The organism is Acidovorax sp. KPB24-03 (assembly GCF_057546605.1).
Window position 1 is genome coordinate 1 of record NZ_BAAJYR010000012.1, and the last position, 45,382, is coordinate 45,382.

Annotated in this window: 44 protein-coding genes, 3 tRNA genes and 3 pseudogenes; 35 read left to right on the forward strand and 15 right to left on the reverse strand. The window is 57.2% G+C overall.

Annotation, left to right across the window (positions count from 1 at the left end):
• The 15 genes and pseudogenes from AC27KI_RS03615 to AC27KI_RS03685 form a co-directional block, all read left to right on the forward strand.
• Positions 1-1,722: dipeptide ABC transporter ATP-binding protein (locus AC27KI_RS03615; protein WP_487112624.1), on the forward strand; the 1,722-nt coding region annotated here is incomplete at its 5' end.
• A 97-nt stretch (positions 1,723-1,819) separates the two neighbouring features.
• On the forward strand, positions 1,820-3,358 hold the full coding sequence (gsiB, locus tag AC27KI_RS03620; protein WP_284430751.1) for a glutathione ABC transporter substrate-binding protein GsiB: 1,539 nt from the start codon (positions 1,820-1,822) through the stop codon (positions 3,356-3,358).
• Positions 3,359-3,452: 94 nt separating this feature from the next.
• On the forward strand, positions 3,453-4,373 hold the full coding sequence (gene gsiC, locus AC27KI_RS03625) for a glutathione ABC transporter permease GsiC (protein WP_284412092.1): 921 nt from the start codon (positions 3,453-3,455) through the stop codon (positions 4,371-4,373).
• 43 nt (positions 4,374-4,416) lie between these two features.
• A complete protein-coding gene (gsiD, locus tag AC27KI_RS03630) occupies positions 4,417-5,355 on the forward strand; it encodes a glutathione ABC transporter permease GsiD (RefSeq protein WP_272568665.1) in 939 nt (312 codons plus the stop codon).
• Positions 5,352-6,440 carry a P1 family peptidase gene (locus tag AC27KI_RS03635; protein ID WP_487112627.1) on the forward strand — a complete coding sequence of 363 codons (1,089 nt, stop codon included), beginning with the start codon at positions 5,352-5,354 and terminating at the stop codon, positions 6,438-6,440. Before gsiD ends, AC27KI_RS03635 begins: the two co-directional genes overlap by 4 nt.
• Before the next feature lie 10 nt (positions 6,441-6,450).
• Complete coding sequence (locus tag AC27KI_RS03640; protein WP_487088600.1) at positions 6,451-7,269, forward strand: M55 family metallopeptidase; 819 nt, start codon at positions 6,451-6,453, stop codon at positions 7,267-7,269.
• A 54-nt stretch (positions 7,270-7,323) separates the two neighbouring features.
• Positions 7,324-8,033, forward strand: a pseudogene (locus AC27KI_RS03645) (aspartate/glutamate racemase family protein).
• 61 nt (positions 8,034-8,094) lie between these two features.
• Positions 8,095-10,143, forward strand: coding sequence for an excinuclease ABC subunit UvrC (uvrC, locus tag AC27KI_RS03650; RefSeq protein ID WP_487088602.1), 2,049 nt, complete (start codon positions 8,095-8,097; stop codon positions 10,141-10,143).
• 54 nt (positions 10,144-10,197) lie between these two features.
• Positions 10,198-10,767 carry a CDP-diacylglycerol--glycerol-3-phosphate 3-phosphatidyltransferase gene (gene pgsA, locus AC27KI_RS03655; RefSeq protein ID WP_272568672.1) on the forward strand — a complete coding sequence of 190 codons (570 nt, stop codon included), beginning with the start codon at positions 10,198-10,200 and terminating at the stop codon, positions 10,765-10,767.
• Between the two features lie 349 nt (positions 10,768-11,116).
• Positions 11,117-11,389: an HU family DNA-binding protein gene (locus tag AC27KI_RS03660; protein ID WP_007858657.1), complete on the forward strand. Its 273-nt coding sequence runs from the start codon at positions 11,117-11,119 to the stop codon at positions 11,387-11,389.
• Positions 11,390-11,407: 18 nt separating this feature from the next.
• A tRNA-Val gene (locus AC27KI_RS03665) sits at positions 11,408-11,483 on the forward strand.
• 60 nt (positions 11,484-11,543) lie between these two features.
• Positions 11,544-13,466: a SurA N-terminal domain-containing protein gene (locus AC27KI_RS03670; RefSeq protein ID WP_487088605.1), complete on the forward strand. Its 1,923-nt coding sequence runs from the start codon at positions 11,544-11,546 to the stop codon at positions 13,464-13,466.
• Between the two features lie 50 nt (positions 13,467-13,516).
• A tRNA-His gene (locus AC27KI_RS03675) sits at positions 13,517-13,592 on the forward strand.
• A gap of 123 nt (positions 13,593-13,715) precedes the next feature.
• A complete protein-coding gene (locus AC27KI_RS03680; protein WP_487112629.1) occupies positions 13,716-15,200 on the forward strand; it encodes a DUF6538 domain-containing protein in 1,485 nt (494 codons plus the stop codon).
• A 380-nt stretch (positions 15,201-15,580) separates the two neighbouring features.
• The gene (locus AC27KI_RS03685) at positions 15,581-15,802 is read left to right on the forward strand and encodes a hypothetical protein (protein ID WP_487112631.1); all 222 of its coding nucleotides are present in this window, start codon (positions 15,581-15,583) and stop codon (positions 15,800-15,802) included.
• 67 nt (positions 15,803-15,869) lie between these two features.
• Here the strand turns inward: AC27KI_RS03685 and AC27KI_RS03690 are convergent, their stop codons facing one another.
• Both AC27KI_RS03690 and AC27KI_RS03695 read right to left on the reverse strand, forming a co-directional pair.
• Positions 15,870-17,240, reverse strand: a complete 1,371-nt coding sequence (locus AC27KI_RS03690) for a relaxase family protein (RefSeq protein WP_487112633.1) — start codon at positions 17,238-17,240, stop codon at positions 15,870-15,872.
• Between the two features lie 11 nt (positions 17,241-17,251).
• A complete protein-coding gene (locus AC27KI_RS03695) occupies positions 17,252-17,677 on the reverse strand; it encodes a plasmid mobilization protein (RefSeq protein ID WP_487112635.1) in 426 nt (141 codons plus the stop codon).
• Positions 17,678-17,951: 274 nt separating this feature from the next.
• On the opposite strand from AC27KI_RS03695, the gene AC27KI_RS03700 reads away from it, so the two are divergent.
• Together AC27KI_RS03700 and AC27KI_RS03705 are read left to right on the forward strand one after the other, a co-directional pair.
• A complete protein-coding gene (locus AC27KI_RS03700; RefSeq protein ID WP_487112637.1) occupies positions 17,952-18,254 on the forward strand; it encodes a hypothetical protein in 303 nt (100 codons plus the stop codon).
• On the forward strand, positions 18,244-18,441 hold the full coding sequence (locus tag AC27KI_RS03705; protein ID WP_487112639.1) for a hypothetical protein: 198 nt from the start codon (positions 18,244-18,246) through the stop codon (positions 18,439-18,441). Before AC27KI_RS03700 ends, AC27KI_RS03705 begins: the two co-directional genes overlap by 11 nt.
• A gap of 6 nt (positions 18,442-18,447) precedes the next feature.
• Here AC27KI_RS03705 and AC27KI_RS03710 read toward each other — a convergent pair whose 3' ends face one another.
• Positions 18,448-18,912 carry a hypothetical protein gene (locus AC27KI_RS03710; protein WP_487112641.1) on the reverse strand — a complete coding sequence of 155 codons (465 nt, stop codon included), beginning with the start codon at positions 18,910-18,912 and terminating at the stop codon, positions 18,448-18,450.
• Between the two features lie 316 nt (positions 18,913-19,228).
• Positions 19,229-19,543 (reverse strand): hypothetical protein, encoded by a 315-nt coding sequence (locus AC27KI_RS03715; RefSeq protein ID WP_487112643.1) that lies wholly within the window; start codon positions 19,541-19,543, stop codon positions 19,229-19,231.
• Positions 19,544-19,765: 222 nt separating this feature from the next.
• On the opposite strand from AC27KI_RS03715, the gene AC27KI_RS03720 reads away from it, so the two are divergent.
• Entirely contained in the window at positions 19,766-22,549 is a 2,784-nt protein-coding gene (locus tag AC27KI_RS03720; RefSeq protein WP_487112645.1) for a DotA/TraY family protein, read from the forward strand.
• A 26-nt stretch (positions 22,550-22,575) separates the two neighbouring features.
• Here AC27KI_RS03720 and AC27KI_RS03725 read toward each other — a convergent pair whose 3' ends face one another.
• Both AC27KI_RS03725 and AC27KI_RS03730 read right to left on the reverse strand, forming a co-directional pair.
• A complete protein-coding gene (locus tag AC27KI_RS03725; RefSeq protein WP_487112647.1) occupies positions 22,576-23,052 on the reverse strand; it encodes a hypothetical protein in 477 nt (158 codons plus the stop codon).
• The gene (locus AC27KI_RS03730) at positions 23,006-23,413 is read right to left on the reverse strand and encodes a hypothetical protein (protein ID WP_487112649.1); all 408 of its coding nucleotides are present in this window, start codon (positions 23,411-23,413) and stop codon (positions 23,006-23,008) included. Before AC27KI_RS03730 ends, AC27KI_RS03725 begins: the two co-directional genes overlap by 47 nt.
• A gap of 288 nt (positions 23,414-23,701) precedes the next feature.
• On the opposite strand from AC27KI_RS03730, the gene AC27KI_RS03735 reads away from it, so the two are divergent.
• On the forward strand, positions 23,702-24,046 hold the full coding sequence (locus AC27KI_RS03735; protein ID WP_487112651.1) for a helix-turn-helix domain-containing protein: 345 nt from the start codon (positions 23,702-23,704) through the stop codon (positions 24,044-24,046).
• Between the two features lie 1,068 nt (positions 24,047-25,114).
• Here the strand turns inward: AC27KI_RS03735 and AC27KI_RS03740 are convergent.
• Positions 25,115-25,942 carry a DUF7687 domain-containing protein gene (locus AC27KI_RS03740; protein WP_487112653.1) on the reverse strand — a complete coding sequence of 276 codons (828 nt, stop codon included), beginning with the start codon at positions 25,940-25,942 and terminating at the stop codon, positions 25,115-25,117.
• Between the two features lie 77 nt (positions 25,943-26,019).
• Between AC27KI_RS03740 and AC27KI_RS03745 the strand changes: the two genes are divergently transcribed.
• On the forward strand, positions 26,020-26,931 hold the full coding sequence (locus tag AC27KI_RS03745; protein WP_487112655.1) for a DNA adenine methylase: 912 nt from the start codon (positions 26,020-26,022) through the stop codon (positions 26,929-26,931).
• A gap of 177 nt (positions 26,932-27,108) precedes the next feature.
• Here the strand turns inward: AC27KI_RS03745 and AC27KI_RS03750 are convergent, their stop codons facing one another.
• Positions 27,109-27,348: a hypothetical protein gene (locus tag AC27KI_RS03750; protein WP_487112657.1), complete on the reverse strand. Its 240-nt coding sequence runs from the start codon at positions 27,346-27,348 to the stop codon at positions 27,109-27,111.
• Between the two features lie 68 nt (positions 27,349-27,416).
• Between AC27KI_RS03750 and AC27KI_RS03755 the strand changes: the two genes are divergently transcribed.
• Positions 27,417-27,689: a hypothetical protein gene (locus AC27KI_RS03755; RefSeq protein ID WP_284430757.1), complete on the forward strand. Its 273-nt coding sequence runs from the start codon at positions 27,417-27,419 to the stop codon at positions 27,687-27,689.
• A 70-nt stretch (positions 27,690-27,759) separates the two neighbouring features.
• On the opposite strand, the gene ygfZ is transcribed toward AC27KI_RS03755, so the two are convergent.
• Positions 27,760-28,677, reverse strand: coding sequence for a CAF17-like 4Fe-4S cluster assembly/insertion protein YgfZ (ygfZ, locus tag AC27KI_RS03760; RefSeq protein WP_487088609.1), 918 nt, complete (start codon positions 28,675-28,677; stop codon positions 27,760-27,762).
• Positions 28,678-28,742: 65 nt separating this feature from the next.
• Between ygfZ and mltG the strand changes: the two genes are divergently transcribed.
• The 6 genes and pseudogenes from mltG to AC27KI_RS03790 all read left to right on the forward strand — a co-directional run bounded on the left by mltG (position 28,743) and on the right by AC27KI_RS03790 (position 33,366).
• Complete coding sequence (mltG, locus tag AC27KI_RS03765; RefSeq protein ID WP_487088626.1) at positions 28,743-29,726, forward strand: endolytic transglycosylase MltG; 984 nt, start codon at positions 28,743-28,745, stop codon at positions 29,724-29,726.
• A 29-nt stretch (positions 29,727-29,755) separates the two neighbouring features.
• Positions 29,756-30,437, forward strand: a pseudogene (gene tmk, locus AC27KI_RS03770) (dTMP kinase).
• Positions 30,434-31,438: a DNA polymerase III subunit delta' gene (locus AC27KI_RS03775; protein ID WP_487088611.1), complete on the forward strand. Its 1,005-nt coding sequence runs from the start codon at positions 30,434-30,436 to the stop codon at positions 31,436-31,438. The pseudogene tmk and the gene AC27KI_RS03775 overlap by 4 nt, the downstream one beginning before the upstream one ends.
• An 18-nt stretch (positions 31,439-31,456) precedes the next feature.
• Positions 31,457-31,816, forward strand: coding sequence for a PilZ domain-containing protein (locus AC27KI_RS03780; protein WP_272568678.1), 360 nt, complete (start codon positions 31,457-31,459; stop codon positions 31,814-31,816).
• Positions 31,817-31,876: 60 nt separating this feature from the next.
• On the forward strand, positions 31,877-32,689 hold the full coding sequence (locus AC27KI_RS03785; RefSeq protein WP_284430761.1) for a TatD family hydrolase: 813 nt from the start codon (positions 31,877-31,879) through the stop codon (positions 32,687-32,689).
• Entirely contained in the window at positions 32,686-33,366 is a 681-nt protein-coding gene (locus AC27KI_RS03790) for an ankyrin repeat domain-containing protein (protein ID WP_284430762.1), read from the forward strand. The genes AC27KI_RS03785 and AC27KI_RS03790 overlap by 4 nt, the downstream gene beginning before the upstream one ends.
• Positions 33,367-33,414: 48 nt before the next feature.
• Here the strand turns inward: AC27KI_RS03790 and msbA are convergent, their stop codons facing one another.
• Positions 33,415-35,196, reverse strand: coding sequence for a lipid A export permease/ATP-binding protein MsbA (gene msbA / locus AC27KI_RS03795; RefSeq protein ID WP_487088614.1), 1,782 nt, complete (start codon positions 35,194-35,196; stop codon positions 33,415-33,417).
• 122 nt (positions 35,197-35,318) lie between these two features.
• On the opposite strand from msbA, the gene tolB reads away from it, so the two are divergent.
• From tolB to AC27KI_RS03820, 5 genes are all read left to right on the forward strand, one after another.
• A complete protein-coding gene (tolB, locus tag AC27KI_RS03800) occupies positions 35,319-36,638 on the forward strand; it encodes a Tol-Pal system beta propeller repeat protein TolB (protein ID WP_487088616.1) in 1,320 nt (439 codons plus the stop codon).
• Between the two features lie 47 nt (positions 36,639-36,685).
• Entirely contained in the window at positions 36,686-37,237 is a 552-nt protein-coding gene (pal, locus tag AC27KI_RS03805; protein ID WP_284430765.1) for a peptidoglycan-associated lipoprotein Pal, read from the forward strand.
• On the forward strand, positions 37,237-38,031 hold the full coding sequence (gene ybgF, locus AC27KI_RS03810) for a tol-pal system protein YbgF (RefSeq protein WP_284430766.1): 795 nt from the start codon (positions 37,237-37,239) through the stop codon (positions 38,029-38,031). The genes pal and ybgF overlap by 1 nt, the downstream gene beginning before the upstream one ends.
• Before the next feature lie 47 nt (positions 38,032-38,078).
• Positions 38,079-38,858: a tRNA threonylcarbamoyladenosine dehydratase gene (locus tag AC27KI_RS03815; RefSeq protein ID WP_487088628.1), complete on the forward strand. Its 780-nt coding sequence runs from the start codon at positions 38,079-38,081 to the stop codon at positions 38,856-38,858.
• A gap of 69 nt (positions 38,859-38,927) precedes the next feature.
• Positions 38,928-39,003, forward strand: a tRNA-Lys gene (locus tag AC27KI_RS03820).
• Positions 39,004-39,035: 32 nt separating this feature from the next.
• Here AC27KI_RS03820 and AC27KI_RS03825 read toward each other — a convergent pair.
• A complete protein-coding gene (locus AC27KI_RS03825) occupies positions 39,036-39,245 on the reverse strand; it encodes a hypothetical protein (protein ID WP_487112659.1) in 210 nt (69 codons plus the stop codon).
• A 422-nt stretch (positions 39,246-39,667) separates the two neighbouring features.
• On the opposite strand from AC27KI_RS03825, the gene AC27KI_RS03830 reads away from it, so the two are divergent.
• Positions 39,668-40,243 carry a hypothetical protein gene (locus AC27KI_RS03830; protein ID WP_487112661.1) on the forward strand — a complete coding sequence of 192 codons (576 nt, stop codon included), beginning with the start codon at positions 39,668-39,670 and terminating at the stop codon, positions 40,241-40,243.
• Between the two features lie 1,234 nt (positions 40,244-41,477).
• Here the strand turns inward: AC27KI_RS03830 and AC27KI_RS03835 are convergent.
• The 3 genes from AC27KI_RS03835 to AC27KI_RS03845 form a co-directional block, all read right to left on the reverse strand.
• Complete coding sequence (locus AC27KI_RS03835) at positions 41,478-41,654, reverse strand: DUF3606 domain-containing protein (RefSeq protein ID WP_284430769.1); 177 nt, start codon at positions 41,652-41,654, stop codon at positions 41,478-41,480.
• A 111-nt stretch (positions 41,655-41,765) separates the two neighbouring features.
• Positions 41,766-42,047 carry a hypothetical protein gene (locus tag AC27KI_RS03840; RefSeq protein WP_284430770.1) on the reverse strand — a complete coding sequence of 94 codons (282 nt, stop codon included), beginning with the start codon at positions 42,045-42,047 and terminating at the stop codon, positions 41,766-41,768.
• A 42-nt stretch (positions 42,048-42,089) separates the two neighbouring features.
• The gene (locus tag AC27KI_RS03845; RefSeq protein WP_284406272.1) at positions 42,090-42,401 is read right to left on the reverse strand and encodes a hypothetical protein; all 312 of its coding nucleotides are present in this window, start codon (positions 42,399-42,401) and stop codon (positions 42,090-42,092) included.
• A 154-nt stretch (positions 42,402-42,555) separates the two neighbouring features.
• Between AC27KI_RS03845 and AC27KI_RS03850 the strand changes: the two genes are divergently transcribed.
• Positions 42,556-42,915 (forward strand): hypothetical protein, encoded by a 360-nt coding sequence (locus AC27KI_RS03850; RefSeq protein ID WP_284430771.1) that lies wholly within the window; start codon positions 42,556-42,558, stop codon positions 42,913-42,915.
• A 349-nt stretch (positions 42,916-43,264) separates the two neighbouring features.
• On the opposite strand, the gene AC27KI_RS03855 is transcribed toward AC27KI_RS03850, so the two are convergent.
• Positions 43,265-44,167 carry a LysR family transcriptional regulator gene (locus tag AC27KI_RS03855; protein WP_284430772.1) on the reverse strand — a complete coding sequence of 301 codons (903 nt, stop codon included), beginning with the start codon at positions 44,165-44,167 and terminating at the stop codon, positions 43,265-43,267.
• Between the two features lie 81 nt (positions 44,168-44,248).
• On the opposite strand from AC27KI_RS03855, the pseudogene AC27KI_RS03860 reads away from it, so the two are divergent.
• A pseudogene (locus AC27KI_RS03860) lies at positions 44,249-45,382 on the forward strand (acyclic terpene utilization AtuA family protein); the annotation flags it as partial.

Here is a 45,382-nt window from a genome sequence, read left to right on the forward strand (position 1 = left end):
GTGGGCGAGTCGGGCTCGGGCAAGTCCGTCACCTCGCTGGCGCTGATGCGGCTGGTCGAGCATGGCGGCGGAAAGATCGTGGGCGGCTCCATCGCGCTGCGCCGCAGCAGCGGGCAGGTGCTGGACATGCGCCGCGCCAGCAACGCCACGCTGCAGTCGGTGCGTGGTGCCGACGTGGCCATGATCTTCCAGGAGCCCATGACCTCGCTGAACCCCGTGTTCACGGCGGGCGAGCAGATCGCGGAGTCCATTCGCTACCACCAGGGCAAGGACCGGGCGGCGGCGCGCGCCGAGGCCCTGCGCATGCTGGAACTGGTGCGCATTCCCGAGGCGCGCAATGTGCTCGACCGGTTTCCGCACCAACTGTCCGGCGGCATGCGCCAGCGCGTGATGATCGCCATGGCGCTGTCGTGCAAGCCCCAGCTGCTGATCGCCGACGAGCCCACCACCGCGCTGGACGTGACCATCCAGGCGCAGATCCTGCAGCTGATCCGCCAGCTGCAGGAAGAGATGCGCATGGGCGTGATCTTCATCACCCACGACATGGGCGTGGTGGCCGAGGTGGCTGACCGCGTGCTGGTCATGTACCGCGGCGACAAGGTGGAAGAGGGCCCTTCCGCCCAGATCTTCGCCGCCCCGCAGCATGCCTACACGCAGGCGCTGCTGTCGGCCGTGCCCAAGCTGGGCGCCATGCAGGGCACCGACCTGCCGCGGCATTTCGAACTGCTGCGACCTTCCGGCGATGCCGCGACGGCGCCGGTCCTGCAATCCACGCCGGTGGATACGCGCCCCGCAGGGGCCCAGCCCATCCTGCGGGTGAAAGACCTGGTGACGCGTTTCGACCTGCGCTCGGGGCTGTTCAACCGCGTCAAGCGCCGCGTGCATGCGGTGGAAAAGGTGAGCTTCGACCTCTATCCGGGCGAGACGCTGGCGCTGGTGGGCGAATCCGGCTGCGGCAAGTCCACCACGGGCCGCTCGCTGCTGCGTCTGGTGGACAGCCAGAGCGGTGCCATCGAGTTCGGCGGGCGCAACATCCTGGACCTGCCCACGAGCGAGGTCCAGGCGCTGCGCCGCGACATCCAGTTCATTTTCCAGGACCCGTTCGCCTCCCTCGATCCGCGCCTGACCGTCGGCTTTTCGATCATGGAGCCGCTGCTGGTGCACAAGGTGGCCAGCGGCCGGCAGGCGCAGGAGCGCGTGGACTGGCTGCTGGAAAAGGTGGGGCTGCCGCGCGACTACGCGCAGCGCTACCCGCACGAGTTCTCGGGCGGCCAGCGCCAGCGCATCGCCATCGCACGGGCGCTGGCCCTCAACCCCAAGGTGGTGGTGGCGGACGAATCCGTGTCGGCACTGGATGTGTCCATCCAGGCGCAGATCGTCAACCTGATGCTGGACCTGCAGCGCGAGCTGGGGGTGGCGTTTCTTTTCATCTCGCACGACATGGCCGTCGTCGAGCGCATCAGCCACCGCGTGGCGGTGATGTTCCTCGGCCAGATCGTGGAGATCGGACCGCGCCGCGCGATCTTCGAGAACCCGCAGCATGCCTATACCAAAAAGCTCATGTCCGCCGTGCCCGTCGCCGACCCGGCGCGCCGGCACCTCCGGCGCACGCTGCTGGAGGGGGACATTCCCAGCCCCATCCGGGCGGTGGGCGACGAGCCCGTGGTGCTGCCGATGGTGCAGGTGGGACCCGGCCATTTCGTGGCGCCGCAAGGGGGGTGATGTTTCCAACTCAAATCGACCTTCAGCGCTTGCCTGACAAGCGAAAGCAGCTATCCATTTTGAAAACCCCTGATCTTTTCCACACCGGAGTTCACCCATGAAGAAAGCTTCCACCCGCCGCATCGCCTTCAGCCTGCTGGCCCTGGCCATGTCCGGCTCCGCGCTGGCCGCCGGCAACGCCGTGCTGGCCATCTACCAGCAGCCCGAGACGCTCGACCCCTACAACACCAACACGACCATCACCACGGCCGTGACCAAGAGTTTCTATGAAGGCCTGTTCGCGTTCGACAAGGACATGAAGGTCAAGAACGTGCTGGCCGAGAGCTACGAAGTGTCGAACGACGGCCTCGTCTATACCTTCAAGCTGCGCTCGGGCGTCAAGTTCCACGACGGCACCGACTTCAACGCCGCCGCGGCCAAGGCCACCCTCGACCGCGTGATGAACCCCGAGAACCGCCTGCTGCGCGCCAACCAGTTCAACCGCGTCGCCAAGGTCGAGGCCGTGAACCCGACCACGCTGCGCATCACGCTCAAGGAGCCCTTCGGTCCCTTCATCAATGCGCTGGCCCACGCCTCGGCCGCGATGATCTCGCCCGCCGCGCTGGCCAAGTGGGGCAGCAAGGACATCGCCTTCCACCCCGTGGGCACCGGCCCGTTCGAGTTCGTCGAATGGAAGCAGACCGAGGCCATCGTGGGCAAGAAGTTCGCGGGCTACTGGAAGAAGGGCTATCCCAAGGTCGATCAGGTCACCTGGAAGCCTGTGATCGAGAACAACACCCGCGCTGCCATGCTGCAGACGGGCGAGGCCGACTTCGCCTTCACGCTGCCCTATGAGCAGATCGCCACGCTCAAGAAGAGCGACAAGGTCACGGTGGTGTCCGCGCCGTCGATCATCCAGCGCTTCCTCACCTTCAACATGCTGCAAAAGCCGTATGACAACCCCAAGGTGCGCGAAGCGATCGGCTACGCCATCAACAAGGAAGCGCTGGCCAAGGTGGCCTTCAACGGCCATGCCTTCCCGGCCCAGGGCTTCGTGCCGCAGGGCGTGGAATACGCGGTGAAGATGCAGCCCATTCCCTACAACGTGGCCAAGGCCAAGGAACTGCTGAAGGAAGCGGGCTACCCCAACGGTTTCGAATCCGTGTTGTGGAGCGGCTACAACAACACCACCAGCCAGAAGGTGATCCAGTTCATTCAGCAGCAGTTGCAGCAGGTCGGCATCAAGGTGTCGGTGCAGGCACTGGAGCCCGGCCAGCGCGCCGAGCAGGTGGATTCATGGCCCGATCCCAAGACCGCCAAGGTGCGCCTGTACTACATCGGCTGGTCTTCCTCCACCGGCGAGGCCGACTGGGCGTTGCGCCCCCTGTTCTCCACGGAGTCGTGGGCGCCGAAGCTGGCGAACTACGCCTTCTATAGCAACCCCGTGGTGGACGAGTCCATCGCCAAGGCGCTGCTGACCACCAACGGCGCCGAGCGCGCGGCGCTCTACAAGACCGCGCAGGAGCAACTCGCCAAGGACCTGCCGCGCATCCCGCTGGTGACGGAGGACGTGCTATACGCCCACGCCAAGCGCCTGTCCGGTGTGCATGTGATGCCCGACGGCAACATCAACAGCGACGAGATCGACCTGAAATAACAGGCCAAGACCGCCCCGCACGCTGATCCGGCGTGCGCGGGGCTGCTCCTGTTTTCATCAAAAAACACATCGCTGCGCCCGCAGCGCCGCACCCATGCTGAACTACTTTCTCAAACGACTGCTGGGACTCTTGCCCACGCTGCTGATCGTGGCTGTGCTGGTGTTCCTGTTCGTCCACATGCTACCCGGCGACCCCGCGCGCCTGGCGGCGGGGCAGGACGCCGACGAGGCCGCCGTCGCGGTAGTGCGCCACGACCTGGGCCTGGACAGGCCGCTGCCCGAGCAGTTCGTGCACTTCTTCACGCGCATGGTTCAGGGCGACTTCGGCAAGTCCATCCGCACCGGCCGCACGGTGGCGGCCGAGATCGGCGAGCGGTTCATGCCCACGCTGGCGCTCACGGTCACCAGCATGGTCTGGGCGGTCATCTTCGGCATGGGCATCGGCATCATCTCGGCCGTGTATCGCAACCAATGGCCCGACCGGCTGGGCATGACGCTGGCGGTATCGGGCATCTCGTTTCCCGCGTTCGCGCTGGGCATGGTGCTGATGCAGGTGTTCTCGGTCAACCTGGGCTGGTTGCCCACGGTGGGTGCGGCAAGCTGGCAGCACTACATCCTGCCCTCCATCACGTTGGGGGCGGCCGTTGCCGCGGTGATGGCGCGCTTCACCCGCGCGTCGTTCGTCGAGGTGGTGCAGGAAGACTTCGTGCGCACGGCGCGCGCCAAGGGGCTCAACGAGCGCCTCGTGATCTTGAAGCATTGCCTGCGCAATGCGCTCATTCCCGTCATCACCATGATGGGGCTGCAGTTCGGCTTCCTGCTGGGCGGCTCCATCGTGGTGGAGGCCGTCTTCAACTGGCCGGGCCTGGGTCGCCTGCTGGTGGATGCCGTGACCATGCGGGACTACCCCGTGATCCAGACGCTGGTGCTGCTGTTCTCGCTGGAGTTCATCCTCATCAATCTCGTGGTGGACATGCTCTACGGCTTCATCAATCCCACCATCCGCTACAAGTGACCACGGCGGCCTGCATCCCATTCCACGAACACGAAGAGACGGTATGACCACGCCCTCCATCCCCACGCCCCCCGATGCCGCGCAACTGGCGGCCGCCTCGGTGGCGCCTGCCGCTGCCAGTTCCGGCGCGGTCCGCACGCCCTGGCGCGAGTTCTGGCGCAAGTTCAAGAAGCAGCGCGTGGCCATGGTGGCGCTGGCTTTCGTGCTGCTGCTGGTGCTGGTGGCCGTGCTGGCACCGGTCCTGGTGCCTTACGACCCCGAAGGCTTTTTCGACTACGAAAGGCTGAACGAACTGCCGTCGGCCGTCCACTGGTTCGGCGTGGACCCGCTGGGGCGCGACATCTTCAGCCGCATCCTGATGGGCGCGCGAATCTCGCTGGCGGCGGGATTCCTGTCGGTGCTCATCGGCTGCCTGATCGGCACGACCCTCGGTCTGCTGGCCGGGTACTACGAGGGATGGTGGGACCGCGTGGTGATGCGCATCTCGGACGTGCTGTTCGCCTTCCCCGGCATCTTGCTGGCGCTCGGCGTGGTAGCCATCCTGGGTAGCAACATGACGAACGTCATCGTGGCCGTGGCGGTGTTCAGCGTGCCGGCCTTCGCGCGGCTGGTGCGCGGCAACACGCTGGTGCTCAAGCAGATGACCTACATCGAATCGGCGCGCAGCATCGGTGCGTCGGACTGGACCATCATCGTGCGGCACATCCTGCCGGGCACGATCTCTTCGATCGTCGTGTACTTCACGATGCGCGTGGGCACCTCGATCATCACGGCGGCCAGCCTGTCGTTCCTGGGCATGGGCGCGCAGCCGCCCACGCCGGAATGGGGCGCCATGCTCAACGAGGCCCGTGCGGACATGGTGAACGCACCGCACGTGGCGCTGTTCCCCAGCCTGGCCATTTTCCTGACCGTGCTCGCCTTCAATTTGCTGGGGGACGGCTTGCGCGATGCCCTCGACCCGAAGATCGACCGGCAGTCATGAGACCGTCTTTGACAGGCATCACGGCGGCATTGGTGCCGCCACGCATCGGCAACCTGCTGGCCGGGCCACTCGATGCCATCACCGACGTGGCGGGCGTGACCGTGGGGCATGCGACGCGCGATGACGGTCCGGTGCAGACCGGCGTCACCGTGATCCATCCGCATGGGCTGGACCCCTATCGCCACAAGGTGCCGGCCGGTGCGTCGGTGATCAATGGCTTCGGCAAGAGCGTGGGCCTGGTGCAGTTGGCGGAATTGGGGCAACTGGAGACGCCCATCGCGTTGACCAACACCTTCTCTGTCGGCGCCATGGCCCAGGCGCAGATCCGCCAATGCATCGAGGCCAATCCGGAGACGGGCAGGGCGCTGCCCACGGTCAATCCGCTGGTGCTGGAGTGCAATGACGGTTTTTTGAACGACATCCAGCGCATGGCCCTGGACGGGGGCGACTACCTGGCGGCGTGCGGCAACGCCGGCGCGCGCGCGGCACAGGGTTCGGTGGGTGCGGGGCGGGGCATGTCGAGTTTCCAGCTGAAAGGCGGCATCGGCACGGCGTCGCGCCGGGTGCCGCTGCGCCAGGGGGGCATCTGCACGGTCGGCGCACTGGTGTTGGCCAACTACGGGCTGCTTCCGAACCTGGTATGGGGCGGCAAGGCCATCGGTGCCGAAGTGGCCACCCTGCTGGACGACAGCGCGCGCGCGCAGTCTGCGGAGACCGAACGCGGCTCCATCATCATGGTGCTTGCCACCGATGCGCCGCTGGATGCCCGCCAACTGAACCGCCTGGCCCTGCGCGCGGGCGCAGGTCTGGCACGCACCGGCTCAGTCTACGGCCATGGCAGCGGCGACATCGCCCTGGCGTTCTCCACGGGCTACACCCTGCCGCATCTGGCGGACCAGCCCATGCCGGCCACGCCGATGCTGCATGAAACCTTGCTGGACGGCCTGTTCCAGGCAGCGGCCGACAGCGTGGAGCAGGCCATCGTCCATGCCCTGTGGCATGCCACGCCCGTCACCGGCCGGGATGGGCACCACCGCCCTGCATTGCGCGGGTTGCTGCCCTGTCTGCCCGCATCGATTTCCTGAAGACCCCTCCATGAAAATTCTCATTTCCGTCGATATCGAAGGCGTCGCGGGCGTCTACCACCCCGAGCAGGTGCGGCCCGGCAATCCCGAATACGAGCGCGCGCGGCGCCTGATGGCGGCCGAGGCCAACGCGGCGATCGCCGGCGCCTTCGATGCCGGGGCCTCCGAGGTCTACGTGAACGATTCGCACGGTGGTTTCCGGAACATGCCGCCGGACCTGCTCGACGAACGCGCGCAGGCCATCCAGGGCAAGCCCCGCTACCTGAGCATGGTGGCGGGCGTGGAACTGGGCATGGACGGCGTGTGCATCATCGGCTATCACTCCCGAGCCCAGGGGCGCGGCATTCTGGCCCACACCATCAACAGCTTCGCCTTCGCGCGCATCGCCTTCAACGGCCAGGAACTGGGCGAGGCGGGGATCTATGGCGCCCTGGCAGGCGCCTATGGGGTGCCGGTGATCATGGGGTCGGGTGACGACGTGTTCATCGCGGAAACCCAGCCGCTGTTTCCCCAGGCCCGGTTCGTGCAAACCAAGCGGGCGACGGGCCAGACGAGCGGCATCAGCCTGTCGCCGGCGCAGTCCTGCGCGGCCATCCGGGCGGGCGTGGCGGCAGCCGTGCAGGATCGCGCTGCCGTACCGCCTTTTCGCATCGAGGGCGAGATTCTGGTGGATGTGCAGGCCCAGACGCCTGCACTGGCCGATCTGTTCTGCCAGTGGCCCACGCTGGAGCGCGTGGCCTCCGACTCCGTGCGGTTTCAGGCCCCCGACACCGAGTCGGCCGTGCGAATGGTCAATTGCCTGTCGGCCATGTCGAGCATGCTGCGATGAACGGCGAACCGCATTTTTTTTGGCGCGCCCGCGAAGGTCGGCATCCTGGCCGGCATGGGGCCGGCGGCTGGTGTGGATTTCGCCCGCCTGTTCCTCAAGGCGTCCGAGCGCTGGCTGCGGGACCATGGCTTGGCGGTTCAGGACCAGGCATACCCCGAGCACTGGATGGCACAGGTCCCGGTGGCGGACCGGTCCCGCGCGCTCAGCGATGCAAACGCACCGCAGCCATTGGACGAAATGGCGCGGGTGCTGCAGCAACTCTCTGCTGTGGGCGCCCGCGCCGTGGCCATCTCGTGCAACACCGCGCACGCCTGGCACGCTGCACTGCAGGAGCGGGTGCCGTCCGTGGACCTGCTGCACATCGCGCGTGAGACTGCCGCCGAATTGCAGCGGCGGGCATCCGCCAAGTGGCGCTGCTGGCCACGCAAGGCACCTACGGCATGGGCTTGTACGACACCGTCATGGCGGCCCATGGCATCGAATGCGTGATTCCCGAGCCATCCGAGCGTGAAGAACTCATGCAGGGCATCTACCAAGGGGTCAAGGCCGGGAACCTGGCGTTGGCGCAGGCATGTTTCACGCGCGTGGGCAGGCAGTTGCGTGGGCGCCATGGCGATGGCATCGCCTTGATCATGGCCTGCACCGAAATCCCGCTGGCCTTGCCCCAGGCCCCGCAAGCGCAAGGCTGGACATTGATCGATCCTTCCGAAATCCTGGCCATGGCGCTGGCCCGCAAGGCCTACGAAGGGCACGTCGGGCACTGATCCGGCAGGGCTTGGCCGTTGCGGCATGCGACGGGGCGCAGAGACTGGCCACAATAGCGCCATGTCCGATGTGCATTCCCCCGAACTCCTCGCGCAAGTGGCCGCGCTGCCGCCGCTGCCGGGTGTCTACCGCTACTTTGATGCGCAAGGCGCCTTGCTCTATGTGGGCAAGGCACGCAACCTCAAGAAGCGCGTCTCCAGCTACTTCACCAAGACCCATGGCGGTACGCGGATCGGCCACATGGTGGGCCGGATCGTCCGGCTGGAAACCACGGTGGTGCGCTCCGAGGCCGAGGCACTGCTGCTGGAAAACAACCTCATCAAGTCGCTGAATCCGAAATACAACATTCTGTTTCGGGACGACAAGAGCTATCCGTATCTCAAGATCACCGGCGTGGCCGGCAAGGACGGCACCGGCGAGGCGCCAAGCCAGCTCTTCCCGCGCATGGCCTACTACCGCGGCGCCATCGACAAGCGGCACCGCTACTTCGGTCCTTACCCGGGGGCCTGGGCGGTCAAGGAAACCATCTTGCTGCTGCAGAAGGTTTTTCGCCTGCGCACCTGCGAAGACACGGTGTTTGCCAACCGCACCCGGCCCTGCCTGTTGTATCAGATCAAGCGCTGTACCGGTCCCTGCGTGGATTTGATCTCGCCCCAGGCCTACGCGAGCGATGTCGCGCATGCGGAAGCCATGCTGCGGGGCGAGACGCAAGAGCTGCTGCGATCGATGGAGGCCCGCATGATGGAGCATTCCGGCCGCCTCGAGTTCGAGCAGGCAGCCGATGTACGCAACCAGATCACCGCGCTGTCGCGCGTGTTGCACCAGCAGGCCATCGAAACCGTGTCCGACAAGGATGTGGACATTCTGGCAGTGAAGGTGCTGGGGGGGCGCGCCTGCGTGAATCTGGCCATGGTGCGGGGAGGTCGGCACCTGGGCGACCGGGCGTACTTTCCCGTGCACGTGGAAGACGCTGCGGCCGTATTCCAGGCAGAGGAGGCCGCGGACGACGCTGGGTCCACGAGTGAGGCCGCTTCCATTGAAGGCGGGCAGGGCGGTGAATTGGCTGGCGCCACGGTGGATGAAGGAAAGTCGGCTCAGTCCATGCGTTCTGCACCGGCGCGTTCCGTCGAGGCGCAGGTGCTGGAGGCCTTCATCGCGCAGCATTACATCGGCGTGCCGGTGCCCCCTGCGCTCATCGTGAGCCACCCGGTCGATCGCGCATTGATCGATGCGCTGTCCCAACAGACCGGCGTGCGGGTGACGGCGGTGCACCAGCCGCGGGAGCAGCGCCGCGCCTGGCTGGACATGGCTCAGAAAAATGCAGACATCCAGCTGGCCCGCCTGCTGGCCGAAGAGGGTTCGCAGCAGGCGCGTACCCGGGCCCTCGCCGAGGCGCTGGACCTGAGCGAAGAGGACCTCGATACCCTCACGATCGAGTGCTTCGACATCTCGCACACGGCGGGCGAGTCCACTCAGGCGTCTTGCGTGGTGTTCCACCATCACAAAATGCAGAGCAGCGAGTATCGGCGCTTCAAGATCGAAGGCATCACGGGCGGAGACGACTATGCAGCCATGCGGCAGGTGCTCATGCGCCGCTACAGCAAGGTCGCGGAAGCGCAGCGCGAGGCCGGGGGCGCGGAGCCCGCGCCAGGCCAAGCCCGGCTGCCCGACCTGGTGCTGGTGGACGGCGGCAAGGGGCAGGTGAGCATGGCGCGCGAGGTGTTCACCGAACTCGGCCTGGACCTCAGTCGCATCGTCGGCGTCGAAAAAGGCGAGGGCCGAAAGGTGGGGCTGGAAGAATTGGTGTTTGCCGATGGGCGTGAAAAGGTCTACCTGGGCCGGGACTCCGCTGCCTTGATGCTGGTCGCTCAGATCCGGGACGAGGCGCACCGCTTCGCGATCACCGGCATGCGGGCGGCGCGGGCCAAGGTGCGTGTGGGCGGGGGGCAACTGGAGGAGATTCCGGGCGTGGGGCCGAAGAAGCGGGCTCGGCTGCTGCAGCGGTTCGGCGGCGTGCGCGGTGTCGCAGCGGCCAGCGTGGAGGACCTGATCACAGTGGAGGGCATTTCGCGCGATCTGGCCGAGGAGATCTATCGCGCGCTGCGTTGACTGGATTGGCCTCGTTCGGCGATGGTGGCCGAACGGGCATGACACAATCGCCGCATGTTCCTGACCATCCCCACCATCATGACCTGGACGCGCATCGTCGCGATACCTTTGATCGTGGGGGTGTTCTATGCGCCACTGGAGCCGACCACGCGCAATCTCATCGCGACGGTGATGTTCGTCATCTTCGCCGCGACGGACTGGCTGGATGGCTATCTGGCGCGCAAGCTCAACCAGACCTCGTCGTTCGGCGCCTTCCTCGACCCGGTGGCAGACAAGTTCCTGGTCTGTGCCTCCTTGCTCGTGCTCGTGCATCTTCAGCGGGCCGATGTCTTCGTTGCGATGATCATCATCGGGCGCGAAATCGCAATCTCGGCACTGCGCGAGTGGATGGCGCAAATCGGCGCGTCGCGCAGCGTGGCTGTGCACATGCTGGGCAAGGTCAAGACCACGGTGCAGATGATCGCGATCCCTTTTCTTCTGTACGACGGACAGCTGTTCGGCGTGGTCGACACGGGCGTCTGGGGCACATGGCTGATCTGGATTGCCGCTGTGCTCACGGTGTGGTCGATGGTGTATTACCTTCAGAAGGCGCTTCCGGAAATTCGGGCGCGGGTCAAGAAGTGACGGTGCATTGCATCGTGGATGGACGGGTGGTGCGAGCACGGGAATTCCGTCCAGCAGATTGTCAATACGGGATGTGCCTATGGGCGCAACGCCACCGAGAAAAAGCCCTTGGAAGCCCCGGCCCGCTTCACAAATGCGTCTAGAATTCGCTGCTACGCTGCCGTAAAACGGCGCACTGTATTGACACCCGGAAAGTCGATGGCTTTAATCTGACACAGCAGAATCTGCCCCAGTGTCAGCCCTTCCCCGCCTGCTTGATGTGCCACTTCGTTGCGGCTCGGTACGGCGCGTGTCGGAGGGCCAGATTTGCAAAAGACATTCCATCCACTCTTTTCCCGAGAGGCTTCTTGTGAATAAAACCGAACTGATTGAGCACATTGCTAACAACGCCGACATCTCCAAGGCTGCAGCAGCGCGAGCGCTGGAGTCCACGATCGAGGCGGTCAAGAAGACCCTGAAGAAGGGCGGTACGGTGTCTCTCGTCGGTTTTGGCACTTTTGCCGTGGGCAAGCGCGCTGCGCGCACCGGCCGTAATCCCCGTACGGGCGATACGATTAAGATCAAGGCTGCTAAAGTCCCGAAGTTCCGTCCAGGCAAGGCATTGAAGGATGCTCTGAACTGATGGTTTATGTTTAAGGTGGGGTGCTTAGCTCAGTTGGTAGAGCGGCGCCCTTACAAGGCGTAGGTCGGCGGTTCGACCCCGTCAGCACCCACCACTGAACAAAAAAGGCGAACGCGAGTTCGCCTTTTCTTTTGTCGCCACTGAAAGATCGCACATGTTCGAATCCATCCGCAAGCACTCCAAGATCGTGATGTTCTTGCTGTTCTTGCTGATCATTCCGTCTTTTGTCCTTGTCGGCATCGACCGCAGCTACTTCTCCAGCAAGAGTCCAGTGGTCGCACGCGTCGATGGCCACGACATCACGCAGGACGAATGGGACAACGCCCATCGCGCTGAAACGGACCGCATTCGCGCGCAATCTCCCACGGTGGATGCCAAGCTGCTCGACACGCCTCAGGCGCGCTATGCGACCTTGGAGCGGATGGTGCGTGATCGTGTTTTGCAGACCGCCGCGCAGAAGATGCACCTCATCGCCAGCGACGCGCAGCTGGCCCGCACTTTGCAGGGCATTCCTGCCATCGCGAATCTCAGGCGCCCGGATGGCACGCTGGATGCGGAGGCCTATCGCGCCATCGTAGGAGCGCAGGGACTGACGCCGGAAGGTTTTGAAGCCAATGTGCGCCGCGACATTTCCGTGAATCAGGTGATGTCGGGTGTGCTGGGTTCGGCCTTCAGCAGCAACGCACAATCTCAACTGGCGCTGGACGCGTTGTATCAGCGGCGCGAAATCCAGATCGCGCGCTTCAATGCCGCCGACTTCGCCACCAAGGTCACGCCTTCGGATGCCGACCTGGAGGCTTATTACACGTCGCATGCAGCGTCGTTCCAGCAGTCCGAGCAGGCCAACATCGAATATGTGGTGCTGGACACGAATGCAGTGCAGTCCAGCATCGTCGTGAACGAAGAAGACCTGCGCACCTATTACAAGCAAAATCTGGAACGCTTGGCTGGCAAGGAAGAGCGCCGCGCCAGCCACATCCTGATCAATGCGAGCAAGGACGCCCCTGCTGCCGATCGTGAAAAAGCCAAGGCACGTGCGACCGAACTGCTGGAGCAGGTTCGCAAGGCCCCTGGCACGTTCGCCGAATTGGCCAAGAAATACTCGCAGGATACTGGCTCCGCAGCCTCTGGCGGAGATCTGGATTTCTTCGCCCGCGGTGCGATGGTCAAACCGTTCGAGGATGCCGCCTTCTCCATGAAGAAGGGCGAGATCAGCAACGTGGTGGAGTCCGACTTCGGCTATCACATCATTTTGTTGACCGACATCAAGGCGCCCAAGCAACCCAGCTTCGAGCAATTGCGCCCCACGCTAGAGACAGAGCTGAAGCAGCAGCAGGCCCAACGCAAGTTTGCGGAAGTGGCCGAAGCGTTCACCAACGGGGTGTACGAACAGGCAGACGGTCTGCAATCCGTCGCAGAGAAGCTCAAGCTCAAGGTGCAGACCGCCAATGGCGTGACGCGCACGCCTGCTGCGGGGGCGCAGGGGCCTTTGGCCAATCAGCGCTTCCTGGAGGCTCTGTTCTCCCCGGATTCGCTGGAGCACAAGCGGAACACCGAAGCCATCGAAACCGGGCCCAGCGCCCTGGTGGCCGGGCGAATCACGTCGTATACGCCTGCGCGTGCATTGCCGCTGCAAGATGTTCGTGCCCGCGTTAAGGATTTGTATGTGGCTGAGAAGTCCGCGGAAATGGCTCGCAAGGAAGGTGAAGCCAAGCTTGCGGCCTGGAAGGCTGCACCTGCATCGGCCACAGGCCTCGCGCCTGCGCTCACCGTCTCTCGGGATCAGCCGCAGAATCTGCCTCGGCCTGTGATCGATGCCGCGCTGCAGTCCAATGTGGATGCTTTGCCTTCATGGACTGGCGTGAGCCTGGGCGCCCAGGGCTACGCTGTGGTGAAGGTCAACCGCTTGGTGCCCCGTCCTGCCCCTGATGAGGCGGCAAACCGCCAACAACATCAGCAGTATGCGCAGGCTGCAGGTTCCGCTGAAGCGTTGGCATATTACGAATTGCTGAAAGACCGCTTCAAGGTGCAGTTCAAGGTACCTCGCCCAGCGGTTGCGCCTGTTCTGGAAAATTGATGGCTTTTTCTCAGAGATCGATTGATTTGTGGGTATAATTTAAGTCTGCGGTGGCTGTAGCTCAGTTGGTAGAGTCCAGGATTGTGATTCCTGTTGTCGTGGGTTCGAGCCCCATCAGCCACCCCACCTACAAAAAGTCCTTGTGAAACAAGGGCTTAGGTCAGTGCAAAGCTGATCGGTGTAGCACCTTGTCTAGCACAAGGTGTAGCACTCCAAAGCATTCGCAAGCTCCTGCATGGAGCTTGCCCAGTGCGAAACACCTACCAGAACCGTCATGGCACCTTCTACATTCGCTTGAAGGTTCCCAAGGCTCTTCTTCCACATGTCACCAAGCCGAAGGTGGTCCAGAGTCTCAAGACAAAGGATCGCCGACAGGCTTACATTCGTTCAATGGAAGCCAGCTTGGCCTTTGAACGATGGGTCCTAGACATGAAGAAAAACTATGGAATTTCTGACAGCAATAGGGAGCTTGTTGTCACTTTGCCCAACGGGGTGAAGATGGAGTTCGACTTGGAGAAGGCTACTGAGAAGGATGCCTATGAATCGTTGATGGGCTCACCAATGGTTCAAAACGCCTCTCCAATCGTTGAGACAGTGAGGGAAGCTACTCCCCTACCTCAAGTGCCAGCTTGGGCCTTGAAGGCACGCCTGGTTGATATTTTTGACTCCTACAAGATCGCCAAGAGCAAAACTTTTTCCCAAGCCACCCAAGACGGCTACTTCCCTCGGATTGAGAAATTCATCAATTTTTGCAGAGCCAAGGGTATTGGCTACATTGAAGAAGTTCGCAAAAGCCATGCGAGTGACTACCGGGAAGAAGTCACCAAGTTGCAGGATAGCCCCTTGACGGTGGATAACTACACCAAGACATTGAAGGGCTTCTTTGACTTTGCCATCAGTGTGGGCAAGTATTCTTTTGAGAACCCCTTTGCCAACATGCACTTGGTCAAGAAGTCAGAGAGGGACAAGCACACTGACTCATGGTTGCCCTACACCAAAGACGAAATTCAACGAATGTTTGTTGAAAACTTTGAAGCCTACTGCAAGAGATTCAAAAAGCCAGACTTGTTCTTTGCTCCGTTGATCTCACTGACAACAGGCATGCGCGTCGATGAGATTGCCCAGCTTTATATCAGTGATATTTATCAAAAAGACGGCATTTGGGTCTTTGATATTAATGACAATGGAAGTGATAAAGAAGTCAAGACTCCTTCGTCTATCCGTTTGATGCCTTTTACAAGCCAGTTGCTCCAAACGAACTTCCTGGACTATTTTCATATGGTCAGGGAAAAGTATGGTGAAACGTCCTTGCTGTTTCCTTACCTGACCAAGACGGCTTCAAACGGCTATGCCAAGAATATTTCCTACAACTGGACTCAATACAAGCAAGAGTTCATTGCTGTAGATCAGTCTCAAAAGGTCTTCCACAGTCTGAGAAAGAATGTTGGGGCTGCAATGGCTGATAAGCTGGTTGACCTTCCACTGAGAAAACGTGTTCTTGGCCACACTCAAAATCAGGATGTCACCCAAACGATTTATGGCAAAGAATATTCTTTGCCAAATATTAGATCACTGCTGGAAAGTCTGGAGTGGAATATTGACTTCTCCAAATTTCAATTCAAATTCAAGAATGCCAATGTGCTTGCTGGGTGGGTCAATTCCAAGGTGATTAAAGCTCGCAAGAAGGCCCTGAAAGATACTCTGATGGAGAAGGCGGCAAGGCAAAGTCGATAGCTTAGATTTTCTTCTTAATCGCACTTGATACAGTGAAAATCATATGAATTTAACTACTGACAAGCCAATCAAGCGGTTCGTTTTTGGACTGCATGAGAATGGACCGGGCCTTGAAGTCATTGCTGTGGTCTTTAATGATGAAAGCAATGAGAAGATTCTCTTGACTGCTGAGAGCTTGAAATGGGTGAGTGATGTCCACAAGAAGACAGGAGCTTCAATCAATAGCTTAAATCGGTTGAGTTTGAGAAATCAAAGGTTGTGGGGCCTCTTGACAGGCTGATTGGATTTCGTATGTTTTTCTCAAAAAGGAGAATGGCATATGAAGTGGTTGAGAAAATTTTTTGCAAAACTGAGATTGTATTTTTTGGAGATTTTTCTTTATGTTTTATATTCTACGTGTTCGCTTAAAGTCAAATAAAGAATTAGAGCAATGCGACCATGCCATTATTGATCCTCCTGATGTTGAGATGTTTGTGGTTCTCAAGAGTGGAAGAAATATAAATGAATATGAGGGTCTATATGGAACAGTGGAGCAAGCAACTGCGGCATGCAAAAAATTTCAGGAATTAGAAGACTTAAAAAAGCAATACACCAATAATTGAGAGAAGCACCTTCGGGTGCTTTTTTCATGGGCCTGCTTTATTTGCAGCGCAAATGAAGTAGGAGGGATCAGAGCTTGTTCTTCTTGCCAGTCATGCCATTGAATCGTTCAGCTTCTTTGAGCTTCCTGATTCGTTCTGCGGCTACTGCTGCACCGATCTGATTTTCAAGCTGTGTGGCTCTTGCTTTCAATGAGGCAACTTTAAATGGATTCTTGGCATTGGCAATTTGGGTCATGAGTTCAGCCAGTTGAGAACGAAGCCCACCAATAGAGCCATCTGAAACGCCTCCTGTGGAGCTAGGAACTGATGGTGAGCCTGCTTTTTCCTCTGGATTTGTCGATAGCTTCTTCATTGGTACTGACTTGGGTTCTGCGCGAGGCATAGAAGGCTGCTGAGGCTGTGCGGCAGGTTGGGCCTGGGTAGGTGCTTCCTTGACCTTCTGCGGCTGTTTTGGCTCTTTGGTAGAGGTGAGCTTCTTGATTATGGCTTTATCGCCATATAAGCGATTTCTGTTGCTTCTGCCAGTCATAGGCTGACTGATCAGCTTCTTGTTGAACTGCCTTCTTGATTCAGTCAATCTCTTGAGGGTATCACTGACCTTCTTAAAGTCAGCATCATTGAATTGCTTTCTGTAGTCCGCACCTTTGGTAAGAAATTCATTCTTCAAACTCTTGAAGTCTGCACCATGCTCATAGACTGGGCCTTTCAAACGAAAAGCCTTCTGTGATCCATGAACTTTCAATGAGATGAACTTGTCATTGACTCTGGTTATTTCTCCAAAATTCTCCAAGTAATCAAAAAGCTGCTGTCTGTTGGTGATCTTGCCTTGCAAGATCTGATAACCAACATTGGAACTAATACTGTCCTTGTCTGGCTTTGTGGCTCTCACTTGTTTAACCAATTCTGAATCTGAATGAGGGAGAACCTTGGTTTCAAATTTTGAAGAGGATGCCTTCAGTGGATTTCTCACAACCTGATCATAACCAAGATTGTGATTAGTCACAGCATCAAAGGCATCCTTGAAATCTTCTTTTGCCTTTCCTACTGGAAAAGGGTTTAACTGCTTGCCAGTAGTTAACTCTGTCAATGGAATGATGTAGTTCAGTTCAACACGACCTTTGTCGGTGTGAATGTTCCAGAAGTCTGTGAAATTTACACCATGCTCAAGACCTGCCATGAACGTTTCGCGGAATGATTTAATAACTGCCATCAGTTGTTGATCGGTTGGATGTTCATTCGGCTCAAATGCCAAAGTGCCAGAAACATACTTGTGTTTTCTGTCTATGCTTTCGCAAGCCACAAGACAATCAGTCTCACTTCCAGTCAAAAATCTAGGCAAAGGTTTTCTTTCCACACCCTTATGATCGTGGGAGCCTTTGAGATAGTTAATCGCTTCTTGAACTGAATTCGTGCGATGACCTTGAACAACATTGATCACAAAATCGCACCTTAAATTTTCTTCTTTGGAGAAAATTTGTCCTTGATTTCTTGAATGGCAAGCAGTGTATTTTTGAGATCATCGACAAGCAACTTGGTTTCTTGTTTGGTGAAATCTGTCTTTGAACTCAACTGCTTGGCGATCTGATTTAGGTTTTTTCCTTGCTTGTTTAGCTCTGCAAGATACTTGGCTGCAAGGATGCGATCCTGCTGTTTCTCTTCAAAGTAGAAGTCAATCTTCTGTTCATTTCCTTTGAAGATGGTGTTGCGAACATATGCAGCCATTGAATTGAATTGGGTTTTATTCCAAGACTCTTTCAATGCAATGAACTCAACTGGAGACAAACGAATGTCTAGTGAGTGAGTGCGTTTGTATAAATGATCATCGCCATTTCCATGTCTTCCTGGATGAAGTTTTGGTTCTAATTCTTTGCTCATGTGCTTTCCTTTTTTTATTGTTGTTCTAAGCATTCTCAGGGTCTTAGGGTGGAACCCTAACAAGAGATAAACCACGTTGGTTAAGCCCGTAAGGGGTTAAGCGGCGGTATGGTTTATTTGTCTTGCTGTTTATATTCTTAATTTTAGCAAAGCAAAATTAGATGTCGACGATCCAGGGAGAAACTCGATAGCTGATATTTTCGGAATCGGTCTTGTTTTATCAATCAAATTTCATATGGTTGATAAAAACAGGAGGATCTTTATGAAGGGGTGTGTGAAGAAAACTGCTTTCTTACGACAAGAAGATGTTCAATGGATTGATGACTTCTTGATCACTGCGGGGCAGTCAGATAATTTCGGAATGGTGGTTAGAAATGCAGTGAGTGAATACGTGCAGAAGAAAAAACATGCTCGTGCTGCTGCATACTTCAAGTTCATTGGTGAAGAAAACTGCAAGGCTCTTGAAGCATATGCCATTGAAAATGGAACTGATTTGGAACAGGTGATCAAGGAAGCATTGATCCAAAAATCAAAGTATGTTTCTAAGTTGACTGGTGGTGGCTCGAATGGACGTTGAATTTTTCTACGACAAAGATAAGCTAACCACTCAAGATGAATTGCTGGTGTCATTGGCAGACTTGAGGGATGTGATTCAAGCCTTCACTATTCCAGATGAAGTCCAAAGGCTTCAAGAGCTTCAATTGATCCTTGAATCAATCGTGAGAAAGAACAAGCTGCCTTGTAGCTCTTTGGGTGTTAAGTGACTTTAGTTATTGACACACAACGACTGGTTTGAAGCATGCATTAGGAAAACCACCTGCATTGATAGACCATGCATTGAGAGACGGAACTGGCTCTGAAACATCTGGAGCATTTCCTCCGTTGATGTAAGAGACTATTCTGTAACCACCACCAACTACACTAAATTGACTAGGGCAGTATGCTAGGCTTATTCGGTTTACCCCTGCATTGGTTGTGCCGCAAACAATAGGTCCTTCAAAAGAGTATGAGTTTTTCTTTGTATTTATCACATCTTGACTACGATATATATTTGATTTTGGAATTTTCGTTGCAAAATATCCTGCATTGGCTCCAATATTAGTTGAATCCTGCCCCATCTGCTGATTGTCAAATCTTTGAGCTTGCGAGTCGCAGCATATGGCTAATAATATGAGTGTGATTTTTATCCTCATGACATCTCCCTTTTTATTGATAATAGAAAAAGTTTTAGCCATGTCAAATCGTGGATGAAAATCTGATTTTTATCGCCTTGGCTGTCGCCGGTCCCCGGACCTCACGCGGTAGAAAGAACGTCGGAGCGTTCTCACTGACGTGATCTACTTGCTTGATTAGAAGTTTTCATTTGCTAGAATTAATATATGGATGGCTGCAACCTACAGCGATCAACTTAACAGCAACTCAAATTTAGTGATGAGCACTCAATCAACGCAGTCAGCCAAAATTTATAGCGATTTGAATTTAATTTCAGCGATCAACTAGATAAATAAAAAAGCTCCACATGGGAGCCTGTTTCTTTGCTTGCCAAATAGGTCAAGCTTTTCGTGCTGTTGGAAGATTTCTGAGAAAAATTACCAATGCGAAGAATGCACTTGATGTACTGATTACAGTCAGAATCAATTCCTGATCTGAAAGTGCTGGCACAAACACACTGCGTAGCAGTCCTGGAAGGTTGATGAGCAGTATTGCGATGGAAGTTCTTAGCTTAAGACCACGTAGGCCGTGCTGGTGTAAAACGCTCGCATAAAGCTCTGTGAATAAGTGCTTGAATATGGCAATGTAAACCTGATAGGCAATTAGTCCACCAATGGTGCCAAAAATAATGACGAAGACTGTCTTTGAATCCATGTAAATTTCCCCTGTTAATTATTTAAAATCTACAAAAGCAAGAGAATAAGTCAACCGGATCATTGACAATTGATTGAAAGTTGCTAGATTTATTTGTGCATACCTCTCCCTTTTTATTCTTATTGGCATAGTGGTGTGTAAGTCAAAGAGGCAGGCCGTTCGGCTTGCCTTTTTTATTTGCTTTGTTAATCTAGATGAATAACAAGAATAAAAGGAGAGGTTATGATAAAAATAATAATTTCGCTACTTGGAGCTTTGCTCGGTAGCTCTGCTTATGCAGACGGTCCATTTGCGCCAGTTGCCGATGATGTGAGTGTGAAAGTCATCAATCAGATTTTTGGCAGCTTGGTCAATGGAGGCAACGACGCCTTCGGATCAGCAATATCTACATTCAATAGTGCGATCATGATAATTGGCGGAATTCTTGCCACCTATACCATTTTGGCTGGAACCATTGGAACTGCTCACGATGGGGAAATGCTTGGTAAGAAATTTTCCTCTGTCTGGATACCGATTCGCTACTCAATATCCACTGCTTTAGTTCTTCCTGTACTCACTGGAGGATATTGCATCATGCAGCAGATAGTCATTTGGCTGTCAATGCAAGGGATTGGTCTAGCTGATTCAGTGTGGGACTCATACATGAAGACACCTGGTGTGGCTGCGAACATGAGTATCAGCAAAAACACAGAGGACAAGGTTAGAGCACTTGCTGAAAATATCTTCATGGCTCAAGTCTGTGTGGAGGCCAATAAATATGCCGTAGAACATTCAGACAGCATATTGACTATTGCGAGTAGATATGACTACAGCATGGCCTACGATTCCACAAAAAGAACCTATAACTTTGGCGACCAGAAAGGAGTCATTTCTACATGGTCTAAAAACGATTGTGGTGAGGTGAGTTTTGGAGAGAAAATTCCTAACTCCACTGTCGCTTCTGGTCCTTCTACTTCAAATGTTGGATATTTGGGAGCATTGGATAACCTATTCACTCCAACTGATGTCCAGCCGATTAACCAAGCTCATGAAGATGCAACTAAGGCATTGGTAACTGCTGCTCAAGTCGCTGCTAAAACAGTGGTAGACGCTGCTGGCGATATAGACGCAGCTACAGCCGCTACCTATTACAAAGGAGTAGAAACTGCCACTACAGCTTACTTGGCTGCTATCAAAGCAGCAGCGCAAGGAGTAGCCCTTTCTCCACGCGACACTACAAAGACGGCCCATCAATATGGCTGGTTCATGGCTGGTGCTTACTTCATGAATACAGTGGTGACAAACAACAAGATCACCAATGCCATTGCGGCTGTGCCTGACAGCAAATTTGCCAAATCAACCTTTAATGACCAGGCTGAGGCTATTCAAGCAGGTGGCCTAAAGGTCTTGGCGGCTGGCAATCCTATCTATGGATCTGCGGCAAATGCAATCAACGCAAAAAAGCAGAATGAGTCTTCAAAACAAACTGCGGAATTAGATATGAGTGGAAGAGTTCTCAATGCGATTACTCGCGGTTTAACTTCTATTGACTTCTACAATTTAAAGAATGATTCAAGACACCCAGTTATCGTGATCAACGAAATGGGCAGCAGACTTCAAGCCTATTGGACTGGCATGATTGTTCTTCTAATCGGAGTCACTGTAGCTGGTGGTGCTGCTTCTTTGCTTGCTTCTGGCATAGCCAGCACCATAACCAATGTTCTAGTGATCATTGTCGGGTTCTTAGGTTTGCCTATCATGGCCTTGGCTGCAACCTCCTTCACCGCTAGTTATCTCATTCCAATGTTGCCATTCATGATGTGGCTTGGAATTCTTGGCGGGTGGTTGATAGCTCTTGTGATTGCAGTCATAGCAGCACCTCTATGGGCCGTCATGCACCTTCATCCCAATGGTGACGACTTAACAGGTAGAGGCGGCAATGGCTACATGATGGTTCTTGGTCTTCTTCTAAGACCTGTGTTGGCAGTCTTTGGCTTCATTGCTGCAATAACTATTTCTTCAGTCATGGGGGAGTTCATCAACAAAGTCTTCTTCCAAGTCTTCTCATTCAGTCAAGGTGATGGCAAAGGTCTTGGTTTCTTTATCGGAGTGATTGCAGGCACAGCTATCTATGTCTCCATCATGTTTTCATTTATCAAGAAAACATTCAGCTTGATGCATGTTATTCCTGATGAATTAATGAGATGGATTGGTGGCGGTGGTGATCAGCTTGGTCACTATGCTGGAAAAATGGGTGAAGGCTCACAAGGTGCGGTTGGTGCAGTCGCTGCCTTCACTGCTGGCCGTGGTCTTGGTCAAGGATTGAATAACACTGGCAGACAGCTTCAAGATGCAGGCAAGCAGTTCAAGGCTGATAAAAAGAACCAAGACAATGAATTGAAAGGCAAGAAGTTTCAAAGTCTGAAAAATGAAAAGGAATTTGGTGAGCTTAATAGTAAGATAGATTCAAAGTTTGGCGCTGGTGCTGGAGAGAGAATAACTGGTGCAATGGGCATAACTTCTGAAAATCTTGATTCGTTTGAAAATCAAGAAAAGATATTTGGTCTCAATAATGCCATGAGCACTTTGGAACCTTATGGCCCTGAAGCTAGTGAAGCCTTTATTGAGGCTATGGAGAAAAGTGCAGCAGAAGGTCATAGTCACTTCACATCACTTAAAGAAGCGGCTTCTTTCCATTCTCAAAACATTGCTTCTAATGTGATCCGTCTTCAAGCCAACTCTCAGTTTGGCGAAGGTGGTGCAAGTTACATTCAGGCTGTAGCAGGTAGCGCAGATGATCCAAACTTGTTGGATTTAGGGAAAGCAAGCAAGGCCATATCTGATCTTGGAAAAGCTCAATCTACTTTGGGAGCGAGTTTTCAAGCTGTATTCAGTGAGGCTCTAGAAAAATATCCTGACAATGCTGCAAGAATGTCTTCACACATAGCTGGTGAATACAATAAAGTGAAGAAAGAGCAAAAGGATGCCGAAGCACCACAAATCTCTGAAGGAGATAAAGAGAACTAAAAAAAGCACCCGATTGGGTGCTTTTATTATTTGCCATTGTTTTTTAATTTGGATGGTTGGCTATTGCTCTTCTTTTGCTTTTCGAGAATTTTCTGGGATATTTCTTTTGGCGAAGATTTTGGATTATTTTTCAATTCTTCTTTAATAATCTTTGGGTCAACATCTGTCCCCAATGAATCTAAGCCTTCTTTTAAGCACTCGCTGTAAAATCTGTTGAATATAATAGAGTTGGCATAGTTTTCAACTACGTCGGTAGGAATCTTCCCAGTTATTCCGCCAAAGATTGCATTGAAATTGTATTCTTCGATATAGGAGTAACTCCCGATTTTTCGACGAATGTGATCTATGGCTTCTTGTGAGGTTAGCATGAAACGCCTTCTGTGGATTAATCGCTGAAGTTTTCTATAGACTTGTATTTTTATTCTTCTTAAGCTCATAAGTATACCTGCTAAATTTTCATGCTTTGCCGTTCTTTTTGCGAATGAAAAGAATTGTGGCTGCATGATTGGCTAACGTTGGGCTTGCAGATCCGTCATTTCCATGCTGAGTACGGTTTTCGAGAACTGCTGTGTAATTTGGGGCTGCAACACTCTGCACTTGGTCAGGGGTCATATTCAATGCCATTCCAAGTTGCATGGCAGTTTCTTTATAAGCTTTTTGACCCATTATCCATTCAGCAAGCATTTGCTGCTGCTCAAAGTAGGTCTTTCTAAATTCTCCACTAACTTCGGCAATTTCTCTCATTGGACGTGAAAGCAACTCACGAAACATTTTATTCTCTTCTTGAAGCTTTTTCTTTTCGGCCTCAAGGAGAGCATTTTGATGGCTTAAATCGCTTGCAGCATATTCGGATTTTTTTTGCACGAAGTTCGGCCTCACTGGCTCTTGAATCAGCAGAACGAACTAGATCATTCTTGCCAATGTTTTCGGCAATGAGGCCATTGATAATTGCGGATTGACGGGTAGACATTTTATTTTCCTTATTGGTCTAAATAAAATAGCAAATTTTTGACAAAAAGCAAATTTGGAGATGTGGCCTGCAAGTTGCAGCTTTGAGAGGTGCTTGTCAACCTGTTGAGTTGCTTTCTACCACATGTGTTCTTCCTGTCAAGAGGGGTTGCAAGCAACCTACTGGGTTGACTAGGAGGTGCCATGAAAGACGACTACGAGAGACAGATAGCCAGAGAGGTTGGGGCCTCTATCAAGGCCAGACGTGTGGAGCTGGGCCTATCGCAAGATGCGTTGGCTGGACTGCTGGAGGTGGGGCCAGAGGCCGTATCGCGCATGGAGAGGGGTACGGTGTCCCTCACGATCCCAAAGCTGGTGGAGTTGGCCAATGCTTTGAAGAGCCCCGTAGAAGCATTCCTACCTGGTGCAAGTGGCTCGGTGCAGTCAGGAGCCCAGCAAGTGGGCCTCATGCTTCAGAACTTGGACAAGCGAGACGCCAAGTTCGTGGTTGAGATGATGGAGAGGCTGACCCAGCACCTCAAAGTTTAAATTGAGGAGAAATTTCGGCGGTTCCTTTTTTATTTACTATCGTAAATCTCTAGCGAGTTCTTCTCTGCTGATCTGAATCATCATCATCTTTGCTTAGATGATGACTAATTTATTCTTGTATTAAGTTAGTTAGTCTTTGCGTTTTTCTAAAGAAAAACGGCAAAGCCTTATCCCTTGCTGTCTAGAAAAAATCTCAACAAATTTGAGTTCTAGTGCAATTCTGCCTTTGCCATGTCTTCATTTAATTGAAAACGGCCCATGAGGTTGTTAGTAACCTTTCCGAATCCTGGTTTCTTTCTACCAATCTAACGGTAGGGTGCGGGGTATCCAAGACCTTCCTTTCAGAAGTAAGCCTAAACCCATATTGCTGGCACCTCCCAACATCTTGCTTGCTGGAGCATTGGGTATGAACAATGCTCGGTCAGTAGCTTGAAAGAAGCTCCCTCGTCTTAAGACTTGGGCATTTGTGCTATAGGGCTCGATTGCTTGGCTGGGTTAGTAGCTTCTACCACTACTGTTCGGACTTATCTTATGCCGTATCGCTTTAAAGTTTTCGCCAAACTACCATCTATAAATGAGCCATGCTCTTTTCGTCACACAAATGACTGACTGAATACTTCTAGGAATTTGAAATTGCTTGTTGTGCGGGTCACATGGTTCTTCATGGTTGCTATTAATGCCCTATCACTCAAGTTTTGCTATTCATTCGTCGCTGGGCAACCATGAACAAGCATTCTCAAATTCCTATCTTCTTCTTAGATTGACCGATGCTGAGTAAAGGGTCTTTTTAATCACTTGATTACTCAAGCTGCCCAGTGACATATAACACTTCAATCTATCTTTCACGGGCATAAAAAATGCCCTTGACTTTCACCAAGAGCAATTAAATAAATTTGGATTGTTGACAATATCAAAAAATCAAATATGATTAGATGGCAAGTTGGTAGTACACTTCTATGAAAATTTTTTGAATTGTCAAGGGTGTGCTGTTAGAAACCGGGTGGTGCCGAATCTAACGAAAAGAAAAAGGCTAGTCATTGAGACTAGCCTTTTTCTTTTGCTGAATTATTAAGTCCAGTCTTTGACGATTTCTGGTATGCGATGGACTGCTTCTTTTCCAAAGATGACTTCATCAACTAAGCCCATATGGATCATGTCTATCATGCGACAAAGATATGATCTGCCATCGATCCACCAAGTTTTGTATGCATAAACGAAAAGATAGTGCTTGACATGAATTCCTTCATTGTCTTGAAGTTCTTGGAGTTCAAGGCCATCTAAGAGCGTTTCATATACACCATCAGCTACGCGGCTTCCAAATGTGGTTGTGTAGTAATACTCCTTGATTTCCCAAATTGCTTTTGGATTTAAAACTCCCGGGTAAGCTCCATCCACTCGTCTTGACAGTGTTCTTAGTGGCTCATCATTCCTGGATACCACTATGAGCGCCCTTGGGTCAAAATTACAATTTGCTCTACCAATCGACTCGTGAATAAGAATATTCACAATTCCTGTGAAGAAGTTGTAATTTTTCATTAGGCCTGATTGTTTGTTCATTGGGATAGGACAAACAGGGGTGTGCCGATTATAGAGTTCAAGGAATAAATATTCGGCTTGTTCTCTATTCATGAGGTCATGCTGAACCTTGTTGGTTAGAACATGAGCCCGATGCTCAGAGTATGCAACTAAATCTATTAACTCTTGACTTGGGTTTGTGTCGCTGCCCATCCAGTTTGTGCTTAGACCGGCTCGGGAATAGGCGTTATAAATTTCATTTGGGGAGTATCGCCTAATTGTTTTGGTTAGGCGATCTGTATAGCCGATTAATTGACTTAGCAGTTTTATGTGGGCCCAGAATTTTCTAGGTTGATTGAGGAACCTTGGGTTGGCCTGCATCTGTCTTTCTTCTTGAAGGTTGCGGAGATGTGCGGTATCATGATCGCAACCTACTGATAGATCAAGCGAATTCTCTTATGTACGACACGCAAGACCTCTTTGGCTTCGATTCTGGTGAGGTTGCCGCTAACTCAGCCAGCCGTGTTGTAGCCGTTCAACCCTTCAAGAGTCAGCTTCTCAAGTGGGTTGGAAATAAGCAAAGGTTTGCGCACGAAATTATTTCGTATTTTCCGAAATTCAATACCTATTTTGAACCGTTTTTGGGAAGTGGTGCTGTGCTTGGAACACTTCAGCCGAAAAAGGCAGTGGGTTCGGATGTTTTTAAGCCTTTGGTCGAAATTTGGGAAACATTGCAAAGTTCACCAAAAACATTGGTGGATTGGTATTCAGAGAGACATGCTCAAATTGTTGGTGACAACAAGGCTGACGTGTACGAACGGGTCTTGGCTTCCTACAATCAGAATCCTAATGGCGCTGATTTCTTATTTCTTACTCGAACTTGCTATGGAGGAGTGATTCGGTTCAGGAAAGATGATGGCTATATGTCAACTCCCTGTGGGGTTCATAAGCCAATGCCACCAGCCACCTTTGCAAGGCGAGTGAATGAGTGGAACTCGAGAACTAAATCAACTGAATTCCTTTGTCAAGACTATCGGAATGCTTTTGATGTGGCAAAAGAAGGTGATTTGATTTACTGCGATCCACCATATAGCCATAGCCAAGCCATTCTCTATGGTGCTCAAACCTTCTCTCTTCAAGAATTGTTTGATTGCATTGCTTGGGCGAAGAAGAAAGGTGTGTTTGTCGCTTTAAGTATTGATGGTTCAAAGACCACTGAGCATGTTTTGCTTGAAATTAACATCCCGAAAGGTGTTTTTGAGCAAGAGGCATATGTTAATTGTGGCCGCTCAATGCTTAAACGATTTCAAATGGAAGGTGAATCATTGGAAGATCACGTTGTCACGGATAGATTGTTGCTGACCTACTAAAAGCACTCTGTTTTTTTTTGTTGGTAGTTAAATTCATATGATTTTGACTGCCAACAAAAATAAACTGCCTCCAGGCAAGCTCCGTGTAGTGCTGGTTCTTAATGTGCATGGGCAAGCAGACCTTGCTTTGGATCGCTGACTCGGCCACCGGACCTACCGATCAGCGGTGGACTCTACTCATGCCACCAATGGATGGGACCTTAGCTGAGGTGTAGCACTTGGTGTAGCATCCGGTGTAGCACTTTTTGTGTTGTTTTTTGTCAACTTTCTTTGAGAAAGTCTTTTAAAGTCAACAGCTTGCGGAAGTTTTGGATTTACTCCCATCAGCCACCCCAAAATCACCAAAGCGCTGCAATCGAAAGGTTGCAGCGCTTTTTTTCTTGTGCGCGTGGTGTTTGCCGATTTCAGATTGCCCATGAATTGTTCGTGGCGTGACTTGCACAAGGCCAAGCCGCCTACAAAAACTGTGAGGCCACCTGCTCAGAATGGAAAAAGTTCTGAAAGGGCTCGAGATGCATGAGAAACACGCGCAAGAGACAGTTTTTGGAGTGGCCGACGGGGCTACTTACACAGCCGAGTTGTGTCTGAGCAAGGCAGGACGCTATTACTTCGCACAGATCCAGGTAGACGGCCATAACCTGCCTCTACCCGAAGACCACTGGGCCACCCGTGACGAAGCCATGGTTGCGCTCTCCGATTTTGCTTCTGGGGCCCGTAAACTGGATGAGCCGCAAGTGGCAGGTGCTACGAAAAAATGATTCTGCTCACCGACAGAGCGAATTCAATCCAAGGGCCTGCACGAACCGTCATTCAGGCCTTCAGTTCGACTCAGATGTCTTCCAGCAAAGCATAAGGTAGCGTGCCTAACGCAAGGGGCACGCCCTCTGCGCCGCCTGCGCGAAGCGATTCGCCCGTGGAGGCGATTTGCAGCGACACCAGGGCGTCCATGCCCCCCGTGGGAGACTCCGCTGTTTGCACGACCAAACCGCAGGGTTGTTCTGCATCGTTGGCGGCGAACACCTCTGATCCCACCATGATCGGACGGGCTGCATGGGCGAGATAGGTGCGTCGTTTCAACGTGCCGCGGAATTGACTGCGAGCCACGATCTCCTGGCCGGGATAGCAGCCCTTCTTGAAATTCACTCCCCCAACGGATTCGTAGTTCAACATCTGGGGCACGAACACATCCACCAGAGGGGCTGTCAGAGTCGCGACTCCGCTCTGAACTTCGCCCCACTCCCACATGCCGGGTGCGAGCAAATTCCCGACCGGCGCAGGGGCGGTGGTCGGTGCCACCCATATTGCGCGCGGCTGACCCACTGCCGGATACAGATGCACCACGGTGGCAACGTCCCGCTCGGCTTTGGACCACGGTGAGGGTGGCTCACCCGCTGCCAGAGCGGTCACCGCATTCCCTGCCAAGCCATATAGCGCGAAATCTGCCGTGGCATCGCTCAACCGTGCCTTGGCACGCAGCACGAACATGGACAGCCGTTTGAGCGTAGGAGCGAGCAGGTCGCCACTGCAGATCAACAGCACTTCCGTGGCGCTGCGCTTGAAGCCGATGAAGCTTGCCTGCACCCGTCCCTTGGCGGAAAGGAATGCGGCCAATCGGGCCTCATCCATACCTAGCAGCGCGAAATCCTGGGTGAGCTGGCCATGCAGGAATTTCGCTGCATCTTCCCCTTCCACGCGAATCACGCCGAGGTGGGAAAGGGGGGCTATGCCGTTCAAGGGATAAGTCATGGCTGAATTATGATGCCCGGTTACTTCCCTACAGGCTGCCAAGGTTGTGCGTCGTTTTTTTCGCGTTGTTGCTAGTCATTGTGTGCTCCGCCACTGCGGCAGCGGTGTGGTGGTTGCACCAGCCCATGCCCGTTCGCAGCGGCGTGTCCTCCGCGCAGCCGCTGGAGTTGGCGATCGAGCCAGGCACTACGCCCCGCGGTGTAGCGCGTGATGTGGTCGCCGCCGGTGTCGACTCCGATCCACGTCTGCTCTACGCCTGGTTTCGCTTGTCCGGTCAGGATCGCCTGATCAAAGCCGGGAACTACGAAATTCCGCCAGGCACCACCCCAAGCGAGCTGCTGCAAAAACTCGTGCGTGGGGAAGAGGCTCTGCGCGCCGTCACCTTGGTAGAGGGATGGACCTTTCGGCAGGTCCGCCAGGCGCTGGCGCGCGAAGAGCAGCTAAAGCCCGATACCAAAGGCCTCGCTGACGACGCCATCATGGCGCGCCTCGAGCGCCCTGGCGTGCCGGCGGAGGGCCGCTTTTTCCCCGATACCTACACCTATGCCAAAGGCAGCAGCGATTTGTCCGTGCTTCGCCGGGCGATGCATGCCATGGACCGGCGACTGGAGGCGGCTTGGGCGCAACGTGCGGCGGACACGCCTTTGCGAAGCGCCGACGAAGCCCTCACCCTGGCGAGCATTGTGGAAAAGGAAACGGGCCGTTCTTCCGACCGCGCACAGATCGCGGGCGTCTTCAGCAACCGATTGAAGGCGGGCATGCTGCTTCAAACCGATCCCACCGTGATTTACGGTCTGGGTGAAAAATTCGACGGCAACCTGCGCCGACGTGACCTGCTTGCGGACACGCCCTGGAACACCTACACCCGTCCCGGCCTTCCCCCGACGCCCATCGCCATGCCGGGCAAGGCCTCGCTCATCGCTGCAGTCCAGCCGGAGAAGACCAACGCCTTGTATTTCGTTGCCCGAGGCGACGGGACCAGCCAGTTCAGCCCGACCCTCGATGAGCACAACCGGGCCGTCAACCGCTACCAGCGGGGGCAGCCTTGACCACGCCCCAACCCGGCAGAAAGTTCACCATGGAGCCAGCGGGACGGTTCATCACATTCGAAGGCATCGACGGTGCGGGCAAGTCATCGCACATCGATGCCTTGGCGGCTGCCTTTCGGCGTCACGGCCAGACCGTCACGGTCACCCGGGAACCCGGCGGCACGCCGTTGGCGGAAAAGATTCGCGCGCTTTTGCTGAATGACGCCATGGACGCTCTCACGGAGTCGCTGCTGGTGTTCGCGGGGCGCCGCGACCACCTGCGCTGCGTGATCGAGCCTGCGTTGGCAAGGGGCGAGGTGGTGCTATGCGACCGCTTCACGGATGCTACTTTCGCGTATCAGGGTGGAGGACGCGGCTTCGATGCGAAGGTGCTATCTATTTTGGAGCGCATCACCCAATCAGGTAACGCACTGGAGCCTGAAAAAATGCGTGATCCTGATCTGACGATCTGGTTCGATCTCCCTCCGGAGACAGCCGCAGCACGCTTGGCCCATGCACGCACCCCCGATCGCTTCGAATCGCAGCCTGCCGAGTTTTTTTGGCCGGGTGCGGCAGGGTTATGCCGATCGCGCCTCTGCTGCGCCGCAGCGCTTCGTGCGCCTGGACGCAGGACAGCCCCGGGATGCCGTGTGGTCGCAATTGACAGGCGCGCTTGTCCAGCGAGGCTGGCTGCAGTCGGGCACTTCAGACGTCGGCGCGGGTGCACCATGAGCCATCCTCGATTGATCGCCCCGTGGATTGCCGCACAACGCCAGACGCTGCTGGCACAGCGGGGTCATGCGTGGCTGCTGAGTGGCCCGTCCGGGCTGGGCCAGTATGCGTTGGCGATGGAGTTGGTACGAGCCTGGTTGTGCGATACGCCCACAAATGATGGCGCATGTGGTCACTGCGGCAGTTGCCATGCGGTCGAGGTCAGAACGCATGCGGATCTTTGTGTACTCATGCCCGAGACGCAGATGATGGAGCGCGGCTGGCCATTGCCGGAGAAGGCGCAGTCTGAGATCGACGACAAGAAGCGCAAGGCCAGCCGCGAGATCCGCGTGGATGCCATGCGGGACGCCGTGCAGTTCGCGCAGCGCACATCCGCCCGCGGGCGTGGTAAGGCTGTGCTCGTGTACCCGGCCGAGCAGATGAACAACGTCACGGCCAATGCGTTGCTCAAGACGCTGGAAGAGCCGGCAGGCGACGTGCGATTTGTCCTGGCCACCGAGGCCGCGCACCAGTTGCTGCCCACTATCCGAAGCCGCTGCCTGGGGCACACGATGCAATGGCCGTCTGAATCCGACATGGTGAATTGGCTGGTTCAGCAAGGTCTGGAATCCGATGCTGCCAGCGCATTTCTGCGTGCATGCGGCGGTCGTCCCGACGACGCACTGAGCCTGGCCCGCGCCGGACGCAGCCCGCAATCGTGGTCGCAGCTGCCCAAGGCGGTCGCCCGGGGCGATGTCACGGCGTTGGCTGATGCCTCTCCTGCCCAGGCGGTGGACGCGTTGCAAAAAATTTGCCATGACCTGATGGCGTGCCGGGTCGGCGCGGCGCCACGCTACTTTGCAGTGGCGGACCTGCCGACGCCGCCGGGCCTCGGGCCCTTGAGCCGCTGGGCGAAGGCTTTGGTAAAAGAGGCACGTACCGCCGATCACCCCTTCAATGCGGGGCTCATGCTGGAAGCGCTTGTTGCGCAGGCGCGAAACACCCTACACTCGCGCCATTGAAGAAGACGCCCCAAGACCATGAGCAGCCCCTCTACCGCGCCCCGTCCCAGCGTCATGCAGCTGGCCATCAAGGAGAAGGCGGCTCTGTATGCGGCCTATATCCCCTTGTTCGCCGAAGGCGGCATCTTTGTGCCGACGCAGCGCGAATACAAGCTGGGCGATGATGTCTACGTGCTGCTGACGTTGCCGGAAGACACGCAGCGGTATCCCGTCGCGGGGCGAGTGGCCTGGGTGACCCCCGCGCGGGCGGCCGGGAATCGGACACAGGGTGTCGGCATTCAGTTTCCGAGGGATGAGAAATCCCGCATTCTCAAGCTCAAGATCGAAGAGTTGCTTGGAACCAGTCTGGGGTCGGACCGGCCGACCCAGACCCTCTGAGCGCCCCGCGCCTTTGCCATGCCGACCGACTGCCGGTCGGCATTTTTGTTTGGATTGCGCATGTTCACAGATTCCCACTGCCATCTCACCTTTCCTGATTTGGTCTCCCAACTGCCAGCCATTCGCCAGGCCATGTCCGATGCCAGCGTGGATCGTGCGCTCTGCATCTGCACTACCCTGGAAGAGTTCTCCGATGTGCACGGGTTGGCCATGGCCTACGACAACTTCTGGAGCAGCGTGGGCGTTCATCCCGACAACGAAGGCATTGCCGAACCATCCGAGCAGGACCTGCTCGATCGTGCTGCCTTGCCGAGGGTGATAGCCATCGGCGAGACCGGTCTCGACTACTACGGCATGGAAGATCGGAAAGGAGGGCGCAGCATCGCTGATCTGGAATGGCAGCGTGATCGTTTCCGCACGCACATCCGTGCTGCCCGCACGTGCGGCAAGCCCCTGGTCATCCATACGAGAAGCGCGTCGGACGACACCCTGGCGATCCTGCGCGAAGAGGGCGAGAACGGGATTGGAAACCTGGCTGGCGGGGTATTCCACTGTTTCACCGAGACCGCAGAGGTGGCTCGCGCGGCCCTCGATCTGGGCTACTACATTTCGTTTTCCGGCATCGTGACGTTCAAGAGCGCCCAGCATTTGCGGGATGTGGCGGCTTTCGTGCCGCTGGATCGGATGCTCATCGAAACCGACAGCCCCTACCTTGCGCCGGTGCCCTACCGCGGCAAGACCAACAACCCATCGTATGTCCCTTTCGTGGCGCAACAACTGGCCGAGGTCAAGGGGATGCCCGTGCAGGAGGTGGCGCTGGCCACGAGCCGCAATTTCGACACACTGTTCTTTTCTGGAGCCACCCCATCATGATGGTCCGTCGCCGAGTGCTTGCTTCCTTTGCTTTGGCCGCCGCGGCGCTGTGCGGCGCATGTGCCCACGCCGGTGCGTATGAGGATTTCTTTACCGCCGTATTGCGCGACGACGACTCCGGCATCAACTCGCTGGTACGCCGGGGATTCGATCCGAATACGCGCAATCCGAAGGGTGAGGTCGCGCTCACGCTTGCCTTGAAAGAAGGTTCCATGCGCGCCTTTGCGGCGCTGATGGCGGCCAAGGGTATCAAGGTGGAGGAGCGGAACGTCAAGGATGAAAGCCCGCTGATGTTGGCCGCGATCAAGGGCAATGTCGAGGCGGCGCGCGCGCTCATTGCCAAGGATGCCGATGTCAACAAGACAGGGTGGACACCTCTGCACTATGCAGCTTCCGGCACCACGCCGCAGCAGGCGGCCATCACCACGCTGCTACTGGAAAATCACGCCTACATTGACGCCGCCTCGCCCAACGGCACCACGCCCTTGATGATGGCGGTGAGCTACGGCACGGCCGACGTGGCCAAGCTGCTGCTGGACGAAGGAGCGGACCCCACGTTGCGCAATCAGATCGGTCTGGGTGCCGCTGACTTCGCGCGGCGTGCCGACCGCAAGGACATGGAGGAACTCGTGGCTGAGGCCGTGCGCCGGCGGCAACCCCGCCGCGGACAGTGGTAAGGCGGCGAAGCGTTTCCGCCCTCGGTCGGACCTGAGCGCAGCGGAGGTTCAGTGCCCCGCAGGGCGGGCCTGGAGCCGGGCGTACAGACCGCCTTGGGCGATCAAGTCGGCGTGCGTGCCCTGTTCGGCGATGCGTCCACGCTCCATCACCACCACCCGGTCGGCATGCTCGATGGTAGACAGGCGGTGCGCGATCACGAGCGTGGTGCGCCCCTGCATGAGGCGCTGCAGCGCGTCTTGTACCAGACGCTCTGATTCGGTATCCAGTGCCGATGTGGCTTCGTCCAGGATGAGGATCGGCGCATCCTTGTAAAGCGCTCGGGCAATGGCCAGGCGCTGGCGCTGCCCGCCCGACAGCTGCGTCGCGTTGTGGCCCACCACGGTGTGCATGCCTGAAGGCAGCGCCGCCACATGCTCGGCCAAGTTCGCGGCGGCCAGACAGTCCTGAACGCGCTGCTCATCGATTTCGCCGCCCAACGCCACGTTGGCTGCCACCGTGTCGTTGAACATCACCACGTCCTGGCTGACCATGGCAAATTGCGACCGCAGGGCTTGCAGGTTCCAGCGCGACACAGGCTGGCCATCCAGGAGGACCTGGCCGGCGCTCGGCGCGATGAAGCGGGGCAACAGGTTTACCAAAGTGGTTTTCCCGGCGCCGGACGGGCCTACGAGCGCCACGGTTTCTCCAGGGTGCACGGTCAGGTTCACGCGGTCCAGGGCCATGGCCTGCTCGTCGCCGAACGCCACGGTGACGTCTTCCAGGGTAATGGCTCCCGAGGTGCGCTCGGGCGCGTGGTCGCCTCCGTCCTCTGCCCGGGTGTCTCCCAGCAGGGCCAATCCGCGTTCGAGGGCCGCGACCCCCCGGGTCACGGGATTGGCCACGTCCGCCAGGCGGCGGATCGGTGCGATCAGCATGAGCATCGCGGTGATGAATGCCGCAAAGCCACCCACGGTCACATCGCGGTCGCCGCTGGCATGGCTCTGCCAGAGCGCCACGCAAATCACGCCCGACAGGGCTGCAGCGGCGAGCAATTGGGTGAGCGGGGTCATCGCTGCCGAAGCGATGGTGGCCTTGATGGCCAGCCGGCGCAGGCTCTGGCTCAGAACACCGAAGCGCCGCGACTGGCTGGGTTGCGCACCGTGCAGCCGAACCATGCGATGGGCCAGCACGTTTTCTTCCACCACATAGGCCAACTGGTCGGTCGCTTCCTGGCTGCTTTTGGTGATGCGGTAGAGCCGCCGGGACAGCGTCTTCATGATCCAGGCCACGCCCGGCACCACGATGGCGACGATGAGCGTGAGCTGCCAATTGAGGTAGAGCAGGTATCCCAGCAGGGCGATCAGGGTGAATCCGTCGCGAGACAGCCCCATCAGCGCCTGCACGAGCAGCGTGGCGCCGGTCTGCACTTCGTACACCACGGTGTTGGACAGGGTGCTGGCCGACTGCCGCGTGAACAGGGCCATTTCGGCTGCGAGCAGGCGGTCGAAGAGCGCCTCGCGCAGCTTCATCATGCCTTCGTTGGCAATGCGGGCGAGAGCGTATTGCCCCGCGAACTGCGCCAATCCCCGTACCAGAAACACACCCATGATGGCCAGCGGAACCATCCAGAGTTTCAAGGAGCCTTCGGTGAATCCCTGGTCTAGCAAGGGCTTGAGCAGCGCGGGAATGAGGGGCTCAGTGACCGCTCCGACCAGCGTGGCCAGCACGGCGAGTGTCCATGCGGAGCGCTGGTTGCCGAAGTAAACGGAAAGCCGCCGGAGCCTGGTGGCCAGGGTGAGGCGGGCGGTTTGCTCGGAAGCCGGAAGGGGGCGGGGGTCTGGGGCGTGCATGAGGCGCGGATTCTACGTAGGACCGCATCCAAACCTTGCACAGTTTGTCACAGGGGTATCCCCCCAGTGTGTAACATCCACGGTCTGTCCACCGGCATTTGCTCGGTATCCGATGGCTGCCAATGACTATTGACCGAAATCCATCCTCCATTCTTGCTGCGGCCCTGCCGCACCTTTCTCGCCGGCACGCTATCACCGCGCTGGTTTCTTCCTCCGCACTGCCTGCACTGGCCCAATTCAGGGTCGAAATCACCGGCGTGGGTTTGACCCAGCTTCCCTTTGCGATCTCGCCGTTCCGTGGTGAGGCGCAGTCCCCGCAAAAGATCTCGGCCATCATCCAGGCCGACCTGGAGCGCAGTGGCCAGTTCCGGGCGGTCGATTCTTCCGGGCCGGCGCTCGACGAAACGTCGCGCCCCGACGTCGCCCTTTGGAAGCAAAAGGGCGCGGAATCGCTCACGACCGGCAGCATCGCGCGCTTGCCCGACGGTCGCTTCGACATCCGCTTTCGCCTGTGGGACGTGGTGCGCGGCCAGGACCTCGGCGGCCAGAGCTTCGTGGTCACGCAGGGTGACCTGCGTCTGGTTGCCCACCGCATCGCTGATTTCATCTACGAAAAGCTCACGGGCCAGCGCGGGGTGTTCTCGACCCGCATTGCTTATGTCACCAAGTCCGGCCCGCGCTACAGCCTCTGGGTGGCCGATGCGGACGGAGAGAACGCGCAATCGGCGTTGTCCAGCCCGGAACCCATCATTTCGCCGGCTTGGTCTCCCAGCGGTGGGCAATTGGCCTATGTGTCTTTCGAGTCACGCAAGCCGGTTGTGTATGTGCACGATGTGGCCTCGGGCCGGCGCCGCCTGATCGCCAACTTCAGGGGCTCCAACAGCGCGCCTGCATGGTCTCCCGACGGCCGCACGCTCGCCGTGACTCTGAGCCGCGACGGTGGCTCGCAGCTATACACCATCGATGCCAATGGCGGCGAGCCTCGCCGTCTCATGCAGAGCACCGGCATCGATACCGAACCCATGTTCTCGAGCGATGGCCGGAGCATCTACTTCGTGAGCGATCGGGGCGGCGCACCGCAGATCTACAAAGTCGGCGCTTCGGGCGGCAATGCCGAGCGTGTGACGTTCACTGGTTCCTACAATATTTCTCCCAGCATCAGCCCCGATGGCAAGTGGTTGGCTTACGTCTCGCGCATTGGCGGTGCGTTCAAGCTGCACGTCATGGATCTGGCGACGGGTACGGCCACGGCCGTGACCGACACGACTGCAGATGAAAATCCCAGCTTTGCGCCCAACAGCCGCCTGATCGTCTACGCGACGCAGCAACAAGGCCGTGAAGCGCTCATGACGACCACGCTGGACGGCAAGATCAAGGCACGCTTGGCCGGGCAGGGCGGTGATATCCGCGAGCCCGACTGGGGCCCGTTCCAAAAACAGTGACCGTCATCTTTCGATTTTTTGATCATTTGGACTTGAGGAGTATTTCAATGAACCGCTTTCCCTTCAAACGCATTTCCGCCATCTTCATCGCTGCAGCCATCGTGGCTGGCTGCAGCTCCGGCGTAAAGCTGGAAGACGTGCCTGTGGAAGACAAGGGCGCTACTTCGACGATGCCAGGCAATGGTGGCGCCAACCCCAATGGCGCTTCACAAAGCGGCGTCGCTCCCGTGGACCTGAGCCAGTCGGCGCGCGACGGCGCAGGCCCGGTCGGCGTGAGCCGCATCGTGTACTTCGACTACGACAGCTACGCGGTCAAGCCGGAGTTCCAGTCGCTGATCGAGCAGCACGCCCGTTTCATCAAGGCAGGCCAGAACCGCAAGGTCATGATCGAAGGCCACACCGACGAGCGTGGCGGCCGTGAATACAACCTGGCCCTGGGTCAAAAGCGCGCTGAAGCGGTGCGCCGTTCGCTTGCCTTGCTCGGTGTGTCGGAAGCGCAAATGGAAGCCGTGAGCTTCGGCAAGGAAAAGCCTGCGGCACAGGGCAGCACGGAAGACGTGTACGCCCAGAATCGCCGCGTTGAGCTGTCTTACCGTTGATGAGCGCGCAGATGGTGGTTCCCCGCAAGGCACTTGCCCTGCTGGCCTTGGCCCTGTCGGCGGCTTTCGCTCCGACAAGCCATGCCGCGCTGTTCGAGGATGAAGAAGCACGCCGCGCCATTCTGGAATTGCGTCAGCGTGTAGACACGCTGCAGCAGGCCAATCAGCGTGCGGGTGACGATCTTCGTCGCTCAGGCGACGAGACTTCCCAGATGCGCCGAAGCCTGCTCGATCTGCAGACGCAGATCGAAACCCTGAGGGCTGAGCAGGCCAATCTGCGTGGGCAGAACGAGCAGTTGCTTCGGGATGTCTCCGAGCTGCAGCGCCGCCAGAAAGACATCGCCCAAGGCGTTGACGAACGGCTGCGCCAGTTCGAACCTGCCAAGGTCACGGTGGATGGTCAGGAGTTCCAGGCCGACCCCGCCGAAAAGCGGGATTTCGATGCGGCGCTGGCGGTCTTTCGTACTGGCAAGTTTCCGGATGCCGTGAGCGCATTCGGAAATTTCCTGAAGCAGTACCCGCGCAGCGGCTATGCGCCTTCCGCCAGGTTCTGGCTGGGCAATGCCCAATACGCTACGCGCGATTACAAAGAAGCCATCAACAACTTCAAGGCCTTGCTGGCTGCTGCGCCTGACCATGCGCGTGCCCCGGAGGCTGCGTTGTCGATCGCCAACTGCCAGATCGAGTTGAAGGACACGCGCGCCGCCCGCAAGACGCTGGAAGACCTGATCCGCGTCTACCCCCAGTCGGAAGCGGCTGGAGCGGCCAAAGAACGCTTGTCGCGCCTGAAGTGAGCGGCGCGGTAGAGCCTTCGACAGAAATCCATTCGCACGTCAACGCGATGCAGGATGCCGGCACCGCCGATCTCCAGCGCCGCTTCGGCGGCCTGGAGCGTCTGTATGGCGTGGACGGCGCCGCGCGCATTCGCAACGCGCATGTGGCCGTGGTGGGCATTGGCGGCGTGGGCTCCTGGACTACGGAAGCGCTGGCGCGCAGCGGTGTCGGGCACCTCACATTGATCGACCTGGATCAGGTGGCCGAGTCCAATATCAACCGCCAAATCCATGCCCTGTCCAGCACGGTGGGCCAAGCCAAGGTCGAAGCCATGCGAGACCGCATTGGACAGATCAATCCTGAGTGCGAGGTGACTTGCATCGAGGAGTTTGCGGATGCCGGCAACTGGCCGGCCTTGTTGCCGCATGGGGTCGATGTGGTCGTGGATGCCTGCGACCAGGTCAAGACCAAGGCGTTGATCGCTGACTGGGCGATTCGCGGTAAGCATCGGCTGGTGACGGTGGGTGCTGCAGGCGGTAAACGGCTGGCGCACAAAGTGGACATCGACGATCTGTCGAATACCACGCACGATCCGCTGCTCGCCCAGATGCGTTACCGGTTGCGCAAACACTATGGTGCTGCGAAAGAGGGGCGCCGCATCGGTGTCCAGTGCGTGTTCAGCCGGGAAGCGGTGGCACCTCCCCATGCGTCCTGCGATATCGCCGGCGATGGCGACGGTTCACTCAATTGCCATGGCTATGGTTCGGTAGTGGCGGTGACCGCCACGTTTGGCCAATGCGCTGCCGGATGGGTCTTGGACATGCTTGCAACCGTGCCAAAGCGGTAGATCCGCCTGGAAAAGACGCTATAATTCGACGCTTTGCTGCATGGGTTCCATGCCGATGTGGCAAAGGTTGGGACGTTAGCTCAGTTGGTAGAGCAGCGGACTTTTAATCCGTTTGTCGTGGGTTCGACCCCCGCACGTCCCACCAAAGATATGAATTGAATCAAGCACTTACGGCGATTACGCGGTAAGTGCTTTTTTCTTGTTCGTCTCTGGCAGATTTTCTGCAGAACCCTCTGCCATCAAGAGAGGCGAGGGCTTGCTGCGTAGCGCATTCTTGCCACATGTGACTTCTATTTCATACAGGCGAAGTTGGTAGGCGCTGGGGCGTTGAGGTTTGTCTTCCAACGAACCATTCACAGAGAGGATGCATATGGAGGTGGTCGTCACGCCACACCCTGTTCAGCTTGACCTCCCTGCGTTAGGTTCGTCGGTGAATCTGCTCCTCTTCATGTCCGTTTTTCCTGTGAAAGCGGACTTTACGAACCTTCAACTGATACGCCGCATGGGAAGCAGATCATGCGAGAGCTTCAAAAGAGCAAACGCGACCATTAGCGTCGCTTTTCATTTCACCTGGGACTTTACCCTCCGAGGCATCATGCCTCCAAAGTCTGATTTTTCGCTGGCTGCCAAAGACCCCAAAAACAATGGCGGTCAAAATTTTGGGTCGACCCGACCAAAATATTTGGGTTCGCTACAACCTGATTTTTCTCGTAGAAGCAAGCTACAAGTAAGCCTTCGATTCTAAGGTTCGTTACTCCGGGCCTCCACAGTGTTTGGGCTGGCCATCGGGCAGGAATAGGAGGAAATCAATGAAATCGATCAATAAATCTCTCATCACAACTGTCTTTGGCTTGGCGGCCGGCGTCGCCATGGCTGGGACTGATTATTTCTACGTCATGTCTCCCCCAGTGGGAGGGATTGCCGGCAACGTCAAGTTCGATTTAACGGTATTTAGCCCCGACCTATACAACCGACCAATTTGGTCGGTAGACAATGCAACTGCGGCAATGAATCCAGCATTCAATCAGGATGGCGTCGCATTTAGCGGCTGGAATCTTGGTGACTTTACGGGTCTTGCGGTACCGAGCCCGCTGGAAAACTACCAGCATAGTAAGCCCGGGGCGAGTTATGGCGGAACAGCTGTGTCAGCGCACGACGTGCTCGATGGTGGGGTAGTTTCGCCACGCTATGGCGCAATGCTGAATGCCTACAATCTTCCTTGGAACCAGAGAATCGAAAATGGTGTGCCGGTTTTCAATGCAGATGGAACGCCGGTCGGCCACCATCGGAACATCATGGGTGGCAATCTTGACTATGCGTTTCCCAGGACGTCGACCATCGGCCTTTCGGGCGAGGGCCAACCAGCAAATTTAATTTCTCTCTGATGCTCCAAGTGCCGACTGCTCACACCGCGGGCAAAGCAAGAGCGCATGTCGGGCCGTCGTTTACGCTTGAAGAGAAAACCGGCAGTCAATCGAGGTATATCTGGTTTGGTGTGTGGGCCTTCGATTTCCCCTCCGGTGGCGAGCCGCCGGCTCCTATTCAGAGCATCGCAAGGGATGAAGCAACGGAGAGCCCGATCATCGGCACGTCGTTCAACCCTGGAACCACGTACTCGACAACCGAGCCAGGGTCAGCGTTTTCCACCAACCAGCCTTGGACGGGATGGAGGTGGTTCTCCCTTTCCGTCTCGTATGCGCAAGCTCAGGCTGCGCTGCATTCTCTGAATAGTGCGATTTCGGCGGACCCGTCATGCGCTGCTCCAGCCACAACACCGGCATTGATAAAGAAGTGCACTCCCTGGTCCACAAATCCAGCAGACTATAGATTGGGCCTGGTCCATCTAGACGGGGAAGTCGCAAGATCCAGCCCAGGTTCAGGCGGGGCGATGGGTTACAGCACCTATGGATGGTGGGTGTATTCAACTTATTGATTGGCGACTGAAAGTTGGAAGCGCTCATTCTTCAGGTTGAACCGCTGCCAGCAGATCGTCATCTCGCATGCACTGCGACACCAAGTTCTGTTACGACGATTGGGGGGCGTTCATGGTCGAAGCGAAACAGCGCACTGACGACACCTAATAGACAGATATACACCGGGGCTGGCCATCCTCTGTCTGAGTGTGGACGATTGCATCCAGTGCTTTCCTTTCACCTTTGAATGCATTCCTCACGCATCAGATCGCCAAGGCGACTGAAAGCGGCTGCACAAAAAAGGCAGCCCGCACAAGGCGGGCTGAAACTTGCTCAAGAGCAAGAAAGGGAGGTGTCGACAGGGAGTGTCGACAGGTCAATATTAGGCGCTGTTGACCAATCTGTTGTCCCACTGCATGGAAAGTGGTGGATTGTGCAAAATGGATGGCTCACCTCGATGATGCGGGCATGGCAGTGCAAGGGCAGAGGCCTTGCCAAGCGCTGATCAACTCTTGCTGGGCCCTCAGGAAAGCTGGCGCGAAGGCGCCTCCGAATGGCTCATTTGCACACGGGCCTCGTGCGCTTGATGTGCCTGCTGCGGCAATTGCGCTGGATCCGCGCCCAGCACGTTGTCACGTGAGTCCGGCATGCACACTTGCCGAAGATCTGCCAATTTTCCAACTGGTTCTTCCCACATGGCGAGCACCTACCGATTCGCCAGATAAGAGCGCACCGCCTGCGCAGAATTGCCCACGGCTTTCACCGCGCTGCGCAACTCGTCCTCCGTGCAATTCAGAGACCGGGCCCAGTCGCGCACCTCGTAGTCCTCGGCCAGGCTGATGAGTTTGCGGTCTTCCGCAGTTTTCGTGGCGTCGTCCGACATGGGTGGCTCCTGATGGAATGGGAGCGCCATGCTAGGTCTGTCACTCGCTGGTTTCGCGTAGGACGATTGCGGCAGGACACCACCATCGACCGCGATGGCCGTGGGCGGCGGTCAAGGCCTGCGTTGCGGGGTCAGTTGAATGGTACCGATGCCCTGCGGCGCCTCGCGGGCGGTCAGCCAGTGGATCCACAGGCCGCGAAGCCACGCCCCCATGTAGAGGACGCTGACGGCGAAGATGCCCCATTGGCCCGCCGTCCAGCTGGCATAGAACCAGAAGGGCTGTCCCAGCAGTCCGAAGATGCAGGCCCAGCGCCGGCGTTCCTCGTGGCGCGATTGAGAGAGCCACGCCGCGGCGGCGCCCAGCAAAGCGATGGCGATTTGGTCGAAGCCCATGGGGTGGGAATGGCTGGGGAAAGGACGGGCAACAACGCCAGTTCATCCCGCCAGATGGACGTCGAAGTACGCGCTCTCTGCCTCGCCCAAGCCCTGGAACGCGGCCTGGCGCGCCGCGGTACTGGCCTTGCCCCATTGCCGCAGCAAGGCGAGATCGGCAGGAGGCACCACTTCGGGCGGCGACTCTTCCAGGCTGCGCAGCGTGTCCAGTGCCGCGGCGACCTGGGCGGCGGAGCCGAAGGCCTTTTCCATCGCTTTGGCATAGCGGCGTTCGGCGTTGGTGCGCTCGCGTTCGGGCAGGTTTTCCGGATAGTCGCGCAGGGTGACCGTGTAGGTGAGTTCTTCCGTTTCCATGGCGTGCTCCTTGGGTTGATGCTGTATGAATTTACAGTATTTTGGAGCAACTTTCACCCGATTTTTAGTGCCCGGCCGTTGGAAGCGCTGGTCCTACACCTGCCTGGCCATGCGCGGCATAGGCTGGCAGCTTCCTTTTCAGGAGCGAAAAAAAATGGCACATGACAAATTGACGCCCGAGCAGGATCGCCAGCGCGATCAGGGCCATTTCAACCTCTATGGAATGCGCGACGACGCGCGCGGCCGTGGCGAAGTGGACGGCGAGAACCGCGGCGATGGCGAAGGCCCCCGGCGCTTCGGAGCCAGTGGTGACGAATCCACGTACGCCAACCGCGCGCCGGAAGACGCGGTGCATGAGCATCCCACAGGCCCGATCGCCGCCGTCGATGCCTCCGGCTCGGCACGCGGCCTGGGCCTGGACTACGGGGGCGATGCGCACAAGGAACCCCGGTTGTCCTCACGCCAGGGTGCGGCGCTGATCGGCGAGCTCGATGACCGAAAGAAGACGGAGTAGGGCTGGCTTCATGCTGCCAGGCGCCTGTTTCGCCCGCTGCAGCGGCACCGCCGATCCCCACGTTTTCACTGTCCCTTGAAAGGCCATCGATGCACGCGTCCTCCATCCCCATTCCGACCCCGACCACCCCGCAGCCTCCGCTGGATACGCCGCCCCAGCCCGCCTGGACGCCTGCACCGCCCGTCGAAGACCCGCCGGGAGGCGATGGGCCACCCGTGCAGGAGCCGCCGCCTCACCACTGAGCCGGTACGGCGCGGCCACGGCCGGGTCCAGGTCTTGAGTCCAATCCGCTTGTACCGCTTTATCCACGGCTTAATTTGCTATGAAAAAAAGAAGCGCCTGATGGCGCTCAAGGCCGGTGCTCCATGACCAGGGAATACATCGCCTGGGCCGCGACCGACAGGCTGCGGTCCCGGCGCCGCACCAGGTAGATCTGGCGGGTCAGCCCCGGCAATGCCAGTGGCCGTGTCACCAGCCCGGGTTGGTCGAAGTGGAAAAGCGTGAGCGTGGGCACCACGCTGATGCCCAGGCCCGCGCGCACCATGCCCATCACGGTGGCGAGCTGTTCCACTTCCATGAGCGTGTTCATCGCCTGCGGGTGCAGCGCTGCCTCCAGGTACTGGCGCACGCTGCTGGTTCGGGCCAGATGCACGAAAGGGAACGCCGCCAGGTCGGCGGGTTGCACCGCAACGACCTTGCCGCCGCTGCGTCGGCGGCGCGCGAGTGGATGGTCGGCGCGGCACACCAGGTGAAAGCCGTCGCTGCTGAACGGCTCGGCCTGCAATTCCGGCGTATCTGCCCGGATGGCCGCCAACGCGAAATCGGCCTTGCCCGTGGCCACCCGCTCGATGCAGGGTTCCGACAGCACATCGGCGATGTCCAGTTCGATGCCGGGATGGGCTGCGCGATACGCTGCCAGCACACCGGGCAGCCAGCCCGCCGCGAGCGAGGGCAGCAGGGCGATCGCCACGCGCCCCCGGCGCAGTGTGGCGGTGTCGTGCACCGCGGCGAAGGCGTTGTCGACCTCGGCCCGGATGCGGCGCGCGGATTCCAGAAAATCCTCTCCTTCCGCCGTCAGGGCCACGTGGCGCGTGCTGCGGTCGAACAGCTTCAGTCCCATCGCATCTTCCAGCGTGCGGATGAGCGCGCTGAAGGCGGGCTGCGACAGGTGGCAGTGCGCGGCCGCCCGCGTGAAGCTGCGCTGGCCGGCCAGGGCGAGAAAGGCATCGATCTGCCGTGTGGAGATATTCATTGAAGATTTGGATGAATTGATCCTGATTATCTATTTCACAGAATAACGCGCGGAGCCTACATTGGCCGGCAGGAGACAACCATGCCCCCCCCAAAAAACCTGCTGGTCGGCTGCGCCGCCGGCTTCTCGGGCGACCGCACCGATGCCGCCGCACCCGTGGTGCAGGCCCTCATCGACAGCGGCCAGCCCGCGGTACTGATTTTCGAAACCCTGGCCGAGCGCACCCTGGCCCTGGCCCAGTTGGCGCGTCGTGCCGATCCGGACGCCGGCTACGAGCCGTTGCTCGACGACCTGCTGCGCCCCGTGCTGGCGCAGTGCCTGCAGCACGGCATTCGCATCGTGAGCAATTTCGGCGCGGCCAATCCGCTGGGTGCTGCGCACCGCATCCAGCAATTGGCCCAAGCGCTGGGCGCGCGCCGCCCCCGCATCGCCGTGGTGCAGGGCGACGACCTGAGCGGGGACGGGCACCGTGCCGTGCTGGCCCAGGCGCTGGGCGCAGCCCTGCCCACCGACCCCATCGTGAGCGCCAATGCGTACATCGGCGCGCAGCCGATCGCCGATGCGCTGCGCGCTGGCGCCGACATCGTGGTGTGCGGCCGCGTGGCGGACCCCTCGCTGGTGGTGGGGCCGGCCTCGCGCATTTCGGCTGGGCCCCGGACGACTGGGACCGGCTGGCGCGCGCCACCATGGCCGGGCATCTGCTGGAATGCGGCTCGCAGGTCACCGGCGGGTATTTCGCCGACCCGGGCTACAAGGACGTGCCGGGCATGGCGCAACTGGGCTACCCCATCGCCGAGATCGACGCCGATGGCCACTGCACCATCGCCAAGCCCGCGGGCACAGGCGGGCGCATCGACGAGCGCACGGTGAAGGAGCAGCTGTTGTACGAGCTGCACGACCCGGCCGCCTACCTCACGCCCGATGTGGTGGCCGACATCACCACCGCGCGCGTGCTGCCGGCCGGCACCGACCGTGTGCGGCTGGAAGGGGTGAGCGGCCATGTGCGGCCACCGTCGCTCAAGGTGAATGTGTGCTTCGAATCCGGCTGGTTCGCCGAGGGCGAGATTTCCTATGCCGGGGCCCGTGCCGAAGCACGCGCGCGGCTGGCGGGCGAGGTTCTGCGCGAGCGCCTGGCCGGCGTCGCGCCGCTGCGCATCGACCTGATCGGGGTGACCAGCGTGTTCGGCGACGACGCCGGGCACTGGCGGGACTGCG

Coding starts and splice junctions, on each gene's coding strand:
- AC27KI_RS03780 (WP_272568678.1), top strand. CDS start 31,457: ATGAGCAGCCCCTCTACCGCGCCCCGTCCCAGCGTCATGCAGCTGGCC.
- AC27KI_RS03695 (WP_487112635.1), bottom strand. CDS start 17,677: ATGAGCAAAGAATTAGAACCAAAACTTCATCCAGGAAGACATGGAAAT.
- AC27KI_RS03725 (WP_487112647.1), bottom strand. CDS start 23,052: ATGCAGCCACAATTCTTTTCATTCGCAAAAAGAACGGCAAAGCATGAA.
- AC27KI_RS03755 (WP_284430757.1), top strand. CDS start 27,417: ATGGAAAAAGTTCTGAAAGGGCTCGAGATGCATGAGAAACACGCGCAA.
- AC27KI_RS03855 (WP_284430772.1), bottom strand. CDS start 44,167: ATGAATATCTCCACACGGCAGATCGATGCCTTTCTCGCCCTGGCCGGC.
- pgsA (WP_272568672.1), top strand. CDS start 10,198: ATGTTCCTGACCATCCCCACCATCATGACCTGGACGCGCATCGTCGCG.
- ybgF (WP_284430766.1), top strand. CDS start 37,237: ATGAGCGCGCAGATGGTGGTTCCCCGCAAGGCACTTGCCCTGCTGGCC.
- AC27KI_RS03715 (WP_487112643.1), bottom strand. CDS start 19,543: ATGGATTCAAAGACAGTCTTCGTCATTATTTTTGGCACCATTGGTGGA.
- tolB (WP_487088616.1), top strand. CDS start 35,319: ATGACTATTGACCGAAATCCATCCTCCATTCTTGCTGCGGCCCTGCCG.
- uvrC (WP_487088602.1), top strand. CDS start 8,095: ATGTCCGATGTGCATTCCCCCGAACTCCTCGCGCAAGTGGCCGCGCTG.
- AC27KI_RS03815 (WP_487088628.1), top strand. CDS start 38,079: ATGCAGGATGCCGGCACCGCCGATCTCCAGCGCCGCTTCGGCGGCCTG.
- AC27KI_RS03635 (WP_487112627.1), top strand. CDS start 5,352: ATGAGACCGTCTTTGACAGGCATCACGGCGGCATTGGTGCCGCCACGC.
- AC27KI_RS03835 (WP_284430769.1), bottom strand. CDS start 41,654: ATGTCGGACGACGCCACGAAAACTGCGGAAGACCGCAAACTCATCAGC.
- AC27KI_RS03775 (WP_487088611.1), top strand. CDS start 30,434: ATGAGCCATCCTCGATTGATCGCCCCGTGGATTGCCGCACAACGCCAG.
- AC27KI_RS03735 (WP_487112651.1), top strand. CDS start 23,702: ATGAAAGACGACTACGAGAGACAGATAGCCAGAGAGGTTGGGGCCTCT.
- AC27KI_RS03830 (WP_487112661.1), top strand. CDS start 39,668: ATGAAATCGATCAATAAATCTCTCATCACAACTGTCTTTGGCTTGGCG.
- gsiD (WP_272568665.1), top strand. CDS start 4,417: ATGACCACGCCCTCCATCCCCACGCCCCCCGATGCCGCGCAACTGGCG.
- AC27KI_RS03790 (WP_284430762.1), top strand. CDS start 32,686: ATGATGGTCCGTCGCCGAGTGCTTGCTTCCTTTGCTTTGGCCGCCGCG.
- gsiB (WP_284430751.1), top strand. CDS start 1,820: ATGAAGAAAGCTTCCACCCGCCGCATCGCCTTCAGCCTGCTGGCCCTG.
- pal (WP_284430765.1), top strand. CDS start 36,686: ATGAACCGCTTTCCCTTCAAACGCATTTCCGCCATCTTCATCGCTGCA.
- AC27KI_RS03640 (WP_487088600.1), top strand. CDS start 6,451: ATGAAAATTCTCATTTCCGTCGATATCGAAGGCGTCGCGGGCGTCTAC.
- AC27KI_RS03840 (WP_284430770.1), bottom strand. CDS start 42,047: ATGGGCTTCGACCAAATCGCCATCGCTTTGCTGGGCGCCGCCGCGGCG.
- AC27KI_RS03670 (WP_487088605.1), top strand. CDS start 11,544: ATGTTCGAATCCATCCGCAAGCACTCCAAGATCGTGATGTTCTTGCTG.
- AC27KI_RS03740 (WP_487112653.1), bottom strand. CDS start 25,942: ATGCAGGCCAACCCAAGGTTCCTCAATCAACCTAGAAAATTCTGGGCC.
- AC27KI_RS03850 (WP_284430771.1), top strand. CDS start 42,556: ATGGCACATGACAAATTGACGCCCGAGCAGGATCGCCAGCGCGATCAG.
- AC27KI_RS03685 (WP_487112631.1), top strand. CDS start 15,581: ATGTTTTATATTCTACGTGTTCGCTTAAAGTCAAATAAAGAATTAGAG.
- AC27KI_RS03785 (WP_284430761.1), top strand. CDS start 31,877: ATGTTCACAGATTCCCACTGCCATCTCACCTTTCCTGATTTGGTCTCC.
- AC27KI_RS03705 (WP_487112639.1), top strand. CDS start 18,244: ATGGACGTTGAATTTTTCTACGACAAAGATAAGCTAACCACTCAAGAT.
- msbA (WP_487088614.1), bottom strand. CDS start 35,196: ATGCACGCCCCAGACCCCCGCCCCCTTCCGGCTTCCGAGCAAACCGCC.
- ygfZ (WP_487088609.1), bottom strand. CDS start 28,677: ATGACTTATCCCTTGAACGGCATAGCCCCCCTTTCCCACCTCGGCGTG.
- AC27KI_RS03750 (WP_487112657.1), bottom strand. CDS start 27,348: ATGGGCAATCTGAAATCGGCAAACACCACGCGCACAAGAAAAAAAGCG.
- AC27KI_RS03710 (WP_487112641.1), bottom strand. CDS start 18,912: ATGGCTAAAACTTTTTCTATTATCAATAAAAAGGGAGATGTCATGAGG.
- AC27KI_RS03720 (WP_487112645.1), top strand. CDS start 19,766: ATGATAAAAATAATAATTTCGCTACTTGGAGCTTTGCTCGGTAGCTCT.
- gsiC (WP_284412092.1), top strand. CDS start 3,453: ATGCTGAACTACTTTCTCAAACGACTGCTGGGACTCTTGCCCACGCTG.
- AC27KI_RS03745 (WP_487112655.1), top strand. CDS start 26,020: ATGTACGACACGCAAGACCTCTTTGGCTTCGATTCTGGTGAGGTTGCC.
- AC27KI_RS03845 (WP_284406272.1), bottom strand. CDS start 42,401: ATGGAAACGGAAGAACTCACCTACACGGTCACCCTGCGCGACTATCCG.